A 55698-nucleotide genomic window follows, 5' to 3' on the forward strand; every position below is an offset into this window, starting at 1 on the left:
ACCGGGACCGCAACAAAGTCACTGTCCGCCAGGTAATGATTGCGGTCAGCGTAAGCCAACCGGGAAGCCTGAGCAAAGCGATGAATAAACTCGATGCCATTCGGTGCCATGCTGGCCACATTGTCCACCGCCAACAGGCCGAGGATCTGCCCCACCGTTACGGCCCCCGAGCTGGGCGGCCCCATGCCACACACCTCAAATTGGCGATAGGGCACACATACCGGTGCCCGCCACTGGGGTCGGTAATCGGCCAGATCCGCCAGGCTGAGTCCGCCCGGATGACTGGCATCCCGGTTAATGGCGGCCACCATCGCCTCGGCCACCGGGCCACGGTAGAAGCCGTCCGGCCCCTGGGCGGCGACCCGGCGCAGGGTGGTGGCCAGCTCCGGGTTCAGCAGGCGGGTTCCCGCCGTCAGCGGTTTCCCCCCCGGATAGAAATAGTCCCGTGCCGGACCCGGACGCAGTAACCCCGGATTGAGTTGCCGTGCCAGCAAAGCGGCCAGCCGGGGCGACACCTCAAAGCCCTGCTCTGCCAGGGTAATGGCGGGCTGCAACAGTCGGGCCCAGGGCAACTTGCCATAACGCTGGTGCGCCTCATACAGGGCGGCAACCACGCCGGGCACCCCGACTGAGCGCCCCCCGACCACCGCATCCATAAAACCGGCGGGGTGACCGTCCTTATCCAGAAACAGATTTGGGTGTGCCGACGCCGGCGCCGTTTCACGGCCATCCAGCGTCACCAGCTTGCCAGCCTCGTTATCCCAGAACACCATAAATAATCCGCCGCCAATGCCCGAGGATTGCGGCTCGGTCAGGGTCAAGACCATCTGGGCGGCAATGGCGGCGTCGACGGCACTGCCCCCCTCGGCGAGTACGGCACGGGCCGCTTCGGTGGCATGGGGATTGGCGGTGGCGGCCATATAGTGGGCGGCGGTGACTTCGGGGCGACTGAGGAATCCCGTAGGCGCTTCAGGCTCGGCCGCGCCCCAGGCGGGCAAAACCAGGGACAGACAGCACAAACTCAGGGACAGCAGGGTTCTCATCAGGCACTCCTTTGGCACGAGGGCACTCAGTGTCCCCAAGGCTGAACCGCTTGTAAACCCCGCAGGCAGAACGCATTTCCTGTCACAGGTGAGTCAACAGACAACAAAAAACCGCGGCCATACTGACCGCGGTTTTTCGTTTGAGACGGTTGGGCTCAGTCGAGGTAGGCGTCCTCGTCCAGATCGACCGGCAACTCGTCGGCGACTTCATCCTGAAGTTGATAGTAAGCGTCCTGATAATCTTGCACTTCCATCCACTTGCCTCGCTGTTGGTGGGGATCTCTGCCCGTTGCAGACACGCAAAGTGTACCACCCGGCCACAGCAAAAGCCATTAAGTGCTTGTTTTCATTGATTTATTGTATTTTTACGAACAATTCTTTCCAAGTGGCTGATTCTTTCCTGCCCGATACGGACTTTGACCTCAAAATTACGAAAGTGAACAACAAAGCGGCAGCGGGTTATGCCCACGGGTTACCAAAAAACGCCGGTTGCGCCCCATCGTTCTAAACGCGGCAGAATGAATGACGTAGATTCAGATGAACGCCCTGATATGGAGCTGGCCATGAATACCATCGTCGAGTTCGAGGCAGCACAACTGGAGCAGTTACTGGAGTCCGACCCGTTGGGGGCCCGGATGTTTATGGACAATATGCAGATCCCACTGGATGTGCAGGACAGCATTCTTAGTGAGGTGGGAAAACTGCGCCGCCGCGACCGAACCGCATTGGCGCAGGTTATAGAGCAGCATGGCCTGAGCCAGCGCCCGGAGCGGTTTACTCGCTGAGGCGTTGGTAGCGCAACACCTTCAGCCCCTTATCCGGATTCTGCTCCGGGAAGCTGGCGGGGTTGGCCAGCCGCTCCACAAAGGTGAGCTCCGGGGCACACTCTGCCACCTGCTGTTGCAGGTAGGCCAGGCTGAGCTCCGGCGCATTGAGGCACAGCAACGCTTCTCCCCCCGGCGCGACCAGATCAGCCAAGCGACGCAACAAGCGCGGGTAGTCTTTGGTGGCGATAAAGCTGCCCTGCTGGAAGCTGGGCGGGTCCACAATGACCAGATCATAGGGCCCCAGTTTTTTCAGCTTGCCGAAGGTTTTAAACAGATCATGGGCGAGATAACGCACCCCCTCCCCCAGGCCATTGCGGGCGTGGTTGCGCTTGCCCTGGGACAGGGATGGCGCGCTCATATCGAGATTCACCACCGACGCCGCACCACCGGCCTTGGCGGCCACCGAAAACCCACAGGTGTAGGCAAACAGGTTGAGCACCCGCTTGTCTGCGCTGTGCTCCCGTACCCATTGCCGTCCTGCGGCCATATCGAGGAATAGGCCGTGGTTCTGTCCCTTCATCAGGGTAACCTCGAAGTCGAGCCCGGCCTCGGTAATCCAGTGGCTTAGCGGCAACGAGCCACTGAGCAGCTCCGTGTTTGCCGGGCTGACTGAGCGGTCTTGCCACACCAGCGTCAGCGGCGCCTCGCTGACCGATTGCCACCATTGCGCCACCTGCTGGCGCAGGGCGGTAACCTGCTCATCGCTTAAGGGGCCAAACTGGGTCAGCAGCAGCGCCGGTGGCAGGTAGTCCAGAGTCAGGGTTTCCAGCCCTGGAAAACAGTGGCCGCGGCCGTGAAACAGGCGCTGGGCTACCGGGTCCGGACAGGCCCCCGGCAAGTGTTGCAGCAGATTCATGAATCGGACTCTCGCGCTTCACCATCGGCCTGGGCCACCATGGGCTGGCTCACCACTTGCGGGTCACCCTCCAGCAGCACCGCGGCCCAACGTCCCCCTTGTGACGATTCCAGCGCAATCTTGACGATCATGGTCAGCGGCACCGACAGCAACATGCCCACAGAGCCGAGCAACCAGCCCCAGAAGATCAAGCTGAGGAACACCACCAGCGTCGACAGTCCCAGGCTGCGGCCCATCATCCGGGGCTCCACCAGGTTGCCCATCACCATGTTTACGGCCACGTAGAGACCAGCAACCCCGGCAGCGGGGCCCACACCGAGCTGGATCAGCGCCAGCGCTACCGGCGGAATGGCGGCAATGATGGAACCGATATTGGGGATGTAGTTAAACAGGAACGCCACCAACCCCCACAGCAGGAAGTAATCCACACCGATCAGGTACAGGCCGAGGCCACAGATGATGCCGGTGCCCAGGCTGACCACGGTTTTGATCGCCAGGTAGCGGTTCACTGACTCGAGGAAACGGTCAATCTGCTTCAGGCGCATCTGCGGGTCGTCCAGAGCGTAGTGCAGTTTGCGATTGAGGCCGGCGCTTTCGAACAGCATAAACACCACCGTCAGCACAATCAGCAGCATGTTGGTCATCAGACCGCCAAGGCTGGAGACGATGTTGGTGGCCACACTCATCAGACGACCGGGATCAAACTGTTCCTTGAGTTGATCCGTAGAGATGTTGAACTGATTGGCTTTTTCCAGCACAACACCGAAAGCCTCAGTCAACTGCGCTCTATACTCAGGCAGTTGGCGGGTGAAGTCGTTGATGGAGCTGCCCACCAGAGTGGCAATCCAGGTGCCCGCCAGAATCACAAAGGCCATCACCGCAAAGATGGCCACCGAGCGTGGCAGTTTGAGTCGCATCAGACCGCGCACCAGCGGACTGCAGATGATGGCGATAAACAGCGCCAGCAGGAACGGCACGACAATGGCACTGGCCGATTTAATTCCGGCCAGCACCACCATGGTGGCGGCCAGAAAGACGGCGGTGCGCAAAGCGACGGAGCCTTGATTCAATGAAGCGGGTGACATTACTGTGGTCCTATTATCCAAAAATGCTCTTCCACGGAGGAATGGAGTCATTATGAAGCAAAACCAAGCGGTTATTCGAATTAAAAACTTGCGCCTGCGCACCTACATCGGCATCAACGACGATGAGGTGCAAAACAAGCAGGATGTGATCATCAATGCTGAGATCCATTACTGCGCCGACCGGGCCCGAAACAGCGACGATATGGACGACGCACTGAACTACCGCACCATCACCAAGAAGATCATTAAACTGGTGGAGATGAACCGCTTTTCTCTGCTGGAAAAGCTCACCAGTGATGTGCTGGCCATCGCCAGCGAGCACCATTGGGTGGATTACGCCCGGGTGGAGATCGACAAACCGCATGCTCTACGCTTTGCCGACTCCGTGTCTTTGCAATTGAGCTACGAACGCAGCTAAGTGAGGTCACCGTGAAGCTGTTGATCACCGGCGGCACCGGCTTTATCGGTCGGGCCCTGATTGCCCGACTGGCGCCCAGTCACGACATCACGGTGCTGACCCGAAACCCGGAGCGCGCTCTGGCCATTCTCGGGGGCGGCATCGTGCCGCTGCGCTCACTGGCGACGTTGACCAACCTCGATGCTTTCGATGGCGTCATCAACCTGGCCGGCGAACCCATTGCGGATGGCCGTTGGACCACCCAGCGCAAGCGCGAGATCTGCGACAGCCGCTGGCAGTTGACCGAGTCTCTGGTGCGCCTGCACCAGGCCGGTTCCAACCCGCCTTCGGTCTGGATCAACGCCTCCGCCATTGGCATTTATGGGCCCCGCGATGCCACCCCGGTAGACGAGCAGACCCCCATCGCCGCGATGGGGTTTGCCGAACAGGTGTGTGAGCGCTGGGAGGCCATCGCCCGACGCGTTGCAGACCAAACCCGCCAATGCGTGGTGCGTATCGGCCTGGTGATGCATCCGGACGGCGGTGCCCTGAAGAAGATGTTGCCAGCGTTCCGGCTTGGTCTTGGCGGGCCCCTGGGGGATGGCCAGCAGATGATGTCCTGGATCCACCTTCAGGACCTGGTATCGATGCTGTGCTACCTATTGGAGCACGACCATTGCCGCGGGGTGTTTAACGGCACCGCCCCTCACCCCGTCAACAACAAAGCGTTCAGCCAGGCGCTGGGGCAGGCGCTGGGCAGGCCGGCATTTCTGCCTGCACCCGCTCCGGTATTGCGCCTGGCACTGGGTGAGATGAGCAACCTGCTGCTGACCGGTCAGGCGGTGCTGCCCAATGCCGCCGAGGCCGCCGGATTCCAGTTTGAGTACCCCAAGCTGGAGGGCGCCCTCGCCGCCATGTTCAGTCGCGCCTGAGCAACGCGGCGCAGTTCTGCGCCAACAGCCGGCGACAGGCAAACCGGCCCATCAGGCCAATCAGAATCGCCCCAAGCACCGGCGTCAGGGCCCACCATAACCAGTGGGCCTGTACCACCAGGTTGAACACCTGGGTTTTCAGCAGGTAGAGGGTCAGTTCGGCCACCATTACCGCCATCAGTCCGGCCAGGGCGCCAAGAATCATAAACTCCCAATTAACCGCACTGCGCAACAGCCGCCCCGGCGCACCGAGGGTGCGCATAATCGCCAGTTCCTGGCGGCGGGAAGCCATACCCGCTTCGGTCTGGGCCAGCAACACCAGCGCCGAGGCCACCACCACCACCAGTAACACCAGACTGAGGGCCAGCGAGACCTGATCGATCACCCCGCGAAGCTGTTCAATCAAGGCACCGACATCGATCACCGATACCGTCGGGAACTGTCGAATCAACTCACCCACCAGTTCCGGTTGACCCTCCGGGTGGTAGAAACTGGCGATGTAGGTGGCGACAAAGGGCTCCAGCACCGCGGGCGGGAAAATCATAAAGAAGTTCGGCTGCATGGTTTCCCAGTTCACCTGGCGCAGGCTGGTGACCGTGACACTGAACTCACGCCCATCGATGGTGAAGCTCAGGCTGTCCCCCAGACCAATGCCGAGACGCTCAGCCACCCGCGCTTCCACCGACACCTCATCACGGCTGTCGGCACCATACCACTGCCCGGCCACCACAGGGTTGTTGGGCGGCAGCTCAGTGCGATAGGTCAGATTCAGTTCCCGACCGATGCCACGCGGCCCCTGCGGCTCCTCCTCATCCTCCTTAGTGACCCGCCGCTGGACGGTTTCTCCGTTGATGGCGGAGAGTCGACCGCGGATCACCGGGTACAGATCGGTTGCCCGTACCTGGCGCTCCGCCAGAAAGGTTTCCAGCGCCGCGGTATCCTCTGGGGCGATGTTCACCAGGAAGTGGTCCGGAGTGTTCTGTGGCAGCTGCGCCTGCCAATCACTGAGCAGGTCCTGGCGCAAGGCGAGAATGGTTAACAGCAGCATCAGTGCGACAGAGAACCCCACCAGCTGCAACGCGTTGTCAGAAGCCCGACGCCGCAATCCGGCCAACGCCAGCTTCAGCGGGCTGGCCGTGGCCATCCCCAGTTGGCGGCCACTGCGCAGCAGCAACAGCCCCACCAACGCGAGCAATCCACCCAGGACCAGTGCACCGATGATCAGCACCAGAGTCATCTTCCAACTGCCGCTGTAAAGCCACGCCAGCAAAGACAGGGCCGTCAGGGCCAGCAAGCCATTGAGCCCCGCCCCCCAGCGAGCCGGCCCGATGTCCTGACGCAGCACCCGCATCGGCGGCACCGACAGCAGGCGCAACAGGGGATAGAGGGTAAAGCCAAAGCCCGCTATCACACCGGTCCCCGCACCGAGTGCCAACGGTCGCCACGGGAAAGCGTCCATCGCCGTACTGCCAAATTCCGCTGGCAGCAGCTGAATCATCCCCTGCGCCGCCAACCAACCCAAGCCCAAACCCGCCACAATACTGAGCAGGGTCACCAGGGCGAGGTGAGACACAAAGATGGTACGAACCTGGCCATGGCTGGCGCCCAGGGTTTTAAACATTGCTACCACGTCATAGTGGCGTTGGCAGTATCGGCGGGCGGCGACCCCAATGGCGGCACAGGCCAGGGCAATGCCCAGCAATGCAGACAGCAGCAGAAACTGCTCTGCGCGACCGATGGCGCGCGCCAGAGGCGACTCCTGAGAACGCACATCCACCAACCGTTGTGATGTGGTCAGACGGGGCTCAAGAAACCGCTCCAGCTCGGCGATGGCGGATTCCCGGCCAGCGAACTGATATCGCCACTGCAGGCGGCTACCGGGCTGAATCACACCGGTCTGTGCCACATCATCCAGTCGCATCAGCACCACCGGTGCCGAGGCGAAAACATTGAAGCCCGCATCGGGCAATCGGTTAATCACCCCTTCAAGGCGGAAAATCCCCTCTCCCACCTCGCCCTCTTCGGCACTCTGGAGCCAACTGGCCAATCGCCGGTCAAGCCAGAGGCTGCCCGCACTGGGCAGAGCACCGGTCCTCGGTGTCATCATCTCGATGTCACCCCGCAGCGGGTATCCGTCTGACACCGCTTTGATGGTGACCAGCTGCAACTCGTCTCCGGCAAACAGCATCGACTGGAACTCCAGCGTGGTCGCCACGGCCACCCCCAGGTTGCGGGCCTGCTCAAGCCAGGCCGGGTCGACCTCCTGCGGGGAGTTCAAAATGCGGTCAGCCGCCAGGAACGTGGCAGCCTGGTGGTCGATGGCGCGTTTGAGCCGGTCGGACACCAGTCCCAGACCGCTGACGGCGGTCACCGCCAGAATCAGCGCTGCCGCAATCAAGCGGAGCTGGCCGCGCGCCAACTCGCGGCGAAACAGGCGCCAGGCCAAGGGAAGACTCGTCATACCGCCTCCAGCTGGCCAGCGTTCATGGTGACCTGGCGCTGACAACGCTTAGCGAGGTTGAGGTCATGGGTCACCAACACCAGCGTGGTGCCCTGTTCTCGGTTCAACTCGAACAACAGGTTTTCAACGGTATCGCTGTTGGTGTGGTCGAGGTTCCCCGTAGGCTCATCCGCGAACAGGATGGCCGGTCGCGTGGCGAACGCCCGGGCAATCGCCACACGCTGCTGCTCACCGCCTGACAGTTGATTGGGGAAGTGTTCCAGACGTTCGGTCAGCCCCACGCGCTGCAACAGCGCCTCAGCGGTCGCCCGGGCTCCGTCATGGCCAGCCAGCTCCAGCGGCAACATCACATTTTCAAGGGCGGTCAGACTGTCCACCAGCATAAAGGACTGGAAGATAAACCCGACCTTCTGTCCCCGCAGTGCCGCACGTTGCTCCTCATCAAGCTGGTGCAGGGGGGAGCCGGCCAGCCAGATCTCTCCGTCCGTGGCGCGGTCTAACCCGGCCAGTAACGCCAGCAGTGTCGATTTGCCCGCACCAGAGGGGCCAATGACCGCCAGAGACTCACCGTGCTTGACTTCGAGATCGACCCCTTTAAGGATCGATAACGAGCCGTCGAGCGTATCAACGTCCCGACGCAATTGACGAACAACAATGGCCTGGTCAGGTGAGACAGTGGATAAAGGAGTGGACATGGTGCGGCGATCCTTGCTGATTTTGATGTTGTGTTTATACCAGCCCGGAGCGTGGGCCGATCAGCCTTCCATTCTAATACTGGGAGACAGCCTCAGTGCAAGCTACGGAATGAGTGAAGCGGAAGGTTGGGTAAAAAAATTGCAACAAAATCTGCCCGATGCCCAGATCATCAACGCCTCCGTCAGTGGTGAAACCAGTGGTGGCGGGTTGAGACGACTGCCGGGTCTGCTACAACAGCATCAGCCGGATTGGGTGTTTGTGGAGTTGGGGGGGAATGACGGCTTGCGTGGCTTTCAGCCCACCATCACCGAGAACAATATCGAGCAGCTGATTACCCTCAGCAAAGCGTCAGGCGCCCAGGTGTTGCTTTCCGAAGTTATGGTGCCACCCAACTACGGCCGCCGATACGCGGAGCGTTTCCAGCAGATCTATCATGGACTGGCGAAGGAACACGAGGTGGAACTGGTGCCCTTCTTTATGACTGAGATCGCCACCGACCCCAACCTGATGCAGGCCGATGGCATCCACCCCAACCGGGAAGCACAAGGTCGGATCGCCGCCTTCCTGCTGCCCTGGTTTGAACAGGCGATTGCCGAGTAAATCGATACCCCTGTCGGTTGGTACCCGTCATCGAGCCGACATCAATTGTAAAAAGAGAAGCCACCCGACCGGGTGGCTTCTCTTTTCGTCTCTGAGGCGTTACCACCGCATCACCTGGTGAATCTCAGCCGTTGTACACGCTGCCCAAGGTGCCCCTTTGGCAAGGCTCCCTGAAGCGTAACGGCTGAAGTGCGCCACAAAAAAAGCCACCCTGACGGATGGCTCCTTAACCGCATCGGTTGGGATGCGCCATAAAAAAAGCCACCCTTACGGATGGCTCCTTAACCGCATCGGTTGGGATGCGCCATAAAAAAAGCCACCCTTACGGATGGCTTTTTTCAGAATAATTGGCGTCCCCTAGGGGATTCGAACCCCTGTTACCGCCGTGAAAGGGCGGTGTCCTAGGCCTCTAGACGAAGGGGACCCCGGACTCACCGTTTAGTCTCTGGTGATAAGAGTGATTGCCGAAACAACCAAAATTGGTGGAGCTAACGGGTGGTGCGACACTCGCTCGAACCGCCTTTTGTTAGGTCCAATCGGTTGCCGAAACAACCAAAATTGGTGGAGCTACGCGGGATCGAACCGCGGACCTCTTGCATGCCATGCAAGCGCTCTCCCAGCTGAGCTATAGCCCCAGGATTTGGTGGGCGATACCGGGCTTGAACCAGTGACCCCCTGCTTGTAAGGCAGGTGCTCTCCCAACTGAGCTAATCGCCCAAATCCAGGTTGGCGTGCTGATATAAAGGCGTATCAACATACCGAATAAGTGGCGTCCCCTAGGGGATTCGAACCCCTGTTACCGCCGTGAAAGGGCGGTGTCCTAGGCCTCTAGACGAAGGGGACCCCGGACTCACCGTTTAGTCTCCGGTGATAAGAGTGATTGCCGAAACAACCAAAATTGGTGGAGCTAACGGGTGGTGCGACACTTGCTCGAACCGCCTTTTGTTAGGTCCAATCGGTTGCCGAAACAACCAAAATTGGTGGAGCTACGCGGGATCGAACCGCGGACCTCTTGCATGCCATGCAAGCGCTCTCCCAGCTGAGCTATAGCCCCAGGATTTGGTGGGCGATACCGGGCTTGAACCAGTGACCCCCTGCTTGTAAGGCAGGTGCTCTCCCAACTGAGCTAATCGCCCAAATCCAGGTTGGCGTGCTGATATAAAGGCGTATCAACATACCGAATAAGTGGCGTCCTGTTCGGATGCGCCCCGCTACCGTCGTGCTAATTCCGCGGTGTACAAACACTGCAACTCGACCGAAGCGTCTGCCCTAAGGCAAGAATGCGTGGCGTCCCCTAGGGGATTCGAACCCCTGTTACCGCCGTGAAAGGGCGGTGTCCTAGGCCTCTAGACGAAGGGGACCCCGGACTCACCGTTTAGTCTCCGGTGATAAGAGTGATTGCCGAAACAACCAAAATTGGTGGAGCTACGCGGGATCGAACCGCGGACCTCTTGCATGCCATGCAAGCGCTCTCCCAGCTGAGCTATAGCCCCAGGATTTGGTGGGCGATACCGGGCTTGAACCAGTGACCCCCTGCTTGTAAGGCAGGTGCTCTCCCAACTGAGCTAATCGCCCAAATCCAGGTTGGTGTGCTGATATAAAGGCGTATCAACAAACCATAAATAGTGGCGTCCCCTAGGGGATTCGAACCCCTGTTACCGCCGTGAAAGGGCGGTGTCCTAGGCCTCTAGACGAAGGGGACCCCGGACTCACCGTTTAGTCTCTGGTGATAAGAGAAAAGTGGTGGGCGATACCGGGCTTGAACCAGTGACCCCCTGCTTGTAAGGCAGGTGCTCTCCCAACTGAGCTAATCGCCCTTATTCGTGTCGACAGCTCGCCTAAGCAAACCATCTGAGAATAAAGTGGCGTCCCCTAGGGGATTCGAACCCCTGTTACCGCCGTGAAAGGGCGGTGTCCTAGGCCTCTAGACGAAGGGGACCCCGGACTCACCGTTTAGTCTCTGGTGATAAGAGTGATTGCCGAAACAACCAAAATTGGTGGAGCTACGCGGGATCGAACCGCGGACCTCTTGCATGCCATGCAAGCGCTCTCCCAGCTGAGCTATAGCCCCAGGATTTGGTGGGCGATACCGGGCTTGAACCAGTGACCCCCTGCTTGTAAGGCAGGTGCTCTCCCAACTGAGCTAATCGCCCAAATCCAGGTTGGTGTGCTGATATAAAGGCGTATCAACATACCGAATAAGTGGCGTCCCCTAGGGGATTCGAACCCCTGTTACCGCCGTGAAAGGGCGGTGTCCTAGGCCTCTAGACGAAGGGGACCCCGGACTCACCGTTTAGTCTCTGGTGATAAGAGAAAAGTGGTGGGCGATACCGGGCTTGAACCAGTGACCCCCTGCTTGTAAGGCAGGTGCTCTCCCAACTGAGCTAATCGCCCTTATTCGTGTCGACAGCTCGCCTAAGCAAACCATCTGAGAATAAAGTGGCGTCCCCTAGGGGATTCGAACCCCTGTTACCGCCGTGAAAGGGCGGTGTCCTAGGCCTCTAGACGAAGGGGACCCCGGACTCACCGTTTAGTCTCTGGTGATAAGAGAATTGGTGGAGCTAACGGGTGGTGCGACACTCGCTCGAACCGCCTTTTGTTAGGTCCAATCGGTTGCCGAAACAACCAAAATTGGTGGAGCTACGCGGGATCGAACCGCGGACCTCTTGCATGCCATGCAAGCGCTCTCCCAGCTGAGCTATAGCCCCAGGATTTGGTGGGCGATACCGGGCTTGAACCAGTGACCCCCTGCTTGTAAGGCAGGTGCTCTCCCAACTGAGCTAATCGCCCAAATCCAGGTTGGTGTGCTGATATAAAGGCGTATCAACATACCGAATAAGTGGCGTCCCCTAGGGGATTCGAACCCCTGTTACCGCCGTGAAAGGGCGGTGTCCTAGGCCTCTAGACGAAGGGGACCCCGGACTCACCGTTTAAGCTCTGGTGATATGAGCAGCATCTTGTCGATGCGACACCACCGTCATTGACCATGGTGCTTGCCCGAAGGCAAATAGTGGCGTCCCCTAGGGGATTCGAACCCCTGTTACCGCCGTGAAAGGGCGGTGTCCTAGGCCTCTAGACGAAGGGGACCCGGACAACAAGGGCCGCGTTGGCGGCCCCTTAGAAAGTTGGTGGAGCTACGCGGGATCGAACCGCGGACCTCTTGCATGCCATGCAAGCGCTCTCCCAGCTGAGCTATAGCCCCAACTCTCTTGGCGCTTCAGGGGGCGTCCCCTTCAGTGCGAGGCGCATTTTAGGTAGCCCCCCTAAGAGAGTCAACACGTTTTTCAGGAATTCGCTCTGCTTGCTACAAATTCCACCGCCTTGCCGATTCTATCGACGGAACGTGCTTGTCCAATCAGCAAAATCGTCTGATCCAGGCTCGGAGATTGGCCTGCACCAGTGACGGCAACACGCAGCGGCATACCCACTTTACCCATGCCCAGTTCCAGCTCGTCAGCGGTTTCCTGGATGCAGCGGTGAATCGCCTCAGCATTCCACTCAGTCAGAGCCGCCAGCTTGGCTTGAGCCAGGGCCAGCGCTTCCTGTGCAACAGGGCGCAGATGCTTCTTGGCGGCGCCCGCATCAAACTCGGCGAAGTCTTCATAGAAGTAGCGGCTGCTGGCAGCGAGCTCTTTCAGGGTCTGACAACGCTCAGCCATGACCGGGATCAGGTCAGTCAGGGCAGGACCATTGGTCATATCAATGCCCTGATCTTCGAAGTGCCACTTCAGCTCTTCTGCCACACGCTCTGCCGGCAGGGACTTCATGTAGTGCTGGTTCAGCCACAACAGTTTGTCGGTGTTAAAGGCAGAAGCGGACTTGTTGATCGCTTTGAGGCTGAACAGCTGCACCATCTCATCCAGGGAGAAGATCTCCTGATCGCCGTGAGACCAACCCAGACGCACCAGGTAGTTCAGCAGAGCTTCCTGCAGGTAACCGTCATCACGGTACTGCATCACGCTTACCGCACCGTGGCGTTTGGACAGCTTGGCACCGTCGTCACCCAGGATCATGGACACGTGGGCAAACTCCGGAACCGGCGCGCCCAGAGCGTGGTAGATGTTGATCTGACGCGGGGTGTTGTTGATGTGGTCTTCACCACGCACCACCTGAGTGATGCCCATATCCCAATCATCAACCACTACGCAGAAGTTGTAAGTCGGCGCACCATCGGTACGACGGATGATCAGATCATCGAGTTCTTTATTGTCGATCTCGATGCGGCCACGTACGTGGTCATCAAACACCACTTTACCCTCGGTGGGGTTTTTGAAGCGCACAACATAAGGCGCGTCTTCGGCGTGGTCGTGGTTACCGTCACGGCAGTGGCCGTCGTAACGGGCTTTTTCACCATTGGCCATCTGCTGCTCACGCAGCGCGTCTACGCGCTCTTTGGAGCAGTAGCACTTGTACGCTTTGCCCTCTTCCAGCAACTGGTCGATCAGCTGGTTGTAGCGGTCAAAACGCTTGGTCTGGTAGTACGGGCCCTCTTCCCAATTGAGCCCCAGCCATTCCATGCCCTCGAGGATGGCATCAATGGCTTCCTGAGTGGAACGCTCCAGATCGGTATCTTCGATGCGCAAAACAAACTGACCACCCTGGTTGCGGGCGTAGAGCCAGGAGTACAGCGCGGTGCGGGCACCGCCCACATGAAGAAAGCCAGTGGGACTGGGCGCAAATCGGGTTTTAACGGTCATGTCCTTCTCGATTCTCAACAAACATCGACGGCCGGTCGGCCAGTAAGCCCGCTAGTTTAGCAGTCAAGCGGCCACTCACCAATCACCTGGATCGCGCTTTCTTGCCACAATCGCGCTCATCAGCGCACCACCCTGCCCACGGTGTTCTACCCTTGGCAAAAGTGAGCATGAGGAATGAGCCATGTCTGACAATATTTCTCAATCCGCCCCCATCGAAAGCATTGCGGCTTATCTCAAGCAGGTTCACGGCTACGATCAGGCCAGGGCCTGGCAGGAAGCAGAAACGGTCGTGGCTGAATTCAAGAAGATGCAGCGCTTAGGCTACATCCAGGGCTGGTACTTCGACGAACAGGGACACCTGGACCTGATCCCCAGTGATGACGTTCTTCACCGGCTGGGCAATAAATGACCTTTACCTGACTGCGGCACTGGGATATAAATAAACCAATTGCTTTATTTAATGGTTTTGCCATGTCCCCTTACCGCATTCTGGCCGCCACCGCGCTGGTCACCCTGATCAGCGTCAGCGGTGTTGCCCTTCCCTACCCCATCCTGGCCCCACTGTTTCTGGACCTGGCACACCCTGTCAGTCAATTTGCCAATCTGCCGCCGAAGCTCCTGCTCGGCGCGATACTCGCTATCTACCCATTGGGCATCCTGATCGGCAGTAACCTGATTGGCGCCTGGTCCGATCGCTTCGGTCGCCGCACCATCCTGTTGTGGACCATGGTGGGTTCGGCACTGGGGTACTTTCTATCGGCTCAGGCCATCGCGCAGGGCAACTTCCTGCTGTTTGCCCTCAGTCGACTGGTGACCGGACTGTTTGAAGGGAATCTGAGCGTGGCCCGTGCCATCGCGTCGGACCTCCATCCTAAGATTGATCGCACCAAAGCGTTCAGCTGGCTGAGTGCCACCACCTATGGCGGCTACCTGATCGGCCCCTTACTGGGCGGCGTGTTGCTGCCACTGGGGGCGCCGGTCGCCTTTACCGTCGCGGGCATCGCCTGTGCCATCGCGGTGGGAGTGATTGCCGTTGCGCTGCCCAAAGACCGTCCGGCGTCGTGCGGCCAACGTGCAGAGCGCCACAGCCTGGCGCTGCTGCGCGACCCTAGGATCCGCGCCTTCTTTACCCTTTATCTGCTGCTGATGTTGTCGGTCAACGGCTTCTACGAGTTCTACCCAGTGTGGCTGCTGGAGGTGCGGCAGTTTGACAGTCTCGACATTGCCGGAGCGACCGTACTGCTGACCAGCACCATGATCGCGGTGGCGACGCTCGTCAATGTGAGGGCCAAACAGCGGCTGGGGCTGGCAAGGGCGGGCATGGTCGGGATGGCACTGTTCAGTCTGCCGCTGCTGTTGCTCCCGCTGAGCGCAGGCCATTACGTTCTCTCTTTCATCCTGATGGGCGCGGGCATTGCTCTCTATAACGCCATGTTGCCCAGCTTTCTGGCGGAACGGGGGGGCGATTATGGACAGGGGGCATTGATGGGGTTGATGGCCACCACCTTCTTCCTTGGCAACGTGATTATGGCGCTGCTGGGCTCGGCGTTGGCACTGCTGGATACCCGTTTGGTACTGACCCTATCCGGGCTGTTTGGGGCGGTTGCCATGGCCCAATTTGGCCACCTCCACTTCCGCCGAACCACCTGGCCCAGACCGGTCAGTCAGGCACCGGCAGAGAAACCCGCCGCCGGCGGTTTATAAGTCTTTGTATTTGTTTTTAATGCTGGCATATTAAAAATACGCCCACAAAAACTCCGGAAACCTCGCCCGATTATGGATCTTCGTCAGCTTCGCAACTTTGTTATGGTGGCAGAACACGCCAGTTTTACCCGTGCTGCTCGCGTACTGGGAGTGGCTCAGCCCGCCGTCAGTACCGCCATTAAGAAGCTGGAGACCGACCTGGGCCTGGTGCTGCTGCACCGCCAGGACAAACGGGTGCAGTTGACCGCCGAGGGGAAAGAGTTACTGCCCCACGCCAAAGCGATTCTGGATCGGGTGGAGCACGCCACCGCAGCAATGAACCGCCTGCGCGATCTGGACCGGGGTGAAGTGCGCATCGCCCTGCCGGGGATGATTGGCTCCTATTACTTCCCTGCCCTGCTGATGGCTTTCCACCATCGTTACCCGGAGCTGAAGCTGTCTCTGTGTGAGGCCGGCACCCGGGAGATCCAGGGCATGCTGGAGCGGGACGAGGTGGACATCGGCATCATCATCGAGCCGACCGCGGATCAGGGCCTGGAGACGGTGCCCCTGACCCGCCAGGAGATGATTGTGGCGGTGGGACTGGACCACCCGCTGGCCAGCGAAGAGAAGATCGACATCGAAACCTTCTTCCAGCACGAGCTGGTGATGTTCAAACACGGCTACTACCACCGTGAGTTGATCAACAACCTGGCCAAGAATCTCGATGTGACCCCGGACATTGCGTTTGAGACCAACCTGATTGAGCTTATCCGCAGCATCGTCCGACAGGGCTTCGCCATCACTACCGTGCTGAAGATGGTGGTGGACCAGGACCCGGATATCCGTGCCATTCCGTTTAAGGACCCGCTGTACATGGACCTGCACGTTGGCTGGAAGAGCGGCCGGGCCCTGACTCAGGCTGACCGCACCTTCCTCGACTTCCTGCTGGAGCAGAACGGCCGCTGAGGATTATGGCTGCAGGCTGTTGACGGTCAGCTGCAGTACCAGCGCATTAGCCAGGTCAACAAAGAAGGCGTTGGCCAGCGGCAAAATCATAAACGCCAGGGGCGCGGCACCGTAGCGCCCCACCAGGGCGTTCATGTTGGCCATCGCATTGGGCAGCGCGCCCAGACCCATCCCCATATACCCGGCACACAACACCGCACTGTCGTAGCTGCGCCCCAGCATAGGGAACAGGGCAAAGCGGACCATCAGCGTCATCGCCATCACCTGCGCCGCCACCGCCAGTATCATCGGCAGCGCCAGATCGATCAGGGTCCACAGCTGCATCCCCATCAGCGACATCGACAGAAACAGGCCGAGGCTGACTTCTGACAGCAGCGGCAGCGCCTGCCCTTCTGACGGCGACTCCAGCCGGGGCAGCAGTCGCGGCAGCGTGTTGGTCATCAACATGCCCACCAGCATGCAGGCCAGAAACTCGGGGATGTTCACCCCTTGCGTTTCAGCCCAGTCCGACAACAGACCGCCCAGAATCATGCCCGCGCTGACGTACATCAGCACCACAAACATCTCCTGACTGCTGACCCGCCGACGGGGCTTTTCGCTCGTCGGGTGCGTGTCCAATACCGGCTCAGCGGACTTCAGGCCATGGCGTTCAATCAGGCGTTGGGCCATAGGCCCGCCCACGATGCCGCCCATGATCAGCCCAAGAGTCGCGCTGCCGATGCCAATCTCCAATGCGTTGTCGATGCCGAAGCGTTGCTCGAACACCGATGCCCAGGCCACGGAGGTGCCGTGCCCGCCAAACAGGGATACTGACCCCAGCAACAACCCTTCCGCCGGTTCCAGCCCGGTGACGTGGGCCATGCTCAGCCCCACCAGATTCTGCAGAATCACGCCGCCGACGCAAAACAGCATCAGCACCATCAAAGGACGACCACCTCGGGTCAGCGCATCCAGTCGCGCCGACAGGCCAATGGTGGTAAAGAACGCCAGCAACAGGGCATCGCGCAGTGACATATCAAACTGCAGCTCCAGGCCCCAGAGCTCATAGGCCAGCAACGCCATCAGGGAAGCGAACAAGCCACCACTCACCGGTTGCGGAATGTTGTAGCGTCGAAGCACGCCAAAGAGGTGGGTCAGTCCCCGTCCGATCAGCAGCACCAGGATGGCCGCCAAGACCGTTTCTTTCAGGGAAAGCACCATAAAACACACCTTATTGGGACATTGATTGGTTCAAATGTCTGACCAATCGAAAAAACAAGGTTCGCGATGCTACTGGTTTCCACCCTGAAAAACCAAGCAACATAATCGCTTGCGGTTGCAAAAGAACGACATGAAACCGAAGGGATCGCGTTCTCCTTTGCCACGATTCAGGCTCTATCTCATTGATATAGCGTCACTTGTTTTCGATGTCAGTGCTGACTGGGACGAGTAAGCAAGTATAGGCAGGGAAGGGTCTGGATGCGGAAAAAATGAACGGAGCCAGTAAGCTTGGCTCCGTTTCGGTCAAAAAGTGGCTTACAGCGCGTCCGGCTGCTGCTCGGGGGCCGCCAGACTGAAGGATTCCAGTGCGCGACAGCGGGCGGTGATGGCGCGGATCAAAGGGTAATCGTCCAACGCCACTTTGAACCGCTCTGCGTTATACACCTGGGGCACCAGGCAGACATCGGCAATGCTGACCTCATCGCCAACACAGAACTCACCGGAGGTTTGCTCCAACTGCAGTTCCAGCCCCTCAAACGCGGTTTTGATCCAGTGGTGATACCAGGCCGTCTTCTGCGCTTCGCTGGCCTTCAGTTCGCTGCCCAGATACTTCAGCACCCGAAGGTTGTTGAGCGGGTGGCAGTCCGAAGCGATGTTCTGAGCCAGCGCCCGTGCTTTGGCCCGGGCTACCGGCCCCTCCGGCAACAACGCCGGCATGGGGTAGGCCTCATCCAGGTACTCGATGATGGCCAATGACTGGTTGAGGATCAGGTCGCCGTCCACCAGAGTCGGCACCAGATGATTCGGGTTAAGCACCCCGTAGGCCGGCAGATGCTGCTCCCCACCGTCGCGAACCAGGTGAACAGAACGGTTATCAAAGGCCAGCCCCTTGTGGTGGCAGGCGATGCGAACCCGGTAAGCAGCGCTGGAGCGCCAGTAGCCATAAAGTGTGAGCATGCACGTTCCCTGTTATCTGCGGTAAATTGACCGCCTTGTCACTAAGCTAGCACCATTTTTCCGAAGCGGTGAATGGCCTGAGCTGACCCGCCAAAGCGCCCTGCTCTGCCTCAGAGCGTGACAGCAAAAGGGACGGCGGCCCAGGGGGCCGCCGCCAGCTTATTTCTCTAACTACCCAAGCCTGTGGGCGATCAAATCACGCCGCGGCGAATTTGATCTTCTTCGATGGATTCGAACAGGGCTTTAAAGTTGCCCTCACCGAAGCCTTCGTTGCCTTTGCGCTGGATGATTTCAAAGAACACCGGACCAATCACGGTCTGAGTGAAGATCTGCAGCAGAATGCCATCTTTCATCGGCGCGCCATCCACCAGGATCTCCAGCTCGCGCATGGCGGCCAGGTCTTCCCCGTGGCCCGGTACGCGGCTGTCGACCTTATCGTAGTAGGTGCCCGGAGTCGGCATAAAGTCCATGCCACCCTCACGTAGGGCACGCACAGAACCGTAGATGTCATCGGTGGTCAGGGCGATGTGCTGGATACCTTCGCCGTTGTACTCACGCAGGTACTCCTCGATCTGACTCTTGTCATCAGAGGATTCGTTGATGGGGATGCGGATTTTGCCGCAAGGGCCGGTCATGGCGCGACTGACCAGACCGGTCAGTTTACCTTCAATGTCGAAGTAGCGGATCTCGCGGAAGTTGCCGATGCGCTCGTAGAAACCGGCCCACTTGTCCATATTGCCCTGGAACACGTTGTGGGTGAGGTGGTCAATCTCGTACAGGCCCTTGTCGGCGGCTTTCAGACGGGCGTCGGCATCGTCGTAGAAATTGAAGTCCACATCGTAGATGCTGCGGTCGCCGTAGCGGTCCACAAAATACAGGGTGGAGTCACCGATGCCGTGCACTGCCGGGATGTAGAGCTCCATCGGGCCGATGTTGCCTTCAAATTCGGTGGCGCCATTCTCCAGCGCGTTCTTCAGCGCCGCGGCGGCGTCCTTAACCCGCCAGGCCATGCCGCAAACTGAGGGGCCGTGCAGACGGGCGAACTCAGCGGCCTGAGAGTGCGGCTGAGCATTGATGATGAAGTTGATGTCGCCCTGACGGAACAACCAGGCTTCCTTAGAACGATGCTTGGCAATCTCGGCAAAGCCGAGCAGGCTGAACAGTTGCTTGAGCGCGGCAATCCCCGCTTCGTCCGGTGCGGTGTATTCGACAAACTCGAATCCGTCAGTGCCGAGCGGATTCCAGTCCGGCTGAGCTGTATGGGCCATGGTCACTTCTCCCTGGTTCATTTGTTGTTATCGGGTATCAGAAGACCTGTTTAAACAATGCCGCAGAAAGAATAAATAGCGTGCGCCGGATCACACTTCCCTGAACGCACAAAGGGGATGTCACCCATGCTTTACAATGGATGACATCCCCTTTTATTTCATGAAGTTATATTACTTTCGAGTTTTTCCGATGCCGTGCTCACGCAACTTGTTGGCGATGGCGGTGTGAGACACCCCCAGCTTGCGGGCCAACTGCCGGGTGGACGGATAAGCCGGATACAGACGACGCAACAGACTGGCTTCAAACTGCTTCACCGCTTCATCCAGCGTGCCTTCAAACTCCTGGTCAAAATAGCCGAAGCCTTCGGTCCAGGAGGGCAAACGCAGCTGTTCCGGGGTGAGATCGCCCCGCTCGTCCGCCATCGATACCGCCCGGAAAATGGCATTTTTCAGCTGACGGACATTGCCAGGCCAGGCGTAGTTCTTCATAAACTCGCGGCACTCGGCTGAGAGCTGTCGCAACGGACTCGCCAACTGCTGGCTGTAGTGCTCCAGAAACAGCTCCGCCAGCGGCACGATGTCCGCCTTGCGTTCACGCAGCGGTGGCAGGTGCAGGTTGAGCACGTTGATGCGGTAGTAGAGGTCTTCACGGAAATCGCCACGCTGGCACAGTTCAGACAGATCCCGCTGACTGGCGCAGATCACCCGCAGATCCACGCGGATCTCAGTGTCGTCACCCACCCGCCGGAAACAGCCGTCCTGGATCAGGCGCAACAACTTGACCTGAAGTTGCGGACTCATGTCCGCCACTTCGTCGAGGAATACGGTGCCGCCGTCCGCCTGCTCAATCACGCCGCGCTTCACCACCTCGCCGGGAGATTTGCACAGACCGAACAGTTCGCTCTCCGCCACGCTGTCAGGCAGTGAAGCGCAGTTGATCACCACAAAACTCTTGTCCTGGCGCAGGCTGGCTTCATGGCAGGCGCGAGCCAGCAGCTCTTTGCCGGTGCCGGTTTCGCCGGTCACCAGCAACGGCGCTTCCAGTTGCGCCATGCGGCGCGCTTCCGCTAGCAGGGCGCGCATCTTGTCGCTCTCCGCCAGCAGGGTGTCGAAACCGCTGATCTGGTCACGCAGCGCATTAAACTGTTTACCGACCCGGGCCGGTGATTTCAGCAGCACCATGGCACCGGCCAGAATGCTGGTACCCTCTTCATCGGGCAGGTCAATGGGAAGGATTTCCGCCAGGTACTGGTTGCCCTGAACGGACACGCGGGTTGCCTGGGGTAACACCTCGTCCAGCCCCAGCCAGCGCAGGAATGAGAAGCCCTGGATCCAGTTGCTGACCGGCTCCTCCATCACCTGCTCACGGGGCAGGCCCAGCAGCGACAGGATGGAGTCATTGGCCATGCTGATGCGGCCTTTGAGGTCGATGGCAAAGATGGGGTCAGGCAGGGTCCGCAGCAACGCCTCCATGGCGTAGTGCTCCCGCTCAGACGGCATAAAGGGAACGGTCTTAACGTCGGTCACGCCGGGGATCTTGCGGATCATCGGCATCAGGATCTGCAACTCCTCGAAACTGGGGGCGGGGATCTGCAAAAACACGTACCCGGCGCTGCCCGCATCGATGGCGTTGATATTGATATTTTGCTTTTCCAGCACTTCGAGGATTTCACGAGCGAGCCCGATACGATCCTCACAGCTGACTTGTAATCGCATTACTTGCCCTTCCTGTTGTTATAGTTCCGTTATCTTGGTCGGGATGGGCTGATCATACTGTAAAATGGCCGCCCTGCCACGGCATTTGTAAGGTAAAAGAAAGCCCGCCAGAGTGGCGGGCTTATGGGCGACAGGGCCGATTCAGTCGTTTTGCAGGGCGTCGGTTTTGGCCGCCATAATGAAGTCGTTTTTATGCAGGCCACCGATGGCGTGGGTCCACCAGGTTACGGTGACTTTGCCCCACTCCAGCAGGATGCCGGGGTGGTGAAACTCCGCTTCCGCCAGCTCTGCCACCTGGTTGGCAAAGGCCCAGGCCTGTTTGAAGTTTTTGAACTTGTAGACCCGCTCCAGCTGCAGCACACCATCACGAACCGGGGCAGACCAGTCCGGCAGTTGCTTCATCAGGCTGGCCAGCTCGTCATCGCTCACCTTCGGGGCACCGGCCTGGCAGGCTTCACAGGTTTGTTGGCTCAATTCAGTCATGGCTATTCCTTAGCTTGCTTGTGATTTTGGGGGAAATTTCGGCTCGAACAGACCCAACGCCATCGCCTCGTGAACCAGTGCCATCAGGTCCAGTTCCGACAGCGCGAACAGATCATCAATGTTGTTCAGCACATAATAGATGGGTTGCATGATGTCGATGCGATATGGGGTGCGCATGGCGTCCAGCACCGCCATTGGCTGATGCTCAGGCTCGCCGGACAACGCATAAAGGGTTTCACCCGGACTGGAAAGGATGCCGCCGCCATAGATGCGCTTGCCCTTCGCTGTGTTCACCAGACCAAACTCCACGGTAAACCAGTACAGCCTGGCCAGGTAGACCCGCTCTTTAGGGCTGGCCGCCAGCCCCAGCTTGCCGTAGGTGTGGGTGAAGTGGGCAAACGCGGGGTTGGTCAGCAGCGGACAGTGGCCGAAAATCTCGTGAAAGATGTCCGGTTCCTGCAGGTAATCAAACTCCTCGCGAGTGCGGATAAAGGTGGCCACCGGAAACTGCTTGCTGGCCAGCAGTTCGAAGAAACGCTCAAAGGAGATCAGCGCCGGCACCTGGGCGGTGCGCCAGCCGGTGGCCGCTTCCAGTACCGCATCCACCTCCGCCAGCTGCGGAATGCGGTTGCGCGGGAGGTCCAGCGCCGCTAAACCCGCCATAAACTCATCGCAGGCCTTGCCCTGAATGCACGCCAACTGGCGCTCTACCAGCTCGGCCCAGATGCGATGCTCCTCATCGCTGTAGTGGATAAAACCCTGCTCATCCGGTTGGCGAGCCTGGTATTGGGTCCCTTTCATTGCTGCTCCTCCCCGGCCAAAGGCGCCGTTTCACCGGCCTCTGCACAGGCTGCCAGTGCCTGCTTCAGATCCGCCAGGATATCCTCAATATGCTCCAGTCCCACTGCCAACCGTACCATGCTGTCGCTGATGCCCGCAGCCGCCCGGTCTTCGGGAGTGTAGGGGCTGTGGGTCATGGAGGCGGGATGCTGCACCAGCGATTCCGCATCCCCCAAACTGACCGCGATGCTGAACAGCCGGAGTTGGTTAACAAAGCGCACTGCGGTGTCAAAGCCGCCGTGCAGTTCCAGGGCCAGTACGCCGCCCGCGGCGCGCATCTGCCGCCCCAGCAGGCGGTGGCCGGGATGGCTGGGTAACCCAGGATAGTGAACCCGCGCCACCTGAGGCTGTGCCTCAAGGAAGTGCGCCACTGCCATGGCGTTATCGCTGTGACGCTCCATCCTCAGCGCCAGCGTCTTCAGCCCGCGCAGAATCAGCCAGGCATCGTGGGGTGACAACACGGCGCCAAAATCTTTGCGGATGGCCATCCGCACCGGTGCCATCTGTTCGGCAGACCCACACACCACACCGGCGATCACGTCACCGTGGCCATTGAGGTACTTGGTGGCACTGTGCAGGACAATATCGACGCCATGGCGAAGCGGTTGTTGCAGCAGCGGCGTCATAAAGGTGTTGTCGACAATGGTCACCAACCCTTTGCGCCGGGCCAGCGTCACAATGGCGTCCAGGTCATAGACCGCCAGATGGGGATTCACCGGGGTCTCCAGATACAACACTTTGGTGTTGGGCCGAATCGCCGCTTCCAACGCATCGAGATCAGCAAAGTCCACTGAGTCACTTTCAACGCCAAATCGCGGCAGTTGCTCAGTGATAAAGGCGTGGGTACAGCCATACAACCCGATGGCCGCAACCAGGTGGTCACCGGCGGACAACTGGCTTAACAGGGCACCGGAAACGGCGCCCATGCCACTGCCAAATGCCACCGCATCTTCGGCGCCTTCGAGCAGGGCCATGCGGCGCTCAAACTCATCAGTGGTCGGGTTGCCCAGACGGGTGTAGATGGGGCCGGACTCCTCGCCGGCAAAACGGGCGCCGCCACGCTCGCAATCAGGAAATACGAAGGTGGCGGATTGATAAAGTGGTGTGGCCAGACTCCCGGGTTCGGCCCGGTGGTGACCGCCATGGATCACGCAGGTGCCTTGGTGCTTAAACGCAGCCATGTTGCTAACTCCCCTTGATGCTTGGTCCGTCGTTGTTTGTTGTTAAAGGGACGGATCCTGTTGGTCTACCTTATACGCAGACCGGGAGAAGCCAGCGGCGTGATGGCGATCACATTTCGCTCACCCTGTAAATTATCGGTTACATCTTAACCTTGTCGCCGCGGCTGGCCTTCTCCCGCACCGAAGCCAGTGCATCGCTGGAGAGTTTGGTCAGCTCCTTAAGCAGTCGCGACTGCACGTGCACCAGAGAGGGCCGCTGCCGGGCCTGATAGGGCAACGGACGACATTGTGCGGTGGCGGCATAGCCCAGCCGCGCCGTCAGCAAACCGGCCCCCAGCCCCTGTGCCACCCGGGCCGACAACTTGCCGGTGAGCTCCGCTGACAACATCTGGGTGCCGAGGTCCACCGCCAGTTCACTGCCACCGGCATAGAGCAGGTTCTGCAGGATCATCCGCACCAGGCGGACGCGCCCCCAATAACCGGGCTCAATGCCGTAGATCCGTGCCACTTCATCCAGCATCGCCTGATTGCGCCACAGCATCAGCGCCATATCCAGCGCGGCCATCGGGCTGGCTGCCAGCAACAGGCTGGCTTGCGCGGAGTAGCGGTAGATGCAGGCCTGAGCCTGCTCGTCCTGAGCCGACAGTACCGTCATCTCGTACAGACGCAGCTGCTCCGCATCGCTGTGATGGGCCTGGCGCTGCTGTTCAAACTGCTGCCACTGGGGCGCAAAACTGGCAGGCAAACGGCGGTGCAGTTCTGCCAGCACCTGCGGGGCTTCCCCCTGCTGCTGACTGTCGGCCAGGCGCTCTCCGGTATGGCGCAACGCCTCAGCCTGTTTCAGCTGAGCCAGACGACGCCACTCCCGCCACAATCCCCGAAGCAGCCAGCCACCAGCCACCGCAAAGGTGGTGGCGTACAAGCCAAACAGCAACGGGCTGCGCTGCCAGCTGTCCCACAGCGTAATTCCCCCCTCCACCAGCAACAGGGTGGCCAGCAGGCCCAGCGCCAGGCTGCCCCAGCGTCGTGCCCGAGGGCGCGGCATAGGTTCTGGCGGCGGCGTCATCGCCTGCCAGGCCGATTCATCCCACTCCTGAGCCGGTTTCAGCTCCGGACTGAGGGGGGTGTTCTCAGCTTCAAACTCTTTGGCGGGTTTAATGGCACTCATCGCAGTTTGTCTCCAAGCAGCCACTGCAGCAGATGGTCCATCCGCATATGGGGCAGCGGCAGCGTGCCCTTGGGCGGCGCCAAGGGCACAAAATCAAAACCCTGTCCCTGCCAGAACTCAGCCGGAGGCAGGGCGCCGGGCACTTCACCGGGGAAACGCATCAACGGCTGACCATCCAATCGATGCCCCCGAATCACCGGGATCGGGCCGCGCCCATCGTCCACCTGGCCCTGCTCACTGGCGCGCACCGCGCTGAGCACCATGGTTTCCACCTCACCGCCGGCAAAGCGGATCTGCCGTTGGGCGTCTCCCATCAGGCTTTGGGTCAACTTCAGCAGATTGGGATGCTGGTCGACGCTGACATGGTCGGCCTTGGTGGCCGCGAACAGCAACTTGTCGATCTGCGGTTTGAACAAGCGCCGAAGCAGCGAGCCAGGGCCATAGCGGAAACTGTCCAACACCCCTTTCAGGGCCATGCCCATCTGCTCAACCGGGGCCCGCCCCTGGTTCAGCGGGGTAAGGCAATCCACCAGCACCACCTGGCGATCAAAGCGGGCAAAGTGGTGGCGGTAGAACGGTTTCACCACCTGTTCACAGTAGGCGTCGAACCGTTCGGTCATCAGCGCCCGCAGCGCTTCGTTATCACACTCCGGCGGCAGCGGGAAAAACGCCAGCACCGGGGTGCCCGCCAACTCGCCGGGCAGCAGTGCACGTCCCGGCTGCAACAGGGTGGCCCCTTGTTGTCTCAGCTGCCCGAGCAGCTGGCCATAATGTTCGGCGCAGCGGGCCACGTCGGCGTCATCGCTGCTGCTCAAGCCTCGAACCTTCTCGCACCAGGCTTCACTGCTTTGCCGCCAGGTGGGGTGAGTCAGGCGCGCCCACGCCTGCTCGCTCCACTGGTCGTAATCCTGTGCCAGCATCGGCAGGTCCAGCAGCCACTCGCCGGGATAGTCCACCAGGTCGAGGTAGAGGGTGACACTCTCCTTAAACTGGCGGCGCAAGCCCCGACCGGGGCGATAGCGCAGCGCCAGGCGAATTTCGCTGATGCCACGGGTTGAAGGGGGCCAGCTTGGCGACTCTGCCAGCAGGCAGCTCATGGCGGCATCGTAATCAAAGGGGGCCAGGGTCAAATCCGGCTGGCGCGCCCGCTGGGCACCCAGCCAGCGGCCCTGTGCCAGCACCTCCCACATCGGCAGGTGATCGCGCTCGGCATTGAGCAACTGATGGACAAGCGCCGTGATGAACGCGGTTTTACCGGCCCCACTGAGGCCGGTAATGCCGACCCGAAGGTGCTGGTCCAGACCGCGATGGGCCCACTCTTCCAGTTGCTGGCCAAGGGCTTTAAGGCGGGGTTTTACGGTAACGGAGGCTCGGGACACTGAGTGACTCGCTATAACGGCAACGGGCGTCCGCTGGGGACGCCCGTGGAGGGCTTACTTGAGGTTATCAATTTCGCGTTTAAGGCTGTAGGAGTCTGACGTGACGTGCTGCTCCAGGGCCCGCAACCGCAATTCGAGAGAGCGGAACCGGGTACTGATCTCCCGGATTGCCTGGCGGGGTGAATCTCCCGCCTGCCACACCTTGGTCTTTAACTCAGCGTGGCGGCCATGCGCGGGTGGCTTCTTGTCCAACAGTACCCAAGCCACGATGTAAAGCAACAGGGCGAAACTGAAGACACCGGTCAGGATGATGGCGGAGAGCACCACGATGCGAACCAGCCATACCTCCAGATTAAAGTACTCGGCCAGACCGGCGCAGACGCCAGCAACCTTGCCCTGCTCCGGAATACGATACAGCTCTTTTTTACCGTTCGTGCTCATGCTTACTCCTCCATTCCGGCGATTCCGCATCTAGAATCCGCTCCAGAGTCTCGATACGATCCGCCATTTTATCGGCCCGTTGCAGCAGGCCATTCAGTTGCTGATACTCCTCTTCGGTCAGGCCCTGGCTGATCTGGCGCTTACTGCGGTAATGCAAGATCAGCCAGATTGGCGCTACCAGGAACATGAAGATAATCAGCGGCGCTACCAACAGTCCAATCAGTTCTTCCATGGTCGGATCCCCCTATTCTCAATCGTCGCTCAGGCTTTCTTCTTCGCCATCTTTTTCTTCATGGCTTCCAGCTCCTGGTTCACCTTATCTTCGGCTTCCAGGGCAGCAAACTCGTCTTCCAGCGTACGGGCCTGGCCCAGGTCATAGGATTCCACTTCGGCTTCCAGACCTTCAATGCGACGCTCGTACTGCTCGAATTTGTTCATCGCCTGATCGATTTTGGAGGAGTCCAGTTGACGCTTCACATCCAGACGGGAAGACGCGGTCTGCTTGCGCATGATGATGGTCTTCTGACGGGCGCGGGCGTCGTTCAGTTTCTCCTGCAGCTGACCAATCTCTTCCTTAAGGCGCTCAATCTGCTCCTCGATGTTGATCAGCTCATGCTTCAGCGCGTCAACCAGTTCACCGGCCTTCTGCTTCTCAACCAGTGCCGCTTTGGCCAGGTCTTCGCGGGACTTGTCCAGCGCCAGTTCGGCTTTAGCCTGCCACTCTTCCACCTGACGCTCGGCGCGCTCGACGCGACGGAGCATCTCTTTCTTCTCCGCCAATACCTTGGCTGAGGTGGAACGCACTTCTACCAGTGTATCTTCCATCTCCTGGATGATAAGACGCACCATCTTTTCCGGATCCTCGGCCTTGTCCAGCAAAGCACTGAGGTTGGAATTCACGATGTCAGCAAAGCGAGAAAAAATACCCATAATGTGTTTCCTCAATTGTTGATATGCCCTCGGGCTAACAACAATCAGTTTCCGTGCCAATCTGAAATATTGCTGTAACTTATTATTTTAAAAGGATTTTAACAAGAGGTTTATTTTTGGTCACCCCAGCCCTATTATGGAAATCACCAACTATTAGCCAAAATCACTACATCAGGGACCGATGCCAACACAACGCCAACACGACAATCTGATTGGTCAGTCTGTCAGCTTTCACGAAGTGCTCGACCACGTGTCCAAAGTGGCGCCTCTCAATAAGCCCGTCCTGATCATCGGAGAGCGCGGTACAGGTAAAGAGCTGATTGCCGAACGCCTGCACTTCCTCTCCAGCCGCTGGGACCAGCCCTACCTTAAGCTCAACTGTGCGGCCCTGAATGAAAACCTGCTGGAGAGTGAGCTTTTTGGTCACGAATCCGGGGCGTTTACCGGCGCCAGCAAGCGTCATGAGGGCCGCTTTGAGCGTGCGGATAAAGGTACCCTGTTTCTGGATGAGCTGGCCAACACCTCTGGGCTGGTGCAGGAGAAACTGCTGCGCGTTATTGAGTACGGGGAGTTTGAGCGGGTGGGCGGCAGCCGCACTGTCCGGGCCGACGTCCGGCTTGTCTGCGCCACCAACGAAGACCTGCCGGCCCTGGCCGAACGTGGCGAGTTCCGCGCGGACCTGCTCGACCGTCTCGCCTTTGACGTGATCACCCTGCCGCCGCTGCGTGAGCGCCCGGAAGATGTGTTGCTGTTGGCGGAGCACTTCGCCATCCAGATGACCCGTCAGCTCGAACTGGAGCTGTTCTCCGGTTTTACTGAAAAGGCCCGCCGTACCCTGTTGGACTACCACTGGCCCGGCAACATCCGTGAACTGAAGAACACCGTTGAGCGCAGTGTCTACCGACACAATAACGCCCAGTTGCCGTTGCACGACATCGTACTCGATCCCTTTGATTCCCCGTGGCGTCCCGGCCAGTCCGTCCGCACCCGGGACCAGCGTCCGGCGGAGCCCAGTACCCCGGTCAGCCCGCAGCCGGAGGCCACCCAAACCGCCAGCCACAACAATGGCCTGCCCAGCCTGCCGCTGGATTTCAAGCAGACCTGCCAGAGCTTCGAAATCGGCATTCTTAAGCAGGCACTGGTGCAGAGCCAGTACAACCAGAAGAAAACCGCCGAGCTGTTGGGCCTGACCTATCACCAGTTACGCGGCATACTGAAAAAGTATGACCTTCTGGGTAATGATATTTGAGCCCGATCTGGTGCCTTGCTAGACTACGCAGATCGCGGCGTTGTGAACTGAAATCATGGCAAAATTACGGCTGTTGGTGGCATTGTGTGCCACCCTGGGGTGGCTGACCGGCTGCGGCGGGGCCAGTGAACCCCCGGCGGGGTTGGTGTATTGTTCCGAGGGCGACCCGGACAGCTTCAACCCCCAACTCACCACCTCCGGCACCAGCATCGACGCCAGTGCCAAGCAACTCTACAACCGCTTGCTGCGGTTTGACCCCAACACCGAGACCCTGGTCCCTGACCTCGCCACCGCCTGGCAGGTCAGTGACGATGGCCTCGAGGTGCGCTTCACCCTGCGCCGGGGAGTGCCGTTTCATCACACCGATCGATTCCAGCCCAGCAGGGAGATGAATGCCGATGATGTGGTTTTCAGCTTTGCCCGTGTGCTGGACGTTAACCACCCCTTCCACGGCGTGGGTGGCGGCCGTTACCCCTACTTCCAGAGTGCCGGGCTGACCAAGCAGATAAAAACCGTCCGCAAGCTCGATGACCATCTGGTGGTGTTCGAGCTGAACTACGCCAGCGCCAGCTTCCTGTCGGAACTGGCCACCGACTTTGCGGTGATCCTGTCCGCCGAATACGGCGGTTATCTGCTGGCCGAGCAGATGCCGGAACGCATCGATCTGGAGCCGGTCGGTACCGGCCCGTTTAAACTGACCGGCTACCAGCGCCAGCACTACATTCGTTACCAGCGTCATGACCAGTACTGGGCCGGGCCGGTCGCGCTGGAGCGGCTGGTCTATGACATTACCCCACACAGCACCAGTCGGCTGATCAAGTTGATTGGGGGCGACTGCGACGTGGCTGCCCTGCCTCAGATCAGTGAATTGTCGGTGATTCAGCAACAGGACGACCTGGCGGTGGATACCCGGCCCGGCCTGAACGTGGCCTACTGGGCGTTCAACACCCAGAAACCGCCGCTGGACAATCCCCTGGTGCGCCGCGCACTGTCACTGGCGGTGGACCAGCGCCGTATCCTGGCGGCGGTGTATCACAATACCGCTGTGGCCAGCCACGGTTTGCTGCCCCCCATCTCCTGGGCCTATGACGCCGACAATGCCCTGCCGGAGTACAATCCGGACAAAGCGCGGCTGCTGCTGCAACAGGTGGGGGTTGAACAACTTGAGATCACCATCTGGGCGATGCCGGTGGGGCGGATATACAATCCCAACCCCATTAAGACCGCTGAGCTTATCCAGCAGGACCTGGCCAAAATTGGCGTCAACAGCACCATTGTCAGTTACGACTGGGCGGTCTTTGTGAATCGGCTGGAATATGCCGAGTACGATTCGGTGCTGATTGGCTGGAGCGCCGACACCTACGACCCGGATAACTTTTTCACCCCACTGCTCAGTTGCGAAGCGCTGGTGTTCGGATCGAACCGCGCCCGCTGGTGCAATGGGGAGTTCGATGCCCTGATGCGCGAAGCGCGCCAGAGCAATGACCCACAAACCCGACAAGCGCTTTACCGGGAGCTGGAGCGGATCCTGCGTCAGGAGCTGCCCCTGTTCCCGCTGGCACACGCCAGCCGCACCCTGGGCCGTCAGCGCGCCTGGCAAGGCCCCATGTTGCACACCACCGGCGGCATCGATTTTTCCGCCGTGGTCAAGGAACCCTAGATGTACACCTATCTGTTACGCCGCCTTAATCTGCTGGTGCTGACCACCCTGGTGTTGTTGGGGCTGCTGTATGCGGCCACCCTCGCCATGCCCGGTGACCCGATCAGCAACCTCAGTGGCATTCAGGAACCCACCCTGGCCGAAGAGGCCGAGGTGATCCACCGCTACCGCCTGGATCAGTCCACCCTGTCCGGCTACCTGGCTTATGTGCAGCACCGACTGGCCGGCGACCTTGGCTACTCACTGAGTACCGGCGAACCGGTGATGGAGCAAGTACGCACTTACCTCCCGGCATCACTGGAACTGGCCGCCGTCGCCATGATGATGGCCCTGCTGGTGGGCATTCCCTTTGGCATTCTGGCGGCCAGCCGTCGCGGTCTGCTGGCCAAAATTCTGTGGGCTCTGACCCTGCTGGGTTTCTCTTTGCCGGTGTTCTGGCTGGGCCTGTTGCTGATGCTGACCTTCGGCATTCAGCTCGACTGGTTGCCGCCCTCAGGCCGCTTTAACCTGCTCTATGATGTGCCGGATCGCAGCGGCTTCGTGCTGCTCGACATCATGATGTCCGACGCCCCCTGGCGCTGGGCCGCGCTGCGGGATGCCGTCAACCACCTGATCCTGCCGGCGGCGGTACTGGCCACTCTGCCCACCACCATCATCGTGCGCACCATCCGCATCGCCATGCTGGCTGAAATGGACAAGAACTACATCCGCGCCCTGACCGCGCGGGGCGTTCACCGGGCCCGCCTGGTGCTGTTCCATGCCCTGCCCAATGCGATGGCACCGCTGTTTCGTACCCTGAGCCTGCAGATTGGCTCATTGGCCTCATCCGCCATCATCGTCGAAGTGATCTTCTCCTGGCCCGGACTGGGAGGCTGGGTGCTGTCCGCACTGCACCAGGGGGACTTCACCGCCCTTCAGGGCGGCATCCTGGTGATTTCGCTGTTCATTATTGTGTTGGGCATTGTTATGGAGATCCTCCAGGCGCTCCTTAACCCCATCAGTCGGAAAGAGATCCATGGCTAGTCCACAGCTCTATCACGAAGATAAGATCCCCTCGCCCTGGCATCTTATCTGGCAACATTTCGCCAATCGCCCCACCGCCATGCTGGGGCTGTGGTGCCTCACCCTGGTGGTGCTGATCTCCGTATTCGGCCCCCTGCTGGCGCCCTATGACGCCGAGTTCCAGGCCGCCGATGCGCTGCTGAAACCGCCCTCATGGCACGCTGAGGGCTCGGTGGAGTATTTCCTCGGCACCGATGACCTGGGCCGGGACATCTTTTCCCGCCTGCTGCACGGTGCCCATCTGACCTTCGGTTACGCCGCCCTGATTGTGTTGGTGGCTCTGGCCGCCGGTTTCATCATCGGCGCCTTCTCCGGCATGAGCGAGGGTCTCAAGTCCTCGGTACTGGGCCACCTGCTTGATGCCCTGCTGTCGCTGCCCTCTGTGGTGCTGGCGCTGCTGATTGCTGCCGTGCTGGGGCCAGGGCTGGACAACGTCTTCTGGGCGGTCGGCCTGGCTCTGTTACCGGGGTTCATCCGGGCCGTCCATAACGCGGTGCACGACGAGATGCAAAAAGAGTACGTGATGGCCGCACGGCTGGACGGCGCCAACCGCTGGCAGCAGTTCCGCTACGTGATTCTGCCCAACGTCACGGACGCCATCGTGGTGCAAACCACTCTGGCGTTCTCCAACGCCATCCTCGACATCGCCGCGCTGGGCTTCCTGGCTCTTGGGGCACAAGCCCCCTCTGCGGAATGGGGTGCCATGGTCAATCAGGGTCTGGACAATGTGCTCAGTGCGCCCTGGACCGTCACCATGCCGGGGCTGGCCATCCTGCTGTCGGTGCTGGCCACCAACCTGGTGGGTGATGGCCTGCGTCAGGCCATTGCCGAGGAGCGTGGGTAATGCCAATTCTCGACATCCGTAACCTCACCATTGAACTGGACACCCCTCATGGCCGCATGGTGGCGCTGGACCGCTTCAGCCTGAAGCTGGGCGAGGGGGAGATCCACGGTCTGGTGGGCGAATCCGGCTCCGGTAAGAGCTTGCTGGCCAAGGCGATCCTTGGCATTGCCGACCGCCGCACCCACGTCCGGGCTGACCGTCTCAGCTGGAACGGCCTCAACCTGCTGGAGATGACCGCTGCGGAGCGTCGTGCCCTGATGGGACGCGAGATCGCCATGATCTTTCAGGAACCCACCTCCTGTCTCGACCCCGCTGCCCGCATTGGCACCCAGTTACTGGAAGCGATGCCGGAACCGGAAGGCGAACGCTGGTGGTGGCGCAAGCGCGCCGCCAAGCGGGCCCACGCTATCCGCTTACTGCACAAAGTCGGGGTAAAGCAGCACAGCAAGATATTGAAAGCCTTTCCCTGGGAACTGACCGACGGCCAGGCCCATAAGGTGATGCTGGCCATGGCCCTGGCGCACCAGCCCAGGCTGCTGATTGCCGATGAACCCACTACCGGACTGGAGACCGCCACCCAAGCCCAGATCTACCGCCTGCTGGCCAAGCTGAACCAGCTGCGGGGGGTGGCCATCCTGTTGATCAGCCATGACCTCGACTCAGTGGCCCGTCTGGCCAACAAGATCAGCGTGCTCTACTGCGGCCAGTTGATGGAATCCGGTCGGGCCAAGCAGCTGCTGAAAAAACCGATGCACCCCTATACCCAGGCATTGATTCAAAGCGCCCTGACCACCCGCAGCAAGCTGGAGGCGAAAAGTCCCCTGTCGACCCTGCCCGGAGGCATCCCGCCCATGCACCACCTGCCGGTTGGCTGCCGCCTGGGGCCACGCTGCCCCTATGCCCGCCGTGAATGCGTTCAGCCGCCGCGGATCCGCACCCAGGTGGGTCAGGCGTTTCGCTGCCACTACCCGCTCAACCCCATCATTAAGGAGCCGCAGCCATGAGCGCGCTATTGGAAGTGCGGCAACTGCACAAACGGTTTCCGGTCGGCAGCTGGTGGCGACGCCAATACTACACCGCCCTGTCGCCGCTTTCGTTCGATCTGGCGGCGGGCCAGACTCTGGCGTTTGTCGGCGAGGCCGGTTCTGGCCGCACCACCCTGGCCCGGATCCTGACCGGGGCGCAAACCCGGACGGGTGGCCAAATCCTGCTGGATGGCCACGAACTGGAGAGCCGCAACTACCGTCAGCGCAGCCGACTGATCCGGATGATTTTCCAGGATCCCAGCACCTCGATGAACCCGCGCCTGCGCATCGGTGAGCAGCTGGAAGAACCGCTGATCTTCAACACCGATATGGACGCCGAGGAGCGCCGCGCTGCCGTGGAGGCCAACCTCACCAAAGTGGGCCTGCTACGGGAGCACGCCGACTTCTACCCCCATATGCTTGCCCCTGGCCAGCGCCAGCGCATCGCCATCGCCCGGGCCCTGATGCTGGAACCGAAGATCATCGTCGCGGATGAGGCCTTCACCGGCCTGGACACCTCGATTCGGGCCCAGTGCATCAATCTGCTGCTGCAGCTGCAGAAAGACCTCGGCCTGGCCTACGTCTTGATGTCTCACGACTTGGGGCTGGTTCGCCATATGGCCGACCGGGTGATTGTGATGAAGTCCGGTGAAGTGGTGGAGCAGGGCCCCACCCGGGAAGTGTTCGCCGACCCACAGCACGAATACACCAAACGGCTGCTCGAAGAGCAGGTGTTCCGGCAGGAGCGATAAGCCATAAAAAAAAGGGAGCGCTGAGCGCTCCCTTTTTTTGTTGGTGGGCCTCAGCCCTCCAGAGTGATCACGTCAAACGGCACCACCGGGTCAACGTCGGCATCGTAATCAATGCCTTCCAGACCAAAACCAAACAGGCTGAGGAACTCCTCCTTGTACTCGACGTAGTCGGTCAGCTCCTTCAGGTTCTCGTTGGTCAGCTGCGGCCACAGGGCCTTACAGTGGCTCTGGATGTGCTCCTGAAGCTCCAGGTCATCCAGGCGCAGACGATTGTCATCGTCGGTGGGGATGGCACTGCCATCGGCCTGGTAGAGGCGCTCGTTGAACATGCGGTAGATCTGCTCGATACAGCCCTCGTGCACACCCTCTTCACGCATCTTCTTAAACACCATGGCAATGTACAGCGGCATCACCGGAATGGCGGAGGAAGCCTGGGTTACCACGGACTTCAGTACCGCCACGTTGGCGCCACCGCCAATGGCAGACAGCTGCGCATTCAGCGCGGCCGCCGCACGGTCCAGGTCCTTCTTGGCTTCGCCCAGCGCACCGTCCCAGTAGATCGGCCAGGTGATTTCGGTACCAATGTAGCTGTACGCCACGGTACGGCAACCCTCGGCCAGTACACCCGCTTCAGACAGGGCCTGTACCCACAGCTCCCAATCCTGGCCGCCCATAACGGTCACGGTGTCCTGAACCTCCTGCTCGGTGGCCGGCTCAATGCTGGCTTCAAACAGGGTGTCTTTGTTGGTGTCCACGGCAGTGGCGGTGTAGGTCTGACCCATCGGCTTCAGTGAAGAGCGCACCAGCTCACCGCTGTCCGGCAGTTTGCGCACCGGAGAGGCCAGGGAGTACACCACCAGGTCAACCTGACCCAGGTCGGCTTTAATCAGCTCAATCGCTTTACGCTTGGCATCATGGGAGAACGCATCACCATTGATGCTCTTGGCGTACAGGCCCGCTTCGTGAGCGGCTTTGTCGAAGGCGGCAGCGTTATACCAGCCAGCGGTACCCGGCTTTTTCTCGGAGGCCGGTTTTTCAAAGAACACACCGATGGTGGCCGCACCGCCGCCAAAAGCGGAAACGATGCGGGAAGCCAGACCGTAGCCGCTGGAGGAGCCCACCACCAGCACGCGCTTGGGCGCATTGGCGATGGCGCCCTGGCTCTGGGTGTAGGCAATTTGATCCCGGACATTCTTCTCACAACCTACCGGATGGGTGGTAGTGCAGATAAAACCGCGGATTTTCGGCTTGATGATCATGTGTTGATTCCCTTAATCCGGCCCCGGGGAAGTGGGACCTCTGTCGATTGCGCGCCATCGGATGGCGGGCAAGATAAAGCTTGTGCGCAAGGTTAACCCAGAAAAGGGGGATTCTTGAAGCCAAAGCAAGGTGATCCGACCTGACCACCGCTCTGTTGCGCCCATAAAAAACGGCGGCACCCTGGCCGCCGTTTTACCCGTTACCGGTTTACTGCACCGGGTTGGCTTCTGCGCGGTCCAGATACAGGATCTCAGCGTCAGCACGCAGGCTGTCGATCAGGGAGCGGTAATCCGCTTCGCCCATCTGCTGAGCCAGGCGACCTTTCAGGGCACCCACCAGCTCGGCTTCAGCACTGCCGTCAGTCACTTTGTCCAGCGCCACGATGGCGATGTCGCCGCTGGGCAGACGGAAGTGGCTGAATACGGAACCGTCCACCGGCTTGGCCATGGTGAAGACAGACTGCACCAGGGTCGGGTCGAGGTCAGGCTGGCCGAAGCGGCCCACACCAGCAACCGCAATCACGTCGGTCGGCTCAGTGCCCGCCTGCCAGGCAGCTTCGATGGCCGCGGCTTCGGTCATGGCTTTATCGCTGGCCTTCTCGGTCACGAGCTGGGCACGAATGCGCTCTTTAACCTGCTCCAGGGTTTCAGTCCCTGCCGCCTGGTGCGCTTTAACACGCAGTACCAGGATGTGGCCGTTGTCGATCTGAACCACTTCGGAGTTCATGCCATCCAACAGCACGGAGTCAGAGAACGCCGCCGCCAGGGCACGCGGGTTGTCCATCGGAGCCGGCGCGTTGTTGCGAGAGAACATCTCGGTGGTTTTCACTTCACCACCCACGGCTTCAGCGGTTTCCACCAGGCTGTCCGGCACCTGGAAGCTGACATCAGCCAGTTTCTGCTGCAGGCCGTAGAACTCAGTCTGAGCCTTGTCGGCTTGCAGAGTGGCGATGATGCTGGCTTTTACCTCGTCGAACGGGCGCTGGGTGGCGGCCTCAATCTTCTTGGCATTGACGATCTGGTAGCCGTACTCAGTCTTGATGACGTCAGAGGTTTCACCCTCCTGCAGGGCAAACAGCGCGGCGTCAAACGCGGGCTCCATCTGACCCGGGGTCATCCAGTCCAGCTCACCGCCGTTCTCTGCAGTAAAGGTATCGTCAGAGGCCTCAGCGGCCACAGCGGCAAACGCTTCACCGGCACGAACGCGGGCCAGAGCGGCTTCTGCGCGAGCCTGGGCGTCATCGCCTTCAAACAGCATGTGAGCGGCCAGACGGCGCTCCGGTTGCTGGTAGGCGTTGGCCTGGCTGTCGTAGAACGCTTTGGCTTCTTCATCGGTCACGCTGACGTCACCGGCCAGGTCAGATACGGCCAGCTCAACGTACTCCACAGACACCTCTTCCGGGGTGGCGAAGCGGGCTTGGTTGGCCTGGTAGAAATCGGAAATCTCGCTGTCGCTGACCTCGATGCCGGCGTTGTAGTCGGCTTGGGAAACCAGCAGGTAGCGCAGGTCGCGGGTTTGCTGCTGCAGAGCAGTCAGGGCCTGAGCTTCGGCGTCAGTCACGAACTCGCTGCCCAGCAGGCCAACGACCAGCTGCTGACGGCTCATGTCGCGACGCAGCATGTCACGCAGCTGCACACCGCTCAGGTTGTTCTGGCGCAGTACCGCCTGGTAACGCGCGTTATCGAACTTGCCGTCAACCTGGAACTCCGGCATGGCCACGATGGCCTGCTGGATCTGGTCATCGGAAACGCGCAGGCCGAGGTCCGCAACCTTTTGGTCGATCAGACGTTCGGCAATCAGACGGTCCAACACGCTCTGACGCAGGCCGGCCATGTAGGTCGGGTCGGCAGACAGGCTGTCAAACATCTCACCCAGCTGAGCACGCATCCGAGCTTGCTCGTTCTGGAACGCCTGGTCCAGGTCGTAGCGGGTGATCTCTTCCCCATTGACCTCGGCAGCCAGCATCTCGCTGTTGGTGCCCAGATAGCTGTATACGCCGGTCAAGGCGAATGACAGGATCACTGCCCCAAGGATGATCTTGGCGGCCACTCCCTGTGAGCCTTCACGGATCTTTTCTAACATCGACCTTCTCTTAATTCGAATCGGTTTTTGGAATGGTTCGCAGTGTCATAAAAAAAGCGCATCCTTGCAAGATGCGCTTGTAATTGCGTGACACCGTAGTCGTCAATTTCTGACCAGTGGGTCGAGCCCCTGCCGTGGCAAGGCGCGTCTACCGTATCAAACAACAACGCTCAAGCCGGGGCTTGAGCGTTAGTCCGTAAACCAATACTTAGTTTACAGCGTCTTTCAGCGCCTTACCGGCTTTAAAGGCAGGAATCTTCGCCGCAGCGATCTTGATTTCCTTGCCAGTCTGCGGGTTACGGCCAGTACGCTCAGCACGCTCACGTACTTCGAAGGTGCCGAAACCTACCAGAGAGATTTTCTCACCGTCTTTCAGAGAAGCGGTGATGGCGTCGATGAAAGAGTCCAGAGCACGGCCAGCAGCTGCTTTAGAAATGTCCGCGCCAGAAGCAATTTGATCGATCAGTTGAGACTTGTTCATATCATCCCCTTGAATGCATTTATTCGCGCCGCCGCCTGTTCCATTAAAGCGCGGTCTGCGGAAGTTTTATAGCAAGCTTGAAATTGAAGTTCAAGCGCTAAACAGACAGCATATTCCATTTATTGGATACGGCTCAAACCCAGTCCTGTAGCGGTTTGCAGCATGGTCTGGGTTGCGTCAGTTCCCTACACTACCACGTATTTTTGCGTTGAAAAGCCCTTTTTAAGCATCTTGGGACAAAAAATGCGCCCCTGAGGGCGCATTATGATATTGGATGCTTATTTTGTGGCTTCCACCACTTCAAAACCTTCCGGTGGATGTTCCAGTGCAAGGCTCAGAACTTCATCAATCCAACGAACCGCACGAATATCCAAATCCGCTTTTACGTTATCCGGAATCTCTTCCAAATCACGCTCGTTTTCTTTCGGAATAAGTACCCGTTTAATGCCACCGCGATGGGCCGCCAACAACTTCTCTTTGAGGCCACCAATAGGCAGAACTTCGCCGCGCAGCGTGATTTCACCGGTCATTGCCACATCGGCACGCACCGGGTTACCGGTCAGGCTGGAAACCAGCGCCGTACACATGGCAATACCCGCGGACGGGCCATCTTTGGGGGTCGCCCCTTCCGGCACGTGGACGTGAATATCACGCTTCTCATAGAAGTCACCCGCCACCCGCAGCTTCTCAGCTCGGGCACGCACTACGGTCATTGCCGCCTGAATGGACTCCTGCATCACATCACCGAGTGAACCGGTGTAAGTGAGCTTGCCCTTGCCCGGAACCGAGGTGGTTTCGATGGTCAGCAGGTCGCCGCCCACTTCGGTCCACGCCAGACCGGTCACCTGGCCAATCTGGTTGCTCTCTTCCGCTTTGCCGTAATCGAAGCGCTGAACCCCCAGGAACTCCTTGAGGTTATCGCCGTTGACGACCACCGGCTTATCGGACCGACCCAGCAGGATCTGCTTGACCGCCTTACGGCAGATCTTGGAGATCTCGCGCTCCAGGCTACGCACACCGGCTTCACGGGTGTAGTAACGAATAATGCCGATAATGGCGGACTCTTCCACCACCAGCTCATCCGGCTTAACGCCGTTGCGCTTCAGCTGCTTGGGCAGCAGGTGCTGCAGGGCGATATTCAGTTTTTCATCTTCGGTGTAACCGGACAGACGAATCACTTCCATACGGTCCAGCAGCGGACCCGGGATGGCCATGGAGTTGGAGGTGGCGACGAACATCACGTCGGACAGGTCGTAATCGACCTCCAGGTAATGGTCGTTAAAGGCGCTGTTCTGTTCCGGATCGAGCACTTCCAGCAGGGCAGACGACGGGTCGCCACGCATGTCGGAGCTCATCTTGTCGATTTCATCGAGCAGGAACAGCGGGTTCTTCACCCCGACTTTTGACATCTTCTGGATCAGCTTGCCCGGCATGGAGCCGATGTAGGTACGACGGTGACCGCGGATCTCCGCTTCATCACGCACCCCACCCAGCGCCATACGCACGTACTTACGGCCGGTGGCCTTGGCGATGGACTGACCCAGCGAGGTTTTACCCACACCCGGCGGTCCCACCAGGCACAGAATCGGGCCTTTCAGCTGCTTTACTCGGGCCTGCACGGCAAGGTATTCGAGAATGCGCTCTTTGACCTTGTCCAGGCCAAAGTGGTCGGCATCCAGCACCTCGCTGGCCACGCTCAGGTCTTTTTTGACCTTGGAACGCTTGGCCCAGGGCACGCTCACCATCCAGTCAACGTAGCTGCGCACCACGGTGGCTTCGGCGGACATCGGCGACATCATCTTGAGCTTGTTCAGCTCTGCGACGGTCTTCTCCTTGGCCTCAGTCGGCATGCGGGCTTCGTCGATCTTCTTGCTCAGCGCTTCAAACTCATCCGGCGCGTCATCCAGCTCACCCAGCTCTTTCTGGATCGCCTTCATCTGCTCGTTGAGGTAGTACTCACGCTGGCTCTTTTCCATCTGCTTTTTGACCCGGGTGCGGATCTTCTTCTCCACCTGGAGAATGTCGATCTCGGACTCCATGGTCGCCATCAGATACTCGAGTCGCTCGCCCACATCCACCATCTCAACCACGGCCTGCTTATCGGCCAGTTTGAGCGGCATGTGCGCCGCCATGGTGTCAGCCAGGCGTGCGGCTTCGTCGATGCCGTTCAGGGAGGTCAGCACCTCCGGCGGGATCTTCTTGTTGAGCTTGATGTAGCCTTCAAACTGGCTGATGGCGGTGCGTACCAGCACCTCCTCTTCACGCTCAGGCATCGGCTTGGAGGGCAGGAACTGCGCTTCCGCGACAAAGAACGGGTCCGTCTCCGTCATCTGCTCAATGCGAGCACGCTGGCCACCTTCCACCAGCACCTTAACGGTGCCGTCAGGCAGCTTCAGCAACTGAAGAATGGAAGCGACGGTTCCGACCTGGTAGATGTCGTCCTCGGTGGGATCGTCCTGGTCGGCCTCGCGCTGGGCCACCAGCAGAACCTGCTTCTCCTGTTCCATCGCCGCTTCCAGGCAGCGGATTGACTTTTCTCGACCCACAAAGAGAGGGATCACCATGTGGGGGTAGACCACCACGTCCCTGAGTGGGAGCACAGGAATGACAACGTGGTCAGAACGCTCTAGGGTCATCGCTCGATTCCGTTTTGCTGCAGGATAAATTTGGGAGATACCCAGTATATGGGGCGGGATCTCAAGGATTCAATGAGGTACGAATAAAAAAAGAGGCCCTATTGGCCCCTTTTTCATCAACCACTTCGCTTACTCGGCCGAGGCCGCCTGAGCGTCGCCGTTGTAAATCATCAGCGGTGCGGTTTCGCCCTTGATCACGGATTCGTCCACCACCACCTTGGATACGTCCTGCGCAGAGGGCAGGTCGTACATGGTGTCCAGCAGCACGCCTTCCACGATAGAACGCAGACCACGAGCACCGGTTTTCCGCTCCATCGCCTTGCGGGCAATGGCACGCAGCGCGTCTTCGCGGAACTCCAGCTCAACCCCTTCGAGGTCGAACAGGGCGCCATACTGTTTGGTCAGCGCGTTTTTCGGCTCCTGCAGGATCTGGATAAGGGCATCCTCATCCAGCTCGCCCAGGGTGGCCACCACCGGCAGACGACCGATGAATTCCGGGATCAAACCGTACTTCACCAGATCTTCCGGCTCAACGCGGGCAAAGGTTTCGGTCAGAGACTTACCGTCATCCTTGCTGCGCACTTCCGCGCCGAAACCGATACCGGTGCCGGTAAAGGCACGCTGCTCAATCACCTTATCCAGGCCGGCAAAGGCGCCGCCACAGATAAACAGGATCTTGGAGGTATCCACCTGCAGGAACTCTTGCTGAGGGTGCTTACGGCCGCCCTGAGGCGGTACCGCGGCAACGGTGCCTTCAATCAGCTTCAGCAGCGCCTGCTGCACCCCTTCACCGGACACGTCGCGGGTGATGGAGGGGTTATCAGATTTGCGAGAGATCTTGTCAATCTCATCGATGTAGACGATGCCACGCTGGGCCTTTTCCACGTCGTAATCGCACTTCTGCAGCAGTTTCTGGATGATGTTTTCCACATCTTCACCCACGTAACCGGCTTCGGTCAGGGTGGTGGCATCCGCCATGGTAAACGGCACATCCAGCAGGCGAGCCAAAGTCTCAGCCAGCAGGGTTTTACCGGAACCGGTCGGGCCGATCAGCAGAATGTTGCTCTTGCCCAGTTCCACTTCAGCCTCGTCGCCACCGTGGCGCAGACGCTTGTAGTGGTTGTACACGGCCACGGCCAGTACCTTCTTGGCCTGTTCCTGACCAATGACGTACTCATCCAGGTGAGCACGGATTTCGTGGGGAGTCGGCAAGCGGTCGGAAGCACGCTTGGGCGCCAGCTCCTTCACCTCCTCCCGGATGATGTCGTTGCACAGGTCAACGCACTCATCGCAAATGTAAACGGAGGGGCCGGCAATCAACTTGCGCACTTCGTGCTGGCTCTTTCCGCAGAAAGAACAGTACAGCAGCTTGCTGTTGTCACCGTCACCCTTCTTGATATCACTCATCAACGACCTCGTAGTGCTGGTGCGTTACGGTATATAGAGTCTAAGACAGGCTTCGTGGCTTTGCTTATTCAGCGTCAGCCGCCCGACGGGTCAGCACGGAGTCGACCAGACCGTATTCCACCGCATCGGTAGCGCTCATAAAGTTGTCGCGATCGGTGTCGCGCTCGATCACTTCCATCGGCTGGCCGGTGTGCTCGGCCAACAGCAGGTTGAGCTTGTGCTTGATGCCCAGGATCTCCTGAGCGTGAATGGCGATGTCAGAGGCTTGCCCCTGAAAGCCACCCAGCGGCTGGTGAATCATAACCCGGCTGTTCGGCAGAACGTGACGCTTGCCCTTGGCACCGCCGGCCAACAGGAAGGCGCCCATGCTGGCAGCCTGGCCCATGCACACGGTGCTCACGTCCGGCTTGATAAACTGCATGGTGTCGTAGATGGACATCCCCGCAGTCACCGAACCACCGGGTGAGTTGATGTACAGGTAGATGTCCTTGTCGGGGTTCTCCGACTCAAGGAACAGCAGCTGCGCGACCACAAGGTTCGCCATATGGTCTTCCACCGGACCGGTAAGGAAGATAACCCGCTCTTTAAGCAGACGGGAATAGATGTCATAGGAGCGTTCGCCCTTGGCAGTCTGTTCCACCACCATCGGGATTAGCGCATTCAGGGGAGAATCAAGCAGGTGCTGCATAGTTTTTCCGTCTTCCTAACAAAATGGCTCGCATGAGCGAAACCTCATACGAGCCATTATAAGATTGGCCGAGGCGGCCAAGTCAAATCAACTTCGCTTAGCGTTGTTGATTCATGAACTCGTCAAAGTTCACTTCTTTCTCAGTGACTTTCGCACCAGAAAGGATAGCCTCTACCGCCTGCTCTTCCAGCGCAACATTGCGCATGTTCTGCATCATTTCCTGGTTGCCTTTGTAGTAGTCAACCACTTCCTGCGGATCTTCGTAGGCGGAAGCCATGGAAGCGATCAGCGCTTCAACACGCTCCTCTTCCACTTTCAGGTCCTGAGACTTGATCACTTCACCCAGCAGCAGGCCGATTTGAACGCGACGCTTGGCTTCGTCCTGGAACAGCTCAGCCGGCAGTTCCGGCATGTTGTTGCCCTGCATACCGCCGAAGCGCTGCATGGCCTGCTGACGCAGTACGTTGATTTCAGAGTTGATCAGCGCTTGCGGCATGTCGATGTCGTTGGCCTTAACCAGACCGTCGATAACCTGCTGCTTAACGGCGTTTTTCAGGGCTTGAGTCAGCTCACGCTCCATGTTCTTACGAACTTCGGCGCGCAGCGCTTCAACGCCGCCTTCGGCGATGCCGAACTTAACCACGAACTCGTCGTTCAGTTCCGGCAGAACCTGCTCTTCAACGCTGGTCAGTTTGATGGCGAACTGAGCGGCTTTGCCTTTCAGGTTCTCAGCGTGGTACTCCTCAGGGAAGGTCACGTCGATGGTGAACTCGTCACCCGCTTTGTGGCCTTTAACACCCTCTTCGAAGCCCGGGATCATGCGGCCAGAGCCGATAACCAGGTCAAAACCTTCGGCTTTGCCGCCTTCGAACTCTTCGCCGTCGATGGAACCGGTGAAGTCGATCTTGGCGCGGTCGTTGTCGCCCGCTTCGCGGTCAACGGCTTTGAACTCAGCGTGTTGCTTACGCAGGGTTTCCAGCATGGCGTCAACGTCAGCGTCGTTCACTTCGCAGGTCGGCTTTTCCACTTCGATGGCGTCCAGACCCTGCAGCTCTACTTCCGGGTAAACTTCGAAAGTGGCGGCGAATTCCAGATCAGCACCCTCTTCGTTTTTCAGGGGCTCGAACTTCGGCATGCCGGCCGGGTTGATCTTCTGCTCAACGATGGCCTGGAAGAAGCTCTGCTGCATCACGTCACCCATTACCTGGGCGCGGATGGAGGCGCCGAAGCGCTTTTTGAATACAGAAACCGGCACTTTGCCCGGGCGGAAACCATCCAGGCGCACGCGCTTGGCTTCTTTCTTCATCTCTTCCTGCACCTTGGGCTCAAAATCGGCAGCCGCGACGGTGATGGTCATGCGGCGTTCCAGGCCCTGGGTGGTTTCAACAGAAACTTGCATTTCGTTACCTCAAGTACTCGATATTCTTGTGCACACCAGCGGACCCTCCGCTGGCTGAAAAAATCCGGCCTCAGTCGCTCGGCGCCGAACAAAACTGAGGAAAAATCGGCGTCCACGCCGGGATCAAGACGCGCCATTATAGCGACAGCGCAGAAGGGAGTCGAGACGGGGTTGGGGAGAGAATGAGCAACGAAAAAGGGGAGACGCGATCTGCGTCTCCCCTTTAGAAGGATGGGGTGGCTGACGGGACTTGAACCCGCGACAACCGGAATCACAATCCGGGACTCTACCAACTGAGCTACAGCCACCACTGTTTTTGCATGGCACGCCCGGCAGGACTCGAACCTGCGGCCAGCTGCTTAGAAGGCAGCTGCTCTATCCAGCTGAGCTACGGGCGCAGAAACAGGGTTTACCTTGCGTACCTTAAAAAGTGGTCGGTGAAGAGGGATTCGAACCCCCGACCCTCTGGTCCCAAACCAGATGCGCTACCAAGCTGCGCTATTCACCGACTAGTTCTGTTGTTCTCGGCCCTCAACAGGAGGGTCGCCCTCTGGTCCGCTCATTCCCAAAACCTGGGATGCGTTCCAGTCCGCGCTATTCACCGACTGTCGCCTTGAAGCTATGTGCCTCTCAACGGGGGCGCATATTAGCGCCGCCCCCCGGAGTCGTCAAACCTTTTTTCCACCTGTAAGACTGATTGTCCAAAGGTTACACAACCTTAGGGCTGTCCCCTGTGACAGAGTTGGCAAGCATTGGTAAAATGTCGCCGCCATCACATTTCAGACAGAGTATTTCATGTCCGCTGCCATCATCGACGGCAAAGCCATTGCCGCGTCAATTCGCCAAACCATCCAAGCCTCCGTCGCCGAGCGGGTCAGTCAGGGCCTTCGCGCGCCAGGTCTGGCCGTGATTCTGGTGGGGCAGGATCCCGCTTCCCAAGTGTATGTGGGGAACAAGCGTCGCGCCTGTGAGCAGGTGGGCTTTGTTTCCAAAAGCTACGACCTGCCCGCAACCACTGGGGAAACCGAGCTCCTGAGCCTGATCGACAGCCTGAATGACGACGCGACCATCGACGGCATTCTGGTGCAACTGCCGCTGCCGGGCCACATCGACAGCGCCAAGGTGATTGAACGGATCCAGCCAAACAAGGATGTGGACGGCTTTCACCCCTACAACGTCGGTCGCCTTGCCCAACGCATCCCGGTACTGCGTCCCTGCACGCCGATGGGGATCATGACCCTGATCGAATCCACCGGCGTGCCCACCCATGGCCTGCACGCAGTGGTGGTCGGCGCATCCAACATTGTTGGTCGCCCGATGACCCTCGAACTGCTGCTGGCCGGCTGCACCACCACCACCTGCCACCGCTTTACCGAGAACCTGCGTGCCGAGGTGGAGCGCGCCGACCTGCTGGTGGTGGCGGTGGGCAAACCCCACTTTATTCCGGGTGACTGGGTGAAGCCGGGCGCCATCGTAATCGATGTCGGCATCAACCGACTGGACAATGGCAGCCTGGTGGGTGACGTCGATTACGCCGTGGCAGCGGAACGGGCGGCCCACATTACTCCGGTGCCCGGTGGCGTCGGCCCGATGACCATCGCCAGCCTGCTGCAGAACACCCTGTTCGCCTGCGAGCAGTACCACAGCTGAGCGGTTCAGGCACAAAAAAGCCCGCCAATGCGGGCTTTTTTTATTGGGGCTCGATTACTTGCGGCGCCAGCTGGTGCCACCGGCACCGTCTTCCAGCACGATGCCCATGGCGGTCAGCTCATCACGGGCCGCATCCGCCGCTGCCCAGTCTTTGCTGGCACGGGCGTCATTACGGGCCTTGATAAGGCCCTCAATCTTAGCCACTTCGTCGTCGTCACCACCGCCCTGCAGGAAGGCTTCCGGCGCTTGCTCCAGCAAGCCCATAACGCCACCCAGATAACGCATCAGGCCAGCCAGCTGGGCGGCCTGCTCGGATTCGCCATCCTCTTTGGTGATGTTGAGCTCACGGGCCAGGTCAAACAGCACCGGCAACGCTTCAGCGGTATTGAAGTCGTCGTTCATTGCCGCCTGGAAGCGAGCCACGTGGTCGTTATCCAGGTTCAGCTCAGTGGCCGGAGTCACACCACGCAATGCGGTGTAGAGGCGCTCCAGCGCCGCATGGGCCTGGTTGAGGTTCTCCTCGGAGTAGTTCAACTGGCTGCGGTAGTGGCTGGACAGCAGGAAGTAACGCACGGACTCGGCCTGGTACTGCTTCAGCACTTCGCGAATGGTGAAGAAGTTGTTCAGAGACTTGGACATCTTCTCTTTGTTCACCTGCACCATGCCGGAGTGAACCCAGTAGTTCACGTAGTTGGTGTCATGCGCACAGCAACTCTGCGCCACTTCATTCTCGTGGTGCGGGAACATCAGGTCGGAACCACCGCCGTGAATGTCAAACACCTTACCCAGGTGCTTACCGTTCATGGCAGAACATTCAATGTGCCAACCGGGACGGCCTTCACCCCAGGGGGAGGTCCAGCTCGGCTCACCCGGCTTGGCGCTCTTCCACAGAGCGAAGTCCATCGGGTTGCGCTTGCTTTCGTCCACCTCAACACGGGCACCGGACTGCAGCTGCTCCAGATCCTGGCGGGACAGCTTGCCGTAGTCGTCGAAGGTTTTCACTTCGAACCACACGTCGCCCGCATCGGTGACGTAGGCGTGGCCTTTGTTCACCAGGGTCTGGATGATGTCGATGATCTCAGCCATATGGCCGGTCACGGTGGGTTCGATGTCGGGACGCAGCAGGTTCAGTGCATCAAAGTCCTGGTACATCGCTTCGGTAAAGCGGGCCACCAGCGCTTCGCAGCTTTCGTTGTTTTCTGCGGCACGACGGATGATCTTGTCATCCACATCGGTGATGTTGCGAACGTAGGTTACGTCCAGACCCTGGCTGCGCAGGTAGCGCACCATGGTGTCAAACGCCACGTAGGTTCGGGCATGGCCGATGTGACAGTAGTCATAGATGGTTACCCCGCACACATACATGCCCACTTTGCCGGGCTGGATGGGTTTGAATGCCTCTTTCTGTCGGGTCAGGGTATTGAATATCTGCAACATCGTAGTACTCGGTATTGGCAATGCCTTGGTGGCCAAAACAAAGGAGCTAGTCTAACACGTAAGATACGGCTTCCGGCGAGCTTTTTCCCGGCGCGCCGATCCGATAGAATTTGCCTGAATATCCCAAAAGAGAACGCACCCATGGTGACACTGCACACTAACTTCGGCGCCATCAAACTGGCGCTGGATGCCGAAAAAGCCCCGAAAACCGTAGCCAACTTCATCGAGTACGCTAACGAAGGCTTCTACGATGGCACCATCTTCCACCGCGTCATTGACGGGTTCATGATCCAGGGCGGCGGTTTTGACGCCCAGATGCAACAGAAGCCCACCAAGGGCGGTATCCAGAACGAAGCCAGCAACGGCCTGTCCAACAAGACCGGTACCATTGCCATGGCCCGTACTCCGGATCCGCACTCTGCCACCGCGCAGTTCTTCATCAACGTGAACGACAACAACTTCCTGGATTTCAAAAACGAATCCATGCAGGGCTTTGGCTACTGCGTATTTGGCGAAGTGGTTGAAGGTATGGACGTGGTTAACGCCATCAAGGGCGTGAGCACTGGCAACCACGGTATGCACCAAGATGTCCCGCTGGAAGCCGTGGTCATCGAGAAAGTCACCGTTGAAGCCTGATACGATGACTCAGAGGGCCGCCGTCAGCGGCCCTCGTACCCTGATCATCGGGGACCTGCACCTCTCCCCTACCCGCCCGGACATCACCCAGGCGTTTCTCCGTTTTCTCGACAATGAACTGGACGGCGCTGACGCGCTCTATATCGTCGGAGACCTGTTCGAAGCCTGGATTGGCGATGACGATGTCACTGACTTCACCCAGTCCATTGCAGAGCAGCTCAAGCGCGCCAGTGCCAAGCTGTCCATCTACTTTTGCCACGGTAACCGCGACTTCCTGCTTGGCCCCCGCTTTGCGCAGCGCTGCGGCATGAGTCTGCTGCCGGAACCCGAAGTGCTTGAGCTGTACGGGAAAACCACCCTGATCCTGCATGGCGACAGCCTCTGCACCGAAGATCGCGAATACCAGAAGTTTCGCCGCCTGCGCAATCGCCCCTGGTTCCGCTTGCTGGTGCTGTCACTGCCGCTGTCGCTGCGTCGCGGCCTGGCCCGTCGGGCCCGGGCACGCAGTAAGATGCACACCCAGATGAAAGACGCCCGCATTATGGATGTCAGTCCCAAAGCGGTGGACAGCCTGATGGAGAGATACGGCGCCCGTCGCCTGATCCACGGCCACACTCATCGTCCCGCCATCCATGACCTGCCACAGCAGCGTCAGCGACTGGTGGTCGGCGATTGGTACAGCCAGGACAGCGTTCTGGTGATCACCCCCAACGACGCCACTCTGGAAAGCCGGGCACTCTGAATCCCTAAGCCGGGACTCCGCTGTGAAAGCGCAGCTGCGGGTCCGGGCTTGTTATCAACGCCGCTTCCGCCTTCCCCAGCACCCTGACTCTCGGCGCAATCGGTGCTTCACTGAACTGTTCTGCCAGCGCCAGGTAGTCCTGATAGTGACGCGCCTCCGAGCGCAGCAGCGAGTGATAGAAACGCGCCAGTTCCTCATCGACGTGGGGCATCAGGGCCGCAAAGCGCTCACAGCTTCTTGCTTCGATATAAGCACCGATGATCAATCGGTCCACCAGCGCTTCTGGCTCCCGTTTGCGGGCCTTCGCCAACAGCCCGGTGGCATAGCGGGAGGCGGACACCGCGCCATAGTGGATGCCGCGCGCCTGCATGATCGCCAGCACCTGCTCAAAATGGTGTAACTCCTCCCGCACCAGCAGGAACAGCTTATCCACCATCTCCGATTTGCCGGTCAGCACCGGCGCCTGGGGCCGATTGGCCAGCAACGCCTGCTCAGGCACGGCATCGTAGCGGCGCATCAACCGCACCGCCGTCTGCGCCGCTTTGAGTTCGCAGTTGCAGTGGTCTATCAGCAACAGGGCGGGGTCAGCCACGGCGGCAGTCAGCCAGGCCTGGGGGGTGGGGCAATGCAAAAAGCGGTGGATGGGTTCCAACAGGGCGCTCACGGGGACTCCTTTTCACACGAGCGGGGCAATCTTTCCGCGCAGTATACCGAAAGTTCACGGTCACAAGTGCTTGACTCCCCCGACACATTCACCAATAACTAAAAGGCGAGCAGTAGTTGTACCGTCTGAAGTGACTGACGAAAACGCACAGTGACGTAAAGGGAAGGACTATAACTATGATTCTCAATCATTTATGGGGTTTGTACGCCCACCCGAAACAGGAGTGGAAGAGCATTGAGCGCAGCCATGAGGGCTTCTCCGCCAGCTTAATCCACATCATGATCATCGCGTTGATCCCGGCCATCTGCGGTTATTTTGCGACCGCGCACATCGGCTGGAGCATCGGAGCGGGTGATCCCATCCGCCTGACCCAGGCCAGCGCGCTGAAGATCGCCGTTGCCATGTACGCGGCGCTGATTGGCGGGGTGTTTGCTCTGGCCTATCTGGCCAACTGGATGGCCAAAACCTTTGGCGCAAAACCGGATTTCTCGCAGGCGCTGGAACTGGCCGCTTACACCGCCACCCCGCTGTTTATGGTTGGCTTCGCCGCTCTCTATCCGGAACTGTGGTTCCTGATGTTGGCGGGTCTGGCTGGGGTCAGCTATTCGGTCTACCTGCTCTACTCCGGGGTGCCGATCCTGATGAACATTCCGGAAGAGCGGGGCTTTATCTACGCCAGCTCGCTGGTGACCTGCGGCCTGGTGCTGCTGGTAGCCATCATGGCGGCCTCAGTGATTCTGTGGAGTTACGGCTTCGGGCCCGCTTACATGGGCTAACCGATAAGCGACCATAAAAAAACGCGCCAACCGGCGCGTTTTTTGTGCGTCACCATCCCGGTCAGGGGTGGCAGACGTTGTGGATCTCCAGGTTGGTGCCCTGCTCCGCATCCCGCTGGGTCTTGGCAATGTCATTGCGAGACGCATTGAGGCGGTCCAGGTAGGCCTGGTCAACGTCATTGGTGACGTAGCGGCCATTAAACACCGAGGTTTCGAAGTGCTGGATCCCTTCGTTGCCTTCACGCACGGCGGCTTCCAGATCCGGCAGGTCCTGGAAGATCAGGCCATCGGCACCGATAAGCTCACGGATCTCCTCAACGTCACGGCCATAGCCAATCAGCTCGTTCGGGCTGGGCATGTCGATACCGTACACATTGGGGAAGCGGATCTCCGGGGCGGCAGAGGCGAAATACACCTTCTTGGCACCACTTTCCCGGGCCATGTCGATGATCTGCTGGGAGGTGGTCCCCCGCACAATGGAATCATCCACCAGCAGCACGTTCTTACCTTTGAACTCATCGCTGATCGGGTTCAGCTTCCGGCGCACCGATTTCTTACGCTCGTTCTGGCCCGGCATGATAAAGGTACGGCCGATGTAGCGGTTCTTCACAAAACCCTGGCGGTACGGCAGTTCCAGTTCGTTGGCGATCTGCAGTGCGATGTCGCAGGAGGTCTCCGGGATTGGGATCACCACATCGATGTCGTGGTCTTCCCATTCGCGGGCAATCTTGGCGCCCAGCTTACGGCCCATGTTGACGCGACTGGCGTACACGGAGATGCCATCCAGCATGGAGTCCGGACGGGCAAAGTAAACGAATTCGAAGATGCAGGGCGCGTACTGCGGCGAATCGGCGCACTGCTGGGTGAACAGCTGACCTTCGAAATCAATGAAGATCGCCTCCCCCGGTGCCACATCGCGCATGCGGGTAAAGCCGACTGCATCCAGTGCCACACTCTCAGACGCCACCATGTATTCAGTGCCACGCTCGGTCTCCTTACGACCCAGCACCAACGGACGGATGCCGTTAGGGTCGCGGAACGCCAGCATGCCCTGGCCAACCACCAGTGCCACCGCAGCGTAAGCACCACGCACCTGACGATGCAGGTTGCGTACGGCGGAGAAGATGTCGTCGGAGGTGAGCTGCTGGCCCGGGATCATCTGCAGTTCGTGCGCCAGCACGTTCAGCATCAGCTCGGAGTCAGAGGTGGTGTTGATATGGCGACGCATGCTGCGCATGGCGTCCTTGAGCTCATCCGCGTTGGTGAGGTTACCGTTGTGGGCAAGGGTGATGCCGAACGGTGAGTTCACGTAAAACGGCTGAGCTTCGGAAGCGCTGGAGCTGCCAGCAGTAGGGTAGCGCACGTGGCCGATGCCATTGGTGCCCTGAAGACGGTGCATGTGCTTAATTTCAAAGACGTCCTTTACAAGGCCATTAGCCTTGCGCAGGCGGAAGGCGTCTCCGTCTACGGTCACAATACCGGCAGCGTCCTGGCCGCGGTGTTGCAGCACAGTCAGGGCATCATAGATGACCTGGTTGACCGGATAGTGACCGACGATTCCGACGATACCACACATTATTGAGAGTCCTCACAAAGGTCGATGTTCTATATAGGGCTTGTTGTTATTTATTAGGCTCGGAAGCTGGAGGATTGCTCCAGATAATCAAAGAACCACTGGATCACCACGCCGAACTCAGGGATCAGCACGGAATCCGTCCACCACTCGGCGTCCGAGGCGCCGGTAAAGGAGTCCAGGAAAAACAGGACAGCGGCAACAACCAGCACACCACGGAGCGCGCCAAAGCAAGCCCCCAGTACCCGGTCGGTGCCGGACAAACCGGTTTTATCCACCAGTTGACCGACAAGGTAGTTCACCAGCGCCCCGAGGATCAGTGTGCACACAAACAGGATGGCAATCGCCGCCCCTTTGCGCATCATCGGGTCACTGAGTTGAGTCAGGTACACCGCCAAGTCTTCGTAGAAATGGCTGGCAATGAAAAAGGCCGCTACCCATACCACCAGCGACATGGCCTCGCGGGCAAAGCCGCGGATAAGGCTGATCACGATAGAGAGGCCGATGACGGCCAGTATCGCGTAGTCAAACCACACCATGGTCACACGTTATTCCTTCCAATGTTGTAATGCGCGGCGATCCTACCAGAACCTCCGCGCTTTCTCACTACCCCAGCCCCATCGATGCTGACCCGGCAAACGGACAGCAAAAAGCCCGCATAGCGGGCTTTACATCTGGAGTGGATCGTATTGCACCAACTGGCTCTGCAGGCCGAGGTCTTTGGCCAGGCGACTCTGCTGCTGCTTCAGCTTATCCTGGGACACCTCCGGGCCAACATAGACCACAGTGATCTCACCGTTGACCGGCTTGCTCGGCACCGTATAGGCGCGGTAGCCCTTGTCCCGCAGGTTCTTAACCAACCGGGCAACGTTACCTGCATCGCGGAAGCTGCCCAGGCGGATGGCCCAGCCAGCCTGCTTGGGCTCAGCGGGAGCAGGCTTAGCCTTCGGCGCCTCAAGCGCTGCCGTCTGCACCACCACACTCTCCTGCTTCGCCGCCGCTTCCGGAGTCGGCTCATCTTCAGTCAGCGCCGCCACTTCGCTGGGCGTGCCCTCTTCAATCGGCGCAAACGCCTCGTCAGGCGCCCCACCGGTAGCCACGCTGGGACGCAGGGGGATGGTGGCAAAATGCTCTTCGACCGACGCTTTCTCACCGTTCAGAAGATCCGGCAGGAACAAGACGCCCAATGCGGTCAGTACCACGATTCCCACAATACGATTGTGCAGCTGTTTGGCCAAAGTTATCTCCTCGTCAGCCAATGGGATTTGGCTTGGGCAACAGTGTAAAAGGAGCCAAAGACGATGACCAGCGCCGAGTCATCTGCGGCGTTCACCGCGGCATCCAGCGCGTTCGCCACGCTGGCGTGGATCTCGGCCTGGGGCAACGGCTGAGCCAACCGCTCTGCGTCGGCCCCGCGGGGACCGCTCAGCGGTGCCAGATACCAGTGGTCGACCTGGTCCGCCAGCGCGGCCAGGGTGGCATCGATGTCTTTGTCTTTGAGCATGGCGCACACCGCATGCACCCGACTGGCCGACTGCTGACTCAGCCACTGAGCCAGATGGCGGGCCGCATGGGGGTTATGCGCCACATCCACCACCAACCAGGGTTGCGCACTGAGGGTTTCCAGTCGCCCCTCCACCCGGGTATTGGCCAGGCCCAGTTCAATCGCCTGGCGGGGCAGATTCGGCCACAGAGCCTCCAGCGCGGCCAACGCGGTCACGGCGTTATCCCGGGGAATGTGAGGCAGCGGCAGACCATCCAGTTGCCACTGCTGACCACGGAATTGCCACTGCTCAGCATCAAACCGGCCATCGAACTGTTCACCACGCTGACGCAACGATGCGCCGATGCGCCCCGCCTCGCTGGCGAGGGTCGCGGGCGGATTGGGCTCACCGCTGATGGCAGGACGTCCGGCCCGGAAAATCCCCGCTTTCTCCCGCGCTACGCTGTCACGGGTGTCCCCCAGGTACTCCTGGTGGTCAAGGTCGATGGAGGTGATCAGCGACAGGTCGGCGTCGATCAGGTTAGTGGCATCAAGCCGCCCACCCAGTCCCACCTCCAGCAACACCACATCGGGGCGGTGGCGGGCAAACAGATGCAGGGCGCCCAGCGCCGAGTACTCGAAAAAGGTCAGCGAGGTGTCAGCCTGAGCGTTGGCGATGGCTTGGAAGGCCTCGACATGTTCAGACTCAGGACGCTCTTCGCCATTGATACGAACCCGCTCGGTGTACCGTTCGATATGGGGGGAGCTGAATACGCCAACGGAGTAGCCCGCCGCCATCAGGATCCGTTCCAGCAGCGCACAGGTGGTGCCCTTACCGTTGGTGCCACCGACGGTAATCACGGTGCTGTCAGGCAGGGTATCGAGACCCAGCTGCTGGGCAACATGGCGGACCCGGGTCAGGCCTAAATCGATTTCGGTGGGGTGCAGAGCGAGGATATGATCAAGCCACTCCGCCAGGGAGTGGCTTGCAAAGGGACGCGGACTCATGCAACGACGTCGGCGATAACCAGGTCGTGGTGCGTAAACTTGGCCAGCAGACGGGCCACGGTGTCACGCATCTGGCGACGGTCGACGATCATGTCGATGGCGCCTTTCTCCAGCAGGAACTCACTGCGCTGGAAGCCTTCCGGCAGCTTTTCACGCACGGTCTGCTCGATAACGCGAGGGCCGGCAAAGCCGATCAGGGCGTTGGGCTCACCGATATTGATGTCACCCAGCATCGCCAGACTGGCGGACACGCCACCCATGGTCGGGTCGGTCAGTACGGACACGTAAGGCAGGCCACGCTCGCTCATACGCGCCAGGGCAGCTGAGGTCTTGGCCATCTGCATCAGGGAAAACAGCGCTTCCTGCATACGGGCACCACCGGAGGCGGAGAAACACACCAGCGGCAGGTTCTTCTCCAGACACACCTCAACGGCACGAACAAAACGCGCCCCCACCACAGAGGCCATGGAGCCGCCCATGTAGGAGAATTCGAAAGAGCAGGCCACCACAGGCATACCGTGCAGGGTACCTTCCATGGCGATCAGCGCGTCTTTCTCACCACTGGCTTTTTCCGCCTGGCTGATGCGGTCTTTGTATTTCTTGCTGTCGCGGAACTTCAGGATGTCCTGCGGCTCAAGCTCGGCACCCAGCTCACGGGTGCTGTCAGTGTCCAGAAAGCGCAGCAGACGCTCACGGGCACTGATGCGCATGTGGTGGTCACACTTGGGACACACTTCCAGGTTACGCTCGAGTTCTGCCCGATAGAGGATCTGGTCACACTTGTCGCATTTGCTCCACACCCCTTCCGGGACGCTGCGGCGACGGTCGGAGACCGCTTTACTCTTAGGCAGGATCTTCTTTAACCAGCTCATTTACAGTCCTGTATCCATTTGGGCCATCTGGGGCCTATCTGTTTCGAACCGGCAGGGATATTGGTGGGAAGGCTGGCCTTTCGGCCTGCGAGCCTTAACAGGCTGCCAATATGCCGGAATTAGAATGGCAAACATTAAACCACAAGGGGGTTTAGGGGGCTAACGAAAACTGGTCATACCCGGTGATCCCCCCTAATAGAGCGGCGATCACCGGCGAAAACTCAAACTTCGTGCGATTAGAGCGGATCGGGAAGAAACAGCGGACCCGGTTCCGCCCGGGGCAGACCAAATTCGGCCGGGTAATCCACCTCAACCAAATAGAGTCCCTCGGCCTTGGCGGTGGCTGCCGCCAGGTTGCGGTCCTTGCCTTCCAGCAGCTCTGCAATCCACTCCACCGGCCGGTTGCCCATCCCCACTTCCATGAGCGAGCCGGCAATGTTGCGCACCATATGATGGACAAAGGCGTTGGCCTTGATGTCGATGATGACGTACTGGCCCTGACG

Annotated in this window: 50 protein-coding genes and 25 tRNA genes (2 of these 75 cut by a window edge); 17 read left to right on the forward strand and 58 right to left on the reverse strand. The window is 59.5% G+C overall.

Going from position 1 to position 55698, the window contains the following annotated elements; genetic code table 11:
• Window positions 1-1043, reverse strand: partial view of a gamma-glutamyltransferase gene (ggt, locus tag FBAL_RS13060; RefSeq protein WP_013346069.1) — the 5' portion only. It extends 679 nt beyond the left edge of the window; only the first 1043 of its 1722 coding nucleotides appear in the window; its start codon is at window positions 1041-1043; its stop codon lies beyond the left edge, outside the window.
• Window positions 1044-1606: 563 nt separating this feature from the next.
• Between ggt and FBAL_RS13065 the strand changes: the two genes are divergently transcribed.
• On the forward strand, window positions 1607-1828 hold the full coding sequence (locus FBAL_RS13065) for a hypothetical protein (protein WP_013346071.1): 222 nt from the start codon (window positions 1607-1609) through the stop codon (window positions 1826-1828).
• Here the strand turns inward: FBAL_RS13065 and FBAL_RS13070 are convergent.
• Window positions 1818-2726 (reverse strand): class I SAM-dependent methyltransferase, encoded by a 909-nt coding sequence (locus FBAL_RS13070; RefSeq protein ID WP_013346072.1) that lies wholly within the window; start codon window positions 2724-2726, stop codon window positions 1818-1820. The two genes, FBAL_RS13065 and FBAL_RS13070, sit on opposite strands and share 11 nt — an antisense overlap.
• Window positions 2723-3811, reverse strand: coding sequence for an AI-2E family transporter (locus FBAL_RS13075; protein WP_013346073.1), 1089 nt, complete (start codon window positions 3809-3811; stop codon window positions 2723-2725). The genes FBAL_RS13070 and FBAL_RS13075 overlap by 4 nt, the downstream gene beginning before the upstream one ends.
• 52 nt (window positions 3812-3863) lie before the next feature.
• Here FBAL_RS13075 and folX point away from each other — a divergent pair, with 52 nt between their 5' ends.
• Window positions 3864-4229: a dihydroneopterin triphosphate 2'-epimerase gene (folX, locus tag FBAL_RS13080; RefSeq protein WP_013346074.1), complete on the forward strand. Its 366-nt coding sequence runs from the start codon at window positions 3864-3866 to the stop codon at window positions 4227-4229.
• Window positions 4230-4240: 11 nt separating this feature from the next.
• Window positions 4241-5140 carry a TIGR01777 family oxidoreductase gene (locus tag FBAL_RS13085; protein ID WP_013346075.1) on the forward strand — a complete coding sequence of 300 codons (900 nt, stop codon included), beginning with the start codon at window positions 4241-4243 and terminating at the stop codon, window positions 5138-5140.
• On the opposite strand, the gene FBAL_RS13090 is transcribed toward FBAL_RS13085, so the two are convergent.
• Complete coding sequence (locus tag FBAL_RS13090; protein ID WP_013346076.1) at window positions 5127-7601, reverse strand: ABC transporter permease; 2475 nt, start codon at window positions 7599-7601, stop codon at window positions 5127-5129. The two genes, FBAL_RS13085 and FBAL_RS13090, sit on opposite strands and share 14 nt — an antisense overlap.
• Entirely contained in the window at window positions 7598-8296 is a 699-nt protein-coding gene (locus FBAL_RS13095) for an ABC transporter ATP-binding protein (protein WP_013346077.1), read from the reverse strand. The genes FBAL_RS13090 and FBAL_RS13095 overlap by 4 nt, the downstream gene beginning before the upstream one ends.
• Before the next feature lie 25 nt (window positions 8297-8321).
• Between FBAL_RS13095 and FBAL_RS13100 the strand changes: the two genes are divergently transcribed.
• Window positions 8322-8897, forward strand: coding sequence for an arylesterase (locus FBAL_RS13100; RefSeq protein ID WP_049779659.1), 576 nt, complete (start codon window positions 8322-8324; stop codon window positions 8895-8897).
• Between the two features lie 348 nt (window positions 8898-9245).
• On the opposite strand, the gene FBAL_RS13105 is transcribed toward FBAL_RS13100, so the two are convergent.
• From FBAL_RS13105 to gltX, 23 genes are all read right to left on the reverse strand, one after another.
• A tRNA-Glu gene (locus FBAL_RS13105) sits at window positions 9246-9321 on the reverse strand.
• Between the two features lie 135 nt (window positions 9322-9456).
• A tRNA-Ala gene (locus FBAL_RS13110) sits at window positions 9457-9532 on the reverse strand.
• A gap of 6 nt (window positions 9533-9538) precedes the next feature.
• Window positions 9539-9614: transfer RNA gene (locus FBAL_RS13115), tRNA-Val, on the reverse strand.
• A gap of 50 nt (window positions 9615-9664) precedes the next feature.
• A tRNA-Glu gene (locus tag FBAL_RS13120) sits at window positions 9665-9740 on the reverse strand.
• Between the two features lie 135 nt (window positions 9741-9875).
• Window positions 9876-9951 (reverse strand) — tRNA-Ala (locus FBAL_RS13125).
• 6 nt (window positions 9952-9957) lie between these two features.
• A tRNA-Val gene (locus FBAL_RS13130) sits at window positions 9958-10033 on the reverse strand.
• Between the two features lie 149 nt (window positions 10034-10182).
• Window positions 10183-10258: transfer RNA gene (locus FBAL_RS13135), tRNA-Glu, on the reverse strand.
• 56 nt (window positions 10259-10314) lie between these two features.
• Window positions 10315-10390, reverse strand: a tRNA-Ala gene (locus tag FBAL_RS13140).
• A 6-nt stretch (window positions 10391-10396) separates the two neighbouring features.
• Window positions 10397-10472, reverse strand: a tRNA-Val gene (locus FBAL_RS13145).
• A 51-nt stretch (window positions 10473-10523) separates the two neighbouring features.
• Window positions 10524-10599 (reverse strand) — tRNA-Glu (locus tag FBAL_RS13150).
• A gap of 39 nt (window positions 10600-10638) precedes the next feature.
• Window positions 10639-10714: transfer RNA gene (locus FBAL_RS13155), tRNA-Val, on the reverse strand.
• A 46-nt stretch (window positions 10715-10760) separates the two neighbouring features.
• A tRNA-Glu gene (locus FBAL_RS13160) sits at window positions 10761-10836 on the reverse strand.
• Window positions 10837-10892: 56 nt separating this feature from the next.
• Window positions 10893-10968: transfer RNA gene (locus tag FBAL_RS13165), tRNA-Ala, on the reverse strand.
• A gap of 6 nt (window positions 10969-10974) precedes the next feature.
• Window positions 10975-11050: transfer RNA gene (locus FBAL_RS13170), tRNA-Val, on the reverse strand.
• 50 nt (window positions 11051-11100) lie between these two features.
• Window positions 11101-11176, reverse strand: a tRNA-Glu gene (locus FBAL_RS13175).
• A 39-nt stretch (window positions 11177-11215) separates the two neighbouring features.
• Window positions 11216-11291, reverse strand: a tRNA-Val gene (locus tag FBAL_RS13180).
• A gap of 46 nt (window positions 11292-11337) precedes the next feature.
• Window positions 11338-11413: transfer RNA gene (locus tag FBAL_RS13185), tRNA-Glu, on the reverse strand.
• A 116-nt stretch (window positions 11414-11529) separates the two neighbouring features.
• Window positions 11530-11605, reverse strand: a tRNA-Ala gene (locus FBAL_RS13190).
• A gap of 6 nt (window positions 11606-11611) precedes the next feature.
• A tRNA-Val gene (locus FBAL_RS13195) sits at window positions 11612-11687 on the reverse strand.
• A gap of 50 nt (window positions 11688-11737) precedes the next feature.
• Window positions 11738-11813: transfer RNA gene (locus FBAL_RS13200), tRNA-Glu, on the reverse strand.
• Window positions 11814-11908: 95 nt separating this feature from the next.
• Window positions 11909-11984 (reverse strand) — tRNA-Glu (locus tag FBAL_RS13205).
• A 39-nt stretch (window positions 11985-12023) separates the two neighbouring features.
• Window positions 12024-12099 (reverse strand) — tRNA-Ala (locus tag FBAL_RS13210).
• A gap of 82 nt (window positions 12100-12181) precedes the next feature.
• Window positions 12182-13594 carry a glutamate--tRNA ligase gene (gltX, locus tag FBAL_RS13215; RefSeq protein WP_013346079.1) on the reverse strand — a complete coding sequence of 471 codons (1413 nt, stop codon included), beginning with the start codon at window positions 13592-13594 and terminating at the stop codon, window positions 12182-12184.
• Window positions 13595-13775: 181 nt separating this feature from the next.
• On the opposite strand from gltX, the gene FBAL_RS13220 reads away from it, so the two are divergent.
• The 3 genes from FBAL_RS13220 (at window position 13776) to FBAL_RS13230 (ending at window position 16246) form a co-directional block, all read left to right on the forward strand.
• The gene (locus FBAL_RS13220) at window positions 13776-14003 is read left to right on the forward strand and encodes a hypothetical protein (protein WP_013346080.1); all 228 of its coding nucleotides are present in this window, start codon (window positions 13776-13778) and stop codon (window positions 14001-14003) included.
• Between the two features lie 62 nt (window positions 14004-14065).
• On the forward strand, window positions 14066-15298 hold the full coding sequence (locus FBAL_RS13225) for an MFS transporter (RefSeq protein ID WP_013346081.1): 1233 nt from the start codon (window positions 14066-14068) through the stop codon (window positions 15296-15298).
• 72 nt (window positions 15299-15370) lie between these two features.
• Complete coding sequence (locus FBAL_RS13230; RefSeq protein ID WP_013346082.1) at window positions 15371-16246, forward strand: LysR family transcriptional regulator; 876 nt, start codon at window positions 15371-15373, stop codon at window positions 16244-16246.
• A gap of 3 nt (window positions 16247-16249) precedes the next feature.
• On the opposite strand, the gene gltS is transcribed toward FBAL_RS13230, so the two are convergent.
• The 12 genes from gltS to pspA form a co-directional block, all read right to left on the reverse strand.
• On the reverse strand, window positions 16250-17446 hold the full coding sequence (gltS, locus tag FBAL_RS13235; RefSeq protein WP_013346083.1) for a sodium/glutamate symporter: 1197 nt from the start codon (window positions 17444-17446) through the stop codon (window positions 16250-16252).
• Between the two features lie 315 nt (window positions 17447-17761).
• Entirely contained in the window at window positions 17762-18403 is a 642-nt protein-coding gene (gene maiA, locus FBAL_RS13240) for a maleylacetoacetate isomerase (protein WP_013346084.1), read from the reverse strand.
• Window positions 18404-18594: 191 nt separating this feature from the next.
• On the reverse strand, window positions 18595-19671 hold the full coding sequence (gene hppD / locus FBAL_RS13245; protein ID WP_013346085.1) for a 4-hydroxyphenylpyruvate dioxygenase: 1077 nt from the start codon (window positions 19669-19671) through the stop codon (window positions 18595-18597).
• Window positions 19672-19842: 171 nt separating this feature from the next.
• Entirely contained in the window at window positions 19843-21387 is a 1545-nt protein-coding gene (tyrR, locus tag FBAL_RS13250; RefSeq protein ID WP_013346086.1) for a transcriptional regulator TyrR, read from the reverse strand.
• Between the two features lie 141 nt (window positions 21388-21528).
• Window positions 21529-21870 (reverse strand): 4a-hydroxytetrahydrobiopterin dehydratase, encoded by a 342-nt coding sequence (locus FBAL_RS13255; protein ID WP_013346087.1) that lies wholly within the window; start codon window positions 21868-21870, stop codon window positions 21529-21531.
• A 9-nt stretch (window positions 21871-21879) separates the two neighbouring features.
• Window positions 21880-22671: a phenylalanine 4-monooxygenase gene (gene phhA, locus FBAL_RS13260; protein ID WP_013346088.1), complete on the reverse strand. Its 792-nt coding sequence runs from the start codon at window positions 22669-22671 to the stop codon at window positions 21880-21882.
• Window positions 22668-23891, reverse strand: coding sequence for a trans-sulfuration enzyme family protein (locus FBAL_RS13265; protein WP_013346089.1), 1224 nt, complete (start codon window positions 23889-23891; stop codon window positions 22668-22670). The genes phhA and FBAL_RS13265 overlap by 4 nt, the downstream gene beginning before the upstream one ends.
• A gap of 139 nt (window positions 23892-24030) precedes the next feature.
• Window positions 24031-25059, reverse strand: coding sequence for a TIGR01620 family protein (locus tag FBAL_RS13270; protein ID WP_013346090.1), 1029 nt, complete (start codon window positions 25057-25059; stop codon window positions 24031-24033).
• The gene (locus FBAL_RS13275; protein WP_013346091.1) at window positions 25056-26438 is read right to left on the reverse strand and encodes a YcjX family GTP-binding protein; all 1383 of its coding nucleotides are present in this window, start codon (window positions 26436-26438) and stop codon (window positions 25056-25058) included. Before FBAL_RS13275 ends, FBAL_RS13270 begins: the two co-directional genes overlap by 4 nt.
• A gap of 54 nt (window positions 26439-26492) precedes the next feature.
• Entirely contained in the window at window positions 26493-26879 is a 387-nt protein-coding gene (gene pspC / locus FBAL_RS13280; protein WP_013346092.1) for an envelope stress response membrane protein PspC, read from the reverse strand.
• Window positions 26863-27111 (reverse strand): envelope stress response membrane protein PspB, encoded by a 249-nt coding sequence (gene pspB / locus FBAL_RS13285; RefSeq protein ID WP_013346093.1) that lies wholly within the window; start codon window positions 27109-27111, stop codon window positions 26863-26865. Before pspB ends, pspC begins: the two co-directional genes overlap by 17 nt.
• A 29-nt stretch (window positions 27112-27140) precedes the next feature.
• Window positions 27141-27809 carry a phage shock protein PspA gene (pspA, locus tag FBAL_RS13290; RefSeq protein ID WP_013346094.1) on the reverse strand — a complete coding sequence of 223 codons (669 nt, stop codon included), beginning with the start codon at window positions 27807-27809 and terminating at the stop codon, window positions 27141-27143.
• Window positions 27810-27990: 181 nt separating this feature from the next.
• Here pspA and pspF point away from each other — a divergent pair, with 181 nt between their 5' ends.
• Genes pspF through FBAL_RS13320 form a run of 6 tightly spaced genes read left to right on the forward strand, consistent with a single transcriptional unit; the run spans window position 27991 to window position 34401 of the window.
• On the forward strand, window positions 27991-29058 hold the full coding sequence (pspF, locus tag FBAL_RS13295; protein ID WP_013346095.1) for a phage shock protein operon transcriptional activator: 1068 nt from the start codon (window positions 27991-27993) through the stop codon (window positions 29056-29058).
• Window positions 29059-29113: 55 nt separating this feature from the next.
• Window positions 29114-30718 (forward strand): ABC transporter substrate-binding protein, encoded by a 1605-nt coding sequence (locus FBAL_RS13300; RefSeq protein ID WP_013346096.1) that lies wholly within the window; start codon window positions 29114-29116, stop codon window positions 30716-30718.
• On the forward strand, window positions 30719-31741 hold the full coding sequence (locus tag FBAL_RS13305) for an ABC transporter permease (RefSeq protein WP_013346097.1): 1023 nt from the start codon (window positions 30719-30721) through the stop codon (window positions 31739-31741).
• Window positions 31734-32624 (forward strand): ABC transporter permease subunit, encoded by an 891-nt coding sequence (locus FBAL_RS13310; RefSeq protein ID WP_013346098.1) that lies wholly within the window; start codon window positions 31734-31736, stop codon window positions 32622-32624. Before FBAL_RS13305 ends, FBAL_RS13310 begins: the two co-directional genes overlap by 8 nt.
• On the forward strand, window positions 32624-33628 hold the full coding sequence (locus tag FBAL_RS13315; protein ID WP_013346099.1) for a peptide ABC transporter ATP-binding protein: 1005 nt from the start codon (window positions 32624-32626) through the stop codon (window positions 33626-33628). The genes FBAL_RS13310 and FBAL_RS13315 overlap by 1 nt, the downstream gene beginning before the upstream one ends.
• A complete protein-coding gene (locus FBAL_RS13320) occupies window positions 33625-34401 on the forward strand; it encodes a peptide ABC transporter ATP-binding protein (RefSeq protein WP_013346100.1) in 777 nt (258 codons plus the stop codon). The genes FBAL_RS13315 and FBAL_RS13320 overlap by 4 nt, the downstream gene beginning before the upstream one ends.
• 50 nt (window positions 34402-34451) lie before the next feature.
• Here the strand turns inward: FBAL_RS13320 and fabV are convergent, their stop codons facing one another.
• The 10 genes from fabV to FBAL_RS13370 form a co-directional block, all read right to left on the reverse strand.
• Window positions 34452-35660 carry an enoyl-ACP reductase FabV gene (gene fabV, locus FBAL_RS13325; RefSeq protein ID WP_013346101.1) on the reverse strand — a complete coding sequence of 403 codons (1209 nt, stop codon included), beginning with the start codon at window positions 35658-35660 and terminating at the stop codon, window positions 34452-34454.
• A gap of 208 nt (window positions 35661-35868) precedes the next feature.
• Complete coding sequence (locus FBAL_RS13330) at window positions 35869-37743, reverse strand: SurA N-terminal domain-containing protein (protein ID WP_013346102.1); 1875 nt, start codon at window positions 37741-37743, stop codon at window positions 35869-35871.
• A gap of 208 nt (window positions 37744-37951) precedes the next feature.
• Window positions 37952-38239, reverse strand: coding sequence for a nucleoid-associated protein HU-beta (gene hupB, locus FBAL_RS13335; RefSeq protein ID WP_280963997.1), 288 nt, complete (start codon window positions 38237-38239; stop codon window positions 37952-37954).
• A gap of 263 nt (window positions 38240-38502) precedes the next feature.
• Window positions 38503-40860 (reverse strand): endopeptidase La, encoded by a 2358-nt coding sequence (gene lon, locus FBAL_RS13340; protein ID WP_013346104.1) that lies wholly within the window; start codon window positions 40858-40860, stop codon window positions 38503-38505.
• Between the two features lie 129 nt (window positions 40861-40989).
• On the reverse strand, window positions 40990-42267 hold the full coding sequence (gene clpX, locus FBAL_RS13345; RefSeq protein ID WP_013346105.1) for an ATP-dependent protease ATP-binding subunit ClpX: 1278 nt from the start codon (window positions 42265-42267) through the stop codon (window positions 40990-40992).
• Window positions 42268-42331: 64 nt separating this feature from the next.
• Entirely contained in the window at window positions 42332-42955 is a 624-nt protein-coding gene (gene clpP / locus FBAL_RS13350) for an ATP-dependent Clp endopeptidase proteolytic subunit ClpP (RefSeq protein WP_013346106.1), read from the reverse strand.
• A 97-nt stretch (window positions 42956-43052) separates the two neighbouring features.
• Window positions 43053-44354 carry a trigger factor gene (tig, locus tag FBAL_RS13355; RefSeq protein ID WP_013346107.1) on the reverse strand — a complete coding sequence of 434 codons (1302 nt, stop codon included), beginning with the start codon at window positions 44352-44354 and terminating at the stop codon, window positions 43053-43055.
• Between the two features lie 232 nt (window positions 44355-44586).
• Window positions 44587-44662, reverse strand: a tRNA-His gene (locus FBAL_RS13360).
• Between the two features lie 13 nt (window positions 44663-44675).
• A tRNA-Arg gene (locus FBAL_RS13365) sits at window positions 44676-44752 on the reverse strand.
• A gap of 33 nt (window positions 44753-44785) precedes the next feature.
• Window positions 44786-44862: transfer RNA gene (locus FBAL_RS13370), tRNA-Pro, on the reverse strand.
• Window positions 44863-45149: 287 nt separating this feature from the next.
• Here FBAL_RS13370 and folD point away from each other — a divergent pair.
• Window positions 45150-46004: a bifunctional methylenetetrahydrofolate dehydrogenase/methenyltetrahydrofolate cyclohydrolase FolD gene (gene folD / locus FBAL_RS13375; RefSeq protein WP_013346108.1), complete on the forward strand. Its 855-nt coding sequence runs from the start codon at window positions 45150-45152 to the stop codon at window positions 46002-46004.
• Between the two features lie 54 nt (window positions 46005-46058).
• Here folD and cysS read toward each other — a convergent pair whose 3' ends face one another.
• On the reverse strand, window positions 46059-47441 hold the full coding sequence (cysS, locus tag FBAL_RS13380; RefSeq protein ID WP_013346109.1) for a cysteine--tRNA ligase: 1383 nt from the start codon (window positions 47439-47441) through the stop codon (window positions 46059-46061).
• A gap of 141 nt (window positions 47442-47582) precedes the next feature.
• Between cysS and FBAL_RS13385 the strand changes: the two genes are divergently transcribed.
• Both FBAL_RS13385 and FBAL_RS13390 read left to right on the forward strand, forming a co-directional pair.
• Complete coding sequence (locus tag FBAL_RS13385; protein ID WP_013346110.1) at window positions 47583-48077, forward strand: peptidylprolyl isomerase; 495 nt, start codon at window positions 47583-47585, stop codon at window positions 48075-48077.
• A gap of 4 nt (window positions 48078-48081) precedes the next feature.
• A complete protein-coding gene (locus FBAL_RS13390; RefSeq protein WP_013346111.1) occupies window positions 48082-48819 on the forward strand; it encodes a UDP-2,3-diacylglucosamine diphosphatase in 738 nt (245 codons plus the stop codon).
• A 4-nt stretch (window positions 48820-48823) separates the two neighbouring features.
• Here the strand turns inward: FBAL_RS13390 and FBAL_RS13395 are convergent, their stop codons facing one another.
• Window positions 48824-49483 carry a MiaE family protein gene (locus FBAL_RS13395; RefSeq protein ID WP_013346112.1) on the reverse strand — a complete coding sequence of 220 codons (660 nt, stop codon included), beginning with the start codon at window positions 49481-49483 and terminating at the stop codon, window positions 48824-48826.
• Window positions 49484-49659: 176 nt separating this feature from the next.
• Here FBAL_RS13395 and FBAL_RS13400 point away from each other — a divergent pair, with 176 nt between their 5' ends.
• Complete coding sequence (locus FBAL_RS13400; protein WP_013346113.1) at window positions 49660-50259, forward strand: Yip1 family protein; 600 nt, start codon at window positions 49660-49662, stop codon at window positions 50257-50259.
• Between the two features lie 61 nt (window positions 50260-50320).
• On the opposite strand, the gene purF is transcribed toward FBAL_RS13400, so the two are convergent.
• From purF to truA, 6 genes are all read right to left on the reverse strand, one after another.
• On the reverse strand, window positions 50321-51835 hold the full coding sequence (gene purF, locus FBAL_RS13405; RefSeq protein WP_013346114.1) for an amidophosphoribosyltransferase: 1515 nt from the start codon (window positions 51833-51835) through the stop codon (window positions 50321-50323).
• 53 nt (window positions 51836-51888) lie between these two features.
• Window positions 51889-52371 carry a CvpA family protein gene (locus FBAL_RS13410; RefSeq protein ID WP_041251762.1) on the reverse strand — a complete coding sequence of 161 codons (483 nt, stop codon included), beginning with the start codon at window positions 52369-52371 and terminating at the stop codon, window positions 51889-51891.
• Between the two features lie 129 nt (window positions 52372-52500).
• Window positions 52501-53070 carry an SPOR domain-containing protein gene (locus tag FBAL_RS13415; protein ID WP_013346116.1) on the reverse strand — a complete coding sequence of 190 codons (570 nt, stop codon included), beginning with the start codon at window positions 53068-53070 and terminating at the stop codon, window positions 52501-52503.
• 2 nt (window positions 53071-53072) lie between these two features.
• Window positions 53073-54323, reverse strand: a complete 1251-nt coding sequence (folC, locus tag FBAL_RS13420) for a bifunctional tetrahydrofolate synthase/dihydrofolate synthase (protein WP_013346117.1) — start codon at window positions 54321-54323, stop codon at window positions 53073-53075.
• Complete coding sequence (gene accD / locus FBAL_RS13425; RefSeq protein ID WP_013346118.1) at window positions 54320-55195, reverse strand: acetyl-CoA carboxylase, carboxyltransferase subunit beta; 876 nt, start codon at window positions 55193-55195, stop codon at window positions 54320-54322. The genes folC and accD overlap by 4 nt, the downstream gene beginning before the upstream one ends.
• Before the next feature lie 236 nt (window positions 55196-55431).
• Window positions 55432-55698: the 3' portion of a tRNA pseudouridine(38-40) synthase TruA gene (gene truA, locus FBAL_RS13430; RefSeq protein WP_013346119.1), read on the reverse strand. The gene runs 525 nt beyond the window's last position; the window shows 267 of its 792 coding nt (coding positions 526-792); its start codon lies beyond the right edge, outside the window; its stop codon occupies window positions 55432-55434.

The sequence above is a fragment of the Ferrimonas balearica DSM 9799 genome (assembly GCF_000148645.1).
Lineage (GTDB): Bacteria > Pseudomonadota > Gammaproteobacteria > Enterobacterales > Shewanellaceae > Ferrimonas > Ferrimonas balearica.

What these genes read in the sequence shown, in the direction of transcription:
- pspC (WP_013346092.1), bottom strand. Translation starts at nt 26,879, where the DNA reads ATGAGCACGAACGGTAAAAAAGAGCTGTATCGTATTCCGGAGCAGGGC.
- pspA (WP_013346094.1), bottom strand. Translation starts at nt 27,809, where the DNA reads ATGGGTATTTTTTCTCGCTTTGCTGACATCGTGAATTCCAACCTCAGT.
- fabV (WP_013346101.1), bottom strand. Translation starts at nt 35,660, where the DNA reads ATGATCATCAAGCCGAAAATCCGCGGTTTTATCTGCACTACCACCCAT.
- purF (WP_013346114.1), bottom strand. Translation starts at nt 51,835, where the DNA reads ATGTGTGGTATCGTCGGAATCGTCGGTCACTATCCGGTCAACCAGGTC.
- tig (WP_013346107.1), bottom strand. Translation starts at nt 44,354, where the DNA reads ATGCAAGTTTCTGTTGAAACCACCCAGGGCCTGGAACGCCGCATGACC.
- maiA (WP_013346084.1), bottom strand. Translation starts at nt 18,403, where the DNA reads ATGCTCACACTTTATGGCTACTGGCGCTCCAGCGCTGCTTACCGGGTT.
- FBAL_RS13220 (WP_013346080.1), top strand. Translation starts at nt 13,776, where the DNA reads ATGTCTGACAATATTTCTCAATCCGCCCCCATCGAAAGCATTGCGGCT.
- FBAL_RS13095 (WP_013346077.1), bottom strand. Translation starts at nt 8,296, where the DNA reads ATGTCCACTCCTTTATCCACTGTCTCACCTGACCAGGCCATTGTTGTT.
- gltX (WP_013346079.1), bottom strand. Translation starts at nt 13,594, where the DNA reads ATGACCGTTAAAACCCGATTTGCGCCCAGTCCCACTGGCTTTCTTCAT.
- FBAL_RS13090 (WP_013346076.1), bottom strand. Translation starts at nt 7,601, where the DNA reads ATGACGAGTCTTCCCTTGGCCTGGCGCCTGTTTCGCCGCGAGTTGGCG.
- cysS (WP_013346109.1), bottom strand. Translation starts at nt 47,441, where the DNA reads ATGTTGCAGATATTCAATACCCTGACCCGACAGAAAGAGGCATTCAAA.
- lon (WP_013346104.1), bottom strand. Translation starts at nt 40,860, where the DNA reads ATGACCCTAGAGCGTTCTGACCACGTTGTCATTCCTGTGCTCCCACTC.
- clpP (WP_013346106.1), bottom strand. Translation starts at nt 42,955, where the DNA reads ATGCAGCACCTGCTTGATTCTCCCCTGAATGCGCTAATCCCGATGGTG.
- FBAL_RS13410 (WP_041251762.1), bottom strand. Translation starts at nt 52,371, where the DNA reads ATGGTGTGGTTTGACTACGCGATACTGGCCGTCATCGGCCTCTCTATC.
- phhA (WP_013346088.1), bottom strand. Translation starts at nt 22,671, where the DNA reads ATGAAAGGGACCCAATACCAGGCTCGCCAACCGGATGAGCAGGGTTTT.
- FBAL_RS13270 (WP_013346090.1), bottom strand. Translation starts at nt 25,059, where the DNA reads ATGAGTGCCATTAAACCCGCCAAAGAGTTTGAAGCTGAGAACACCCCC.
- pspB (WP_013346093.1), bottom strand. Translation starts at nt 27,111, where the DNA reads ATGGAAGAACTGATTGGACTGTTGGTAGCGCCGCTGATTATCTTCATG.
- hppD (WP_013346085.1), bottom strand. Translation starts at nt 19,671, where the DNA reads ATGGCCCATACAGCTCAGCCGGACTGGAATCCGCTCGGCACTGACGGA.
- FBAL_RS13075 (WP_013346073.1), bottom strand. Translation starts at nt 3,811, where the DNA reads ATGTCACCCGCTTCATTGAATCAAGGCTCCGTCGCTTTGCGCACCGCC.
- FBAL_RS13400 (WP_013346113.1), top strand. Translation starts at nt 49,660, where the DNA reads ATGATTCTCAATCATTTATGGGGTTTGTACGCCCACCCGAAACAGGAG.
- FBAL_RS13315 (WP_013346099.1), top strand. Translation starts at nt 32,624, where the DNA reads ATGCCAATTCTCGACATCCGTAACCTCACCATTGAACTGGACACCCCT.
- FBAL_RS13065 (WP_013346071.1), top strand. Translation starts at nt 1,607, where the DNA reads ATGAATACCATCGTCGAGTTCGAGGCAGCACAACTGGAGCAGTTACTG.
- tyrR (WP_013346086.1), bottom strand. Translation starts at nt 21,387, where the DNA reads ATGCGATTACAAGTCAGCTGTGAGGATCGTATCGGGCTCGCTCGTGAA.
- FBAL_RS13100 (WP_049779659.1), top strand. Translation starts at nt 8,322, where the DNA reads ATGTTGTGTTTATACCAGCCCGGAGCGTGGGCCGATCAGCCTTCCATT.
- FBAL_RS13300 (WP_013346096.1), top strand. Translation starts at nt 29,114, where the DNA reads ATGGCAAAATTACGGCTGTTGGTGGCATTGTGTGCCACCCTGGGGTGG.
- pspF (WP_013346095.1), top strand. Translation starts at nt 27,991, where the DNA reads ATGCCAACACAACGCCAACACGACAATCTGATTGGTCAGTCTGTCAGC.
- FBAL_RS13255 (WP_013346087.1), bottom strand. Translation starts at nt 21,870, where the DNA reads ATGACTGAATTGAGCCAACAAACCTGTGAAGCCTGCCAGGCCGGTGCC.
- gltS (WP_013346083.1), bottom strand. Translation starts at nt 17,446, where the DNA reads ATGGTGCTTTCCCTGAAAGAAACGGTCTTGGCGGCCATCCTGGTGCTG.
- FBAL_RS13390 (WP_013346111.1), top strand. Translation starts at nt 48,082, where the DNA reads ATGACTCAGAGGGCCGCCGTCAGCGGCCCTCGTACCCTGATCATCGGG.
- clpX (WP_013346105.1), bottom strand. Translation starts at nt 42,267, where the DNA reads ATGAGTGATATCAAGAAGGGTGACGGTGACAACAGCAAGCTGCTGTAC.
- FBAL_RS13320 (WP_013346100.1), top strand. Translation starts at nt 33,625, where the DNA reads ATGAGCGCGCTATTGGAAGTGCGGCAACTGCACAAACGGTTTCCGGTC.
- FBAL_RS13310 (WP_013346098.1), top strand. Translation starts at nt 31,734, where the DNA reads ATGGCTAGTCCACAGCTCTATCACGAAGATAAGATCCCCTCGCCCTGG.
- accD (WP_013346118.1), bottom strand. Translation starts at nt 55,195, where the DNA reads ATGAGCTGGTTAAAGAAGATCCTGCCTAAGAGTAAAGCGGTCTCCGAC.
- FBAL_RS13385 (WP_013346110.1), top strand. Translation starts at nt 47,583, where the DNA reads ATGGTGACACTGCACACTAACTTCGGCGCCATCAAACTGGCGCTGGAT.
- folD (WP_013346108.1), top strand. Translation starts at nt 45,150, where the DNA reads ATGTCCGCTGCCATCATCGACGGCAAAGCCATTGCCGCGTCAATTCGC.
- folX (WP_013346074.1), top strand. Translation starts at nt 3,864, where the DNA reads ATGAAGCAAAACCAAGCGGTTATTCGAATTAAAAACTTGCGCCTGCGC.
- FBAL_RS13230 (WP_013346082.1), top strand. Translation starts at nt 15,371, where the DNA reads ATGGATCTTCGTCAGCTTCGCAACTTTGTTATGGTGGCAGAACACGCC.
- FBAL_RS13070 (WP_013346072.1), bottom strand. Translation starts at nt 2,726, where the DNA reads ATGAATCTGCTGCAACACTTGCCGGGGGCCTGTCCGGACCCGGTAGCC.
- FBAL_RS13330 (WP_013346102.1), bottom strand. Translation starts at nt 37,743, where the DNA reads ATGTTAGAAAAGATCCGTGAAGGCTCACAGGGAGTGGCCGCCAAGATC.
- FBAL_RS13305 (WP_013346097.1), top strand. Translation starts at nt 30,719, where the DNA reads ATGTACACCTATCTGTTACGCCGCCTTAATCTGCTGGTGCTGACCACC.
- FBAL_RS13225 (WP_013346081.1), top strand. Translation starts at nt 14,066, where the DNA reads ATGTCCCCTTACCGCATTCTGGCCGCCACCGCGCTGGTCACCCTGATC.
- FBAL_RS13265 (WP_013346089.1), bottom strand. Translation starts at nt 23,891, where the DNA reads ATGGCTGCGTTTAAGCACCAAGGCACCTGCGTGATCCATGGCGGTCAC.
- folC (WP_013346117.1), bottom strand. Translation starts at nt 54,323, where the DNA reads ATGAGTCCGCGTCCCTTTGCAAGCCACTCCCTGGCGGAGTGGCTTGAT.